The organism is Runella salmonicolor (assembly GCF_024158025.1).
GTDB lineage: Bacteria > Bacteroidota > Bacteroidia > Cytophagales > Spirosomataceae > Runella > Runella salmonicolor.
The window spans coordinates 1-57,671 of sequence record NZ_JAMZEL010000014.1 but is presented as its reverse complement, the minus strand read 5'-3'; the positions used below and the strand labels follow the sequence as shown (position 1 = coordinate 57,671).

The following is a 57,671-nucleotide window of genomic DNA, read 5'->3' as shown; positions in this document are numbered from 1 at the left end:
GAAAGTGAGCTTTAATCTGGTTGTAATTGACAAACGCATCAATAGGGCTCCAGTCGTAGTGACGCCGCTCGGAGAGCAACTCGCAACGGTTGGCAAAGAATTTAGTTACACCATTCCAACGACGGCATTTGAGGATAAAGACGGAAAAATAGACCGTATTGAAATCAAAGGTTTGCCAAGCGGATTGAAAGCCGACGGGTGGAAAATAAGCGGTACGCCTACGTTGGCCGCCAACTCGACCATCACGGTTGAAGTTTTTGACAACGAAAACGCCTCTGTTAAAGTCCAGTTTGTGTTAAAAATCACCGTTGAGAATCAAAAACCAACTGTAACAACGACCATCCCCGATCAGGCGGCGGTACTGCAACAATTGTACGAGTACACCCTTCCTACTGGCTTATTTAAGGATGCAGATGGGACGATTGTGAGTATCACGGCCAAAAACACCCCAAATGGTGTGACCCTTAATGCGGGAAAACTCACCGGAAAACCAACCACTGCTGGCGTATACCAGATAGTGTTAAGGGGAACTGATAACGGAGCAAGTTGGGTAGAAACTAGTTTTCGACTGACGGTTAAAGAAACGTCTGACAACTTACCGCCAATTGTAGCGGAAGCCATTCCGAAACAATCGACGGTGATTGGACAGAATTTTAGCTTTGCAATTCCAACCACGGCTTTTAAAGATCCTGAAGGTGGTGCCATAATCGTAGAAGCACTAAATTTACCAGCCGGTTTGAGTAACAATAAAGGGGTTATTTTCGGAATTCCAACAGTAGGAGGAGAGTATAAAATAACAGCGCGGGGGTATGACCCTCAGGGAGCGTTTGTTGAGACTCCATTCTTGCTCACCATTCGTTTGGCCAATGGCAATATCCCGCCAACGGTTGTAGCCGCTATTGAAGACCAAACCATCAAACTCGGCGAACCCTATACATTTACCGTTCCAGTGAGTACTTTCTACGAGCCCGACGGATTTCTGTCAGGAATTGTGGTGAGGGGATTGCCCGCGGGACTTACTTATGTGGGCGGTAAAATAAGCGGCACTCCGACCGTAGCGGGTTCATTTACCATCATGGTGCGGGCCATCGATGGTCAGGGGGCGGCAGTTGAAGCTTATTTCAACTTAAAAGTAATCGATACCTCACCGCCTACCGTGGTATTTAGTCTGTACAAAGCAGGTGGTTCATCCTCACGGCGATTTGTCCAAACGCTCCGTGATAAAGACCAAATGGCGCTAAGTCAGATTCCGTCTTTTATCAATATTTTTGCGGAGGCCAATGTTCCCATCGACCGGATACAATTTGAAATGACTGGTCCAATGGAGGTTACGTTTACCGATGTTACGTCTCCTTATGGTCTGTTTGATGACAATGGAGGTTTTGGCTCGATTGGCGGAACTTACACCTTGTCGGCCAAAGCACTCAAAAGCGGTCAGGTGGTCGCCCAATCTAAAATTCAGTTTGAAATAACCAATGGCGGCGGCGGTGGTAGTTTTGGGGGAGAAGAAGTTCTGTGGGCACCTTACCCGAACCCTTTCAAAGATTCATTTAAAATGACATTACCGCTTGACTATGAGCCAGCTACTACCTCGTTTTCGTTGCTCAACCTTTCGGGACAAAGAATCCCGCTCAATGACGTACTTTGGGAAGGCCAACGAGCTACCATTGGCATCAATTCTGGGGGATTAAATAGAGGATTGTATCTGCTTCAAGTGCACCATCCAGAATATCCCAACAGAATACTAAAAGTGTTGAAAGGAGAATAATTTAAGCGTAACTACCATATAAAAAAACAGTTCATAGTCTGACTATGAACTGTTTTTTTATACCTAAAAAATTAAAAAACTAAACAACAATGCTCTTGCCTGGTACAGCCACAGGATAGAAACCATCAGGTCCTGGAAGCAACTTAGGAAGGGCATCCCAAGCTAATTTTTCGGGGAATAGGCTAATGTTTGAATTCAGTGCATCTTCCCACTTAACCAATTTGCCCGAATACGTCGCCATACGGCCCATGATGGAAGTCAGAGTACTTTTGGCACCGTTTTCGGCATCGGCAAATTTGTATTCGCCTTTGGCAATGGCCGCAAACAGTTCGTCGTGCTCTACTTGGTAAGGGTTACGGTCTCCTTTTCCCTCGTGTCCGTAAATCACCTTGTTGCCTTTGTAAGATTTAAGAACGGTATTGTTGCCGTTAAAGCTGTCGATACGGCCTTTAGTTCCTAAAAACTGCTCGTCTACTTTGCTGTACGTTCCTTCATAGTGACGGCACTGGCTGTTGATAAGCGTTCCGTCGGCGTAGGTAAAGTCAACAATGTGGTGGTCAAAAATTTCGCCAAACTCTTTGCCCGCACGAATCTGACGTCCACCTGTTCCTTGAGCCGACACGGGATAACCCTGCTTTGCCCAGTTGGCTACGTCGATGTTGTGAACGTGTTGCTCAGTGATATGGTCACCGCACAACCAGTTGAAATAGTACCAGTTACGCATTTGATACTCCATTTCAGTCTGGCCAGCTTTGCGGGGGTGGTTCCATACACCTCCCGACACCCAATACACGCTACCACCCACGATGTCACCGATTTTTCCGTCATGGATACGGTTCATGGCTTCGCGATAATTGCGCTGATAATGGCGTTGCAGACCCACTACAACGTTGAGTTTTTTACGTTTGGCTTCTTCGGCGGCGGCAAGTACTTTCCGGATTCCGGGGCCATCGGTTGCCACGGGTTTCTCCATAAAAATATGCTTGTTTTGTCTTACCGCTTCTTCAAAGTGCATTGGACGAAAACCCGGAGGCGTTGCCAAAATCACTACATCTGCCAGAGCGATAGCTTGCTTATAAGCGTCAAAACCTACGAATTTGCGATCTTGAGGAACATCAACTTTTGATTTTACATCAATTTCTGCACCTGCGGCGTCTTTGTATTTACGTTTGGTAAGGGCGTTGTAGGCATCATCCAACCGGTCAGAGAAGGCATCGGCCATCGCAACCAATTTTACGTTTTGAGTTGTACTCAAGGCTTGCGCGGCCGCTCCCGACCCACGACCACCGCAGCCAATAAGCGCGATTTTGATGGTGTCGTCGGCAGAGTTATGGTAGCCATACGATGAAAAAGGCAAACTGCTCAATAACGCTCCCCCCGTAAAAAGGCTGGAGGTCTTAAGAAACTCTCTTCTATTAGTTTCCATTAGAATGTAGGTTTTAGATTATGGATTTTGAACTGTGGATTACTATTAATTGATAGATTCAGGAATGTATAATTGAAAATGGACGATTAATAATCTTCAATCAACGGAGGATTATAGTATGCCGCAATTTCTTCTTTGGAAGGCGTTTTTAGGGGTCTTACAATTCGGAAACCTACAAAAGAGGCGCTCGTCATCCACCACTCACTTTTTGGGCTTTGTGGGTCAATGATTTTCCAGTCGGGTGAGGAGGGGATTCGGTTGGCGCTTCGGCATACGCTAGCGTCGTCGTCCCATGAACCACCACGTACCGAGGTTGGATACAACTCCGTTACTTTTGCAAACGCTTCGTTTACTTCTCCTTTAGATTTTTTGGTGTAATAATCCTTAAAATACTGGTCTAGTGTCCATTCCATGACGTTCCCGTGCATGTCATGAAGGCCCCAAGGGTTTGGTTTTTTGGTGCCGATTTTTTTGTAACCGTTGTTGCTGTTGCCTTTAAACCAGCCGTATTCGTCCAACAATTTCGGGTCGTCGCCAAATGAATAGGCCGTATTTGTACCTGCTCGGCAGGCGTACTCCCACTCGGCTTCGGTAGGCAAGCGATAAAACACCCCCGTTTTTTCATACAACCACTTACAAAAATAGATAGCGGCGTATTGGGTCATGTTGATGGCTGGATAGCCCGAACGCCCCATTCCAAACGACATATCTACATAAGCCGCGCTGGGGCGGGTACTTCCGTCGGTCTTGGCAAGGCTGTTTTCGGGGTCTGGGTGGCGCTTGGCCATTTCAATTTCAATGTTTTTAGTGGTAAATAAATCGTACAAATCCCACTGAATTTCGTACTTACCCATCCAAAAAGGCTCAATCTTTACGGTGTGTTGCGGGCCTTCGTCTTCTTTGCGTCCTTTTTCTTTGGCAGGACTACCCATGGTAAATTCGCCACCTTTGATGGCGACCAGATCGTACGTAACGTTGCTTCCAGAGATTTTCTGGGTGTAATTTTCAAGCTTTTCCTGGGCTAACAGAGGAACACTAAATAACGTAAGCCAACTTAAGTGCTTTAGAAACATTCTTATACGCTTTTGTGATTAAAGAATAATAAATCACAAATTTACCTCATTTAAGGAATAGAATTCAAATTATAAATAAAATTAGGCCCTGTTTATTCTTTACTCAATGGGTTTACCGTGGGTATTTTTAATGACAAATCGTAAAAGGGGCTTGCCAAAACCAAAAAAAGACAGAGCAACCTCTGATAGCCACGCGTCACCAAAAAGCCTTTGTACGTTTCGCCCCACCCATAATCGCGTCGCAAATTCCCGCTTCCACGCCTTTTTGTATTGTTTTTCTAGTTCCTTACGGGTGAGGTTACCGTTTAGGAATTGAGCCGTCAACTCTGCCGCGATTTTGCCGCCGTGGATGGCCATGGCCATACCATTTCCACAGAGTGGCGTGATGAGCCCCGCGGCATCTCCGACCATCAAAATGTGGTTTTCGACTATCTGTTTGGGTTCAAACGAAAATTCATTGATGACTTCGGGGCGCTCGAAGATAAATTCAGATTCGTTGAACAGGCGCTTTAAATGAGGGTTTTTCCATAAAACTTCGCGCTCCATGTCGGCGATAGAGCCGTGTTTACGAATATTGTTGCGCGTGGTGAGGTAGCAAAGGCAATAGCGGTCTTCTTCAATGGCCGAAATGCCACAATAGCCATCTTGAAAATTATGCAGTGCAATCAAATCTTGGGGGAATTCGGTGCGGATGTGGTATTTTACTCCTAAATAAGGCGATTTTTTATGGGTAAAGTCACGATCAAGCGCCTTGTCCATACGGGAGTTTTTGCCAAAACTGCCGAGCACGGTTCGTGCCGATAAATGAAGGTGATTGACGGTGGTGGCTTTAAATTCGTCGTCGGTACATTCTACATTTTCGACGGTTTCTCCTAGGATAAATTCTACCCCCTTTTTCTTGGCTAATTCAAACAATGCAAAATCAAGAGCATAGCGACTGATGCCGAAGCCTCCCAAATCCAATTCAGTTTCTAACGCCCGTCCCGATGGCGATGTAAATTGAAAACGCTGAATTTCTTTTACGCCCAATTCGTCGAGTTTTAAGCCTAATTTCTCCAAATAAGGACGGACTTCATTGGATACGTATTCGCCGCAAACTCGGTGAAAAGGGTACGTTTTTCGTTCGACCACAACCACCACATAGCCCCGTTGTGCTAACTCAATGCTACTCACCAGCCCCGCCAGTCCACCGCCAATAATGAGTACATCGGTCATAGTTCAATCAATTTAGTCATTCAAGTTGAACAAAGTAGGTAATTGTCAGTTTGGAAATGTGAAAATGCCTAAAAATTTCGTTTTACTAGCGGCAACCTTTCTTAAACATAGGTTTACGCTATTTTATTGCTTCAACTAAATCACCACACTAAACAGACTAACGAAGATGAAATTGAACCGCACTGTAACGCTATTCGCAATGGGTTTTGGGTTGCTGGCTTTAGGGTTTTCTTGCAACGAAAAAAGCCCTGAAACCATCACGACCGACGATGACTTGGAGGTAGTGCCTACCCTAACAAATGCCTTTCCTGCCCTTACGTTCAGTAGCCCCGTTGAACTCGTACACGCTGGCGATGGGAGCAATCGGTTGTTTGTGGTAGAACAACGAGGGGTGGTAAAAGTTTTTAAAAATGAAGCCAGTACCGCGCAAACGGAAATATTTCTAGACATCAGCGGGCGCGTAACTTCGGGGGGCGAAACTGGATTGCTGGGCCTTGCTTTTCATCCCGATTTCAAGAACAACGGACAATTGTTTGTGAATTATACCCGACGGGAAAACGGTCAGCTGCAATCGGTGATTGCACGTTTTCAATCCAATAAAACAACTGCCGATGCTAGCAGTGAAGAAATTTTGCTGACCTATAATCAGCCCTATTCTAATCACAACGGCGGGTCGGTGTTGTTTGGAAAAGATGGATTTCTGTACATCGCCACGGGCGATGGTGGTTCGGGTGGCGACCCTCAAAATTATGCCCAAAATTTGGGCTCTTTGCTGGGAAAGATGCTGCGAATTGACGTTAATAAGAAAGAAAATGGCTTAAATTACGCCATCCCGGCCGATAATCCTTTCAAAAATACGGACAATGCTCGCCCTGAAATTTATGCCTACGGATTGCGTAACCCTTGGAAAGTGACCGCCGACCGTGAAAATGGACGTTTTTGGATTGCCGATGTAGGCCAGAATGCTAGAGAAGAAATTGATATTTTGGAACGGGGTGGAAATTATGGGTGGCGTATTGCCGAAGGCAAAGAATGTTATAGCCCAGCCGCCAACTGCAACCGTACGGGATTGGTAGAGCCTATCTTTGACTACGGAACCTCTGAAGGGAGGTCCATCACGGGTGGGTACGTGTATCGCGGGGCGAAATTGGTAGATTTAAAAGGCCAATACATCTACGGCGATTTCGTGAGCGGCAAGATTTGGGCTTTGCAATACAACGAAACTTCGCGGCAGGCATCCAACAAATTGATTACTCAATTGACGGGCTCATTGTCTTCTTTTGGGGAGGATGAAGCGGGAGAATTGTATTTGCTGAACTATCAAACAGGAAAGATTCAGCAACTGACAAACCGTTGATTTTGGTTGCCAATACTTTCAGTATCTTAGCCGCAAGATTTATTGCGAAAGGACATGGAAAGTAACCTAACAACACCTTACCAACCCAAAAATCACGTCAGAATTGTGACGGCTGCTAGTCTTTTTGACGGTCACGACGCTGCCATCAACATCATGCGCCGTATCATGCAGGCGTCGGGGGTGGAGGTGATTCATCTTGGCCATAATCGCTCGGTGCAAGAAATTGTGGATTGTGCAATTCAGGAAGACGTGCAGGGAATTGCGATTACCAGCTATCAGGGCGGTCACGTCGAGTACTTCAAATACATGTACGACCTCCTCCAAGCCCAAAATGCTGGACACATAAAAATATTTGGCGGCGGCGGTGGAACCATCCATCCCGCCGAAATGGAGGAGCTTCATGCCTACGGAATTGCGAGGCTGTATTCTCCAGACGACGGGCGAGCCATGGGCTTGCAGGGAATGATTAATGATTTGATTAGGCAGTGCGATTTTGCGTTGGACCATGAAATAGATTTTCCTGAGGAACAGGAGAATGAGTGGACTCCTACCCAGTCTCAAACAAATGTGCAGGCCATTGCCCGACGAATCTCTATTGCCGAAAATGCCCCCAGCGTTTATGCAAAGTTGAGCGTTGAGCGTGCCGCCCACCGCTTGTTTCAACCCCTCGTTGTAGGCATTACTGGTACGGGTGGGGCGGGAAAATCTTCTTTGGTGGATGAATTGGTGCGGCGGTTTTTGATGGATTTTGACCATAAAACGCTGGCAATCATTTCGGTAGACCCTTCTAAGCGCAAAACGGGCGGCGCGCTTTTGGGCGACCGCATCCGAATGAATGCGCTACATCCTGAACTTGCGCATGGGCGAGTGTATATGCGCTCCTTGGCCACGCGGCAGTCCAATTTGGCCTTAAGTAAATACGTCCAAGACGCCATTGATGTCTGTAAAGAAGCGGATTTTGACCTGATTATTGTCGAAACCTCGGGCATTGGCCAATCAGATACCGAGATTACGGAGCATTCTGATGTGTCGCTTTACGTCATGACGGCGGAATACGGCGCGGCGACCCAGCTCGAAAAAATTGATATGCTCGATTTTGCCGACGTGATTGCCATCAATAAATTCGACAAACGAGGGTCGTTGGATGCCCTTCGCGACGTACGAAAACAATACCGCCGTAATCATAACCTCTGGGATACACCCGACGATGCCCTGCCGATTTTTGGCACAATGGCCAGCCAGTTCAATGATGCGGGCATGAATGCTCTTTACGGGAAGTTGATGGAATTGTTGGCCCAAAAGGATAAACGGAAGGCTGAAAATGGTGAAGGCAGCACATCCAGCTGGGTAAATGGTAAATTGTTTGCTCACTTGAAGGAGCAGGTTCAGCACGCTAAAACACTCGCTGCCAAAGGTATTATTCCACCCGATCGGGTACGGTATTTGGCCGAAATTGTAGAAAACGCCCGCGCTTATGACCAATTTGTAAATGAACAGACAACCATTGCCCGACAATTATACCAACTCGACGGCACGATAAAAACGCTGGCAAAGGGGAATAATGCAGAGACGATTGAGGCGCTAAAAGCGGTTTATACTGAGCTTGAAGCCCGTTTGCAGTACGATTGTAACCAATTACTCAAAAAATGGCCCGATACAATCCAAAAATACCGCGCTGAGAAATATCAGTTTCAAGTCAGAGATAGAATTATTGAGCAAGATTTATGGACGGAAACCTTATCACACCTTAAAATTCCGAAAATCGCCCTCCCTAAATACAACGATTGGGGGGATATTTTGCGGTGGCAACTGACCGAAAATGTTCCGGGTGAATTTCCTTATACGGCTGGTGTTTTTCCGCTCAAGCGAGAAGGCGAAGACCCCACCCGTATGTTTGCAGGAGAGGGCGGCCCCGAGCGCACCAACCGTCGCTTTCATTATTTATCCAAAGCCATGCCCGCCAAGCGGCTGTCAACGGCGTTTGATTCGGTGACGCTCTACGGCGAAGACCCCGACTTGCGGCCTGATATTTACGGCAAAGTCGGTAATTCGGGCGTGAGCGTCTGCACCCTCGACGATGCCAAAAAACTATACAGTGGTTTTGACCTTTGCGATCCTTCCACGTCGGTTTCGATGACCATCAACGGCCCTGCTCCGATTGTGTTGGGTTTCTTTCTCAATGCCGCCATCGACCAGCAATGTGAAAAGTACATTTTATCAGCGTGGAGTCGGGAGGAGCGTGAAGGAAGAATAGCCAAAATTAAGACTGAAATCGGGTACCAGGGCGAGATTCCAGAAGGCCACAATGGCCTAGGATTAATGCTTTTAGGAATAACAGGCGATCAATTGTTGGAGCCCGAACTGTATCAAAAAATCAAAGCCCAAACGCTTCGTCAGGTGCGAGGAACGGTACAGGCGGATATTTTGAAAGAAGACCAAGCGCAGAATACGTGCATATTTTCGACCGAATTTGCGCTCAAACTCATGGGCGATATTCAGCAGTATTTTATTGATAATCAGGTGCGTAATTTTTATTCGGTTTCCATTTCGGGCTACCATATTGCCGAGGCCGGGGCCAATCCCATTTCGCAATTAGCATTTACGTTATCCAACGGCTTTACGTTTGTGGAATACTACCTCAGTCGCGGAATGCACATTGATGATTTTGCACCCAACTTGTCCTTTTTCTTCTCCAATGGCATGGACCCCGAATACACAGTATTGGGCAGAGTGGCGCGGCGGATTTGGGCAAAAGCCATGAAATTGAAGTACAAAGCCAACGAGCGCAGCCAAAAACTAAAGTACCATATCCAAACTTCTGGCCGAAGCTTGCACGCGCAAGAAATCGCTTTCAATGATATTCGGACTACGTTACAGGCGTTGTTGGCTATTTATGACAACTGCAACTCGTTGCATACCAATGCCTACGACGAAGCCATTACCACCCCCACCGAAGAAAGCGTGCGGCGTGCCGTGGCGATTCAGTTGATTATCAACCGTGAATTTGGATTGACCAAAAACGAAAATCCATTGCAAGGCTCTTTCATTACCGAAGAACTGACCGATTTGGTGGAAGAGGCAGTCTACCAAGAATTTTTGAGTATCAATGAGCGGGGTGGGGTTTTGGGTGCTATGGAGCGGATGTATCAGCGGAGCAAAATTCAGGAAGAGTCTATGTATTATGAAATGCAAAAGCATACGGGTGCCTTGCCCATCATTGGAGTAAATACTTTTTTGGACGAAAAAGGCTCCCCCACGGTGCTTCCCGCCGAAGTGATTCGCTCAACCGACGATGAAAAACAATACGCGGTTTTGGCACGAAAATCTTTTCAGGAACAAAATAGTGAAAGGGCAACAGTTGCTTTGGGTCAATTGCAGAAAAGGGCGCTTCGAGGAGAAAATTTGTTTGAAAGCCTCATGGAAGCCACAAAAGTGTGCACGCTCGGGCAGATTTCGGGCGCGCTGTATAAAGTTGGCGGTCAGTATCGACGAAATATGTAACGGGTTTATTTTACTGGTAAACTTAAGCCTGAGCCGACACAGAGGCGTCGTTAGATAAATAGAATTTCGTACCTTTGTGGCCATCTCAAAAGATTGGCGGGAGAAGGAGAATCATGCAAGCGTATATTGTAAGCGGCCAATCGTAACCGGTAAATTGAATATGGAATCCAAAAGACAACAAAAAGTCGCTCGGCAAATACAGAAAGATCTGAGCGATATTTTTCAAAAAGAAGGTCGAACCTGGTTCGACAACGCGTTTATCACCGTCACCATCGTTAGAATGTCGCCTGATTTGAGCGTGGCACGCGTTTATTTGAGCTTTTTAGCCGTAAAAAATAAAGGACTTATTTTAGAGCAAATACAAGAACGCAGCAAGCAGATACGTCAGTTATTGGGGCAGCGGGTACGCCATCAGTTGCGTATTGTCCCCGAAGTCCATTTTTATTTGGACGATACGGCCGAATACGCGGCCAAAATGGACAACCTTTTTGCGGGGCTGACCATTCCACCGCCACCCAAAGAAGATGCTGATTAGTATTAAAACAAGTTTTGTGTAATTTTCTATTGATTTGGCGGGAATAGGCGCATTTGTTAGGCTTATTCCCGCCAATTTTGACTCCTAAACCATGACTTTAGAAGAAATACGCCACGAAATAGATTCGTTGGACGACCAACTGCTTGCACTCTTGAACCGTCGTATGGAGTGGGTCCATAAAGTGGGCGAATTGAAACGGGCCACCAAAACGGTTATCTACCGTCCCGAACGCGAAAAAGCGATATTAGACCGGGTAAAAAAGCACAACACAGGCCCCCTTACCTCAGACGCAATTGAGGCCATTTACTTAGAAATATTTGCGGCTGCCCGAAACATCGAACTTCCCGAGCGCATTGCTTATTTGGGCCCTGAGGGCAGTTTTACGCACCAAGCCGCCGAAAGCCGTTTTGGCGCCATGAGCGAATACATGACCCTGCCAACCATCAAGTCTGTGTTTGAAGCGGTAGACACCGGACGGGCAAAATTTGGCGTGATTCCGATTGAAAATAATCAAGAAGGCATTGTATATGAGACCGTTGACTTACTCAACGAAACCAGTGTCAACATTGCGGCTGAGCTGAAAATCCCTGTCCATTTTGCGTTGGCAACGGAGTGCGAAAATCCCTCTAAAATCAAGCGTATTTACTCCAAAGACATTGCTTTTCGGCAATGCCGGGGATTCTTGAATAAATATTTTGAGCAAACCCAACCCGAAGAAATTCAGGTAGAGTCCACTTCTAAGGCGGCCAAATTAGCAGCTGAAGACCCCGAAAGTGCGGCTATTTGCTCAGTCATTGCCGCCCGTTTGTTCAGTTTGCCAGTCTTGTTTGATAACATTGAAGACAACGGTAACAACCGCACTCGTTTTTTTATTTTGGCCAAAGATTTTGTCAATCAGCCCAGCGAAAACGATAAAACCACCATCATCGCTCGTTTGCCAGATACCGACAAGCCGGGGATATTGGCTGGTTTTTTGCAAGATTTCAAACGGTTGAATATCAACCTTACCAAAATCGAAAGCCGTCCGTACAAAGGCAGCGAAGATTTTAACTTCTGGTTTTTTATTGAGTTGGAGGGGTATTTTAAGGACGAAAATGTCCAGAAAGTATTCAAAAAACACCGCAATTATATTAAGTGGCTGGGTAGCTACGTCAAAAATGCGTAGCTGCTTAGTACGGTTGTAAAAGACATGTACTCAAAAGAAATTTTCTTCAAAGGAGTTCAGAAAAAGGCAATAATTGATGGAGTAAAAGATATGTTAATTTTTGCCCGAATCAGCGAAGGGAGAAGGCAAAGAGGCGATGGTGGTAGTTGTATAAGGTTTTGATTATAATGCGCCATTCTTGATCAGTTTCCCTAAAAATGCTAAAATTATCTACCTAATTGACGGTAAACCTGTGAATGAACAGCAAATTGAAAATTACGCTGGAAAGTTTCAAGGTGCAATAAGCTGGAGAAATACGGGAGATGTCTCAAAGATAGCGAAAAAATGATGGGGGTATTGATTTGAAAACGACGCGTTAAATTTACTTTTCGGGAGGTAAACTGACTCTTAGCGTTTTTTTCTATTTTTGGGTAAATTACACTTTTTCTTAACCCAAACTATGCAAAAAACACTCTACACCGCGCTATTGGCAGTGGCTATTAGTACAATGGGCTGGACTCAGTCTAAAAAAGCCCCCAAACTCTCCCCTGAGCAAGTCCGTCTCGAAAAGCTCAAACAAGAAGCGGTGGCCGGCGTTGAAAAACGTGCCGTGATGGGACAGCAAATCAACGATATGTTGTTCAGCTTTTCAGAATTGGGCTTCCAAGAGGTTGAAACATATCGGTATTTAACCGAATTGCTAGAAAAAAATGGATTTACGATTGAGCGTGGCATCTCCAATATGCCTACGGCTTGGTTGGCCAAATGGGGGAGTGGAAAGCCCGTCATCGCCATCGGCTCAGACGTAGATTGTATTCCGAAGGCTTCCCAAAAACCTGGAGTAGCCTATCAGGACCCCATCGTAGTTGGGGCGCCAGGCCATGGTGAAGGCCATAACTCAGGGCAAGCGTTAAACATCATTTCGGCGTTGGCGGTAAAAGAAATCATGGAACGTGAGAAAATCCCCGGTACGTTGGTGCTTTGGCCGGGTGTGGCTGAGGAGTTGGTAGGGGCCAAGGCATTTTATGTTCGAGATGGCTATTTCAAAGATGTGGATGCCTGTATTTTTACGCACGTAGCCAACAATCTGGGGGTTTCGTACGGCGATGCGGGCAACAATGGATTAGTATCGGTACGATTTAATTTTGAAGGAGCCGCCGCCCACGCGGCAGGGGCACCGTGGCGGGGTCGGAGTGCATTAGATGCGGTAGAATTGATGAATATCGGTTGGAACTTTCGCCGTGAGCATTTGGAATTGACACAACGCTCGCATTATGTGATTCCTGACGGTGGAGACCAGCCCAACGTCGTCCCTTCCAAAGCAGCCGTATGGTATTATTTCCGCGAACGCTCGTACCCCAAAATCAAAAAACTGTTTGACATTGGCGTCAAAATCGCCGAAGGTGCAGCTTTGATGACTGATACAAAGTTTAGCTACGAAATTTTGGGGTCCGCTTGGCCGGGACATTTTAGTAAGCCCATTGCCGAAGCAATGTACGAAAACATCAAAAAAGTAGGTTTGCCGATGTGGTCTGAAGAAGACCACATGTTGGCAATGGCTTCCCAAAAAGAACTTCAAGCCCCTAAAATTACGGGTTTGTCCACAAAAGTAGACACAATAGGCCTACCTGCCGATTCTCCTACGCGCATGATGGGCGGGCAAGGGATGTCAATGGGAGGCGGCTCTGACGATATTGCCGATATTTCTTGGTCATTGCCCACCATCGTTTTACGGTATCCTTCCAACATTCCGGGATTGCCCGGACACCACTGGTCAAACGCAATTTCAATGGCGACCCCCATTGCGCACAAAGGCGTAGTTTATGGAGCAAAAGCAGAAGCCATGACCTTGATTGATATGTTGTTGAAACCTGAAATCATCAAAGAGGCTTGGGATTACTATAAAAACGAGCAAACGAAAGAGATGAAATACGAGCCTTTGATTTCGCCTAAAGAAGTTCCCGCCGTATATCTGAACCGTACCATTATGGAGAAATTCAAGCCCGAACTTTCAAAATACTACTACGACCCCACGAAATACAAAACCTACTTGGAGCAGTTGGGAATCAAATACCCAACGCTTCGGGACGACCAAAAAGAAGACCTAAAGAAAATTAAAATAGAAGGAGGGAAGTAAACAATCATTAAACAAAGAGAGCCACTGTTACTGTGGCTCTCTTTGTTTAATTTAGGCTTGGTTAACGGTGTATTGTTGAATCGGAGCGGCTACTTTGTCGAGGCCAAACTGTTTACTGATATGTTCATGGACAAAATAATACGTTTCCCAATAGGTAGTAGCTTTTGTCCATACCCTTACGTCGAAAAAGATGGCATTTTCGGTGAGCTTAGTCACCAATACATCGTGGGTTGTCGCGTTGGCATACGGGCAGGTTGCAATTACTTTTTCAATGCTGGCGCGGATTTTATCAACTCCGTTTTGACTGCCGGCGGCAAATACCATATCGACCCTGATGTCTCCCTTCGTGGAAATATTGGTAATCGGACCCGTTGATAACGGGCCGTTAGGAAGCGTAACCGTTTTATTATCAACCGTGACTAGCACTGTATCAAAGATGCGAATCGCTTCTACATTACCCGTAAAGCCCTGGGCATTTATCAAATCACCAACGCGAAACGGTTTAAAGAGCAGGAGCAAAACACCGCCCGCAAAATTGGCCAGACTGCCCTGCAATGCCAAACCAACGGCCAAACCCGCCGCTCCCAAAACTGCGACGAATGAAGTCGTTTGTACACCCAAAATTCCCGCACAGCTTATGAGAAGCATAACCGTAAGTACCACTCCCACCAGTGATTTGAGAAATGGTTGTACGTCGCGGTCAATGTGACTGATATTCATTCGTTGACCGATGAAGCTCATGACACGCCCAATAATGAAGCGACCAACGATAAAAACCACAATCGCCAACAAAATTTTGCCACCGTATTGAGTAATGGCCAAAATGAGCTGCTCTTTGATTGAGTCAAGTTTAATATCCATCTTGAGGTTTAGGTTTTAATTGATTAAGCTATTTTATACATACTCTGATTCGAAATTTAGACTGAAATAAAATAGTTAGGTCACATTATGAGGTGTGATGAATTGGTCATGGGTAATCACTCAATAGACCGCAACCAATTCAATCTCAATGAATTTGTCTGGCTGAACCAGCGTTGCAATACCAATGGTAGAGCGGCAGGGCTTTACTGGGTTTTCCTTGGTGCCGAAGTATTGCGCGTAGGCATCAAACCAGCCCTGAAAATCAAATTTGTTGTTTTGAAACATGTCGGGGGCAACGTATACTCGTAGGTACAATACGTCTTTGAAGGATAATTTTTGCTTCGCCAACGCCGCTTGTAATTTTTTCAAAATACTTAATGCCTGGGTTTTGGTGTTGCCAAAACGTGCATAAGTGCCCACTTGGGCACTGCTATCGGCTACATCTGCGACAATGCCGCTTGACCAAAACATTTTTTTGCCTTCTGGTACAACCGCCCCCGACGAAATGGCTGAAGTAGGTGTGCCAAAAAACTCAACGGCTTGGGCGTGGGTGGTTGTTGAGACAAAAAATGAAAAAACAACAAGCCCAATGAAAGTGAATAGTTTTTGCATAATTTAAAGGTTTTGTATTGTTGAATAGTGACATATAAAAATATAGTATTTTGAAATGTAAAATAGTCAAAATTATATTTTGTTGTATTCCTTTTTGGGAGTAGATTTGATAAAAGTTATAAATGTATTGCCGAAGGCCGCACGGCAATGCCATTCTCATTCAACACTCTAATCCTTCTTTATGAATCGTCGTGGATTTATCCAACAGGCCGCTATTGCGGGCAGTTGGGCGGCTGTGGGTAGTACGGTTGCTTCTTGCGCTACTACCGCAAAAGGATATGCCGATAAGCATTTCCAAATCAACATGGGACATTATCGTATCCCTAAATTACGTCTTTCAATGGACCGTATCGTCCGGGAAACCGTGGGGCTCCGGCCTTTTCGAACCATTGGCCCACGGCTCGAATCAGAGCAGTTGGGTAGCAAAACCCTCGTCCATAATTATGGTCACGGGGGGAGCGGTTGGTCGTTGTCGTGGGGTTCGGGTATGTTGGCGCGCGAAGAAGTCTTGAAAACGGGCGTTAAACAGGTCGCCGTGATCGGTGCGGGCACCATCGGTCTCACCACCGCGCGACTATTGCAAGAAAAAGGCATTGAAGTAACTATCTACGCCAAAGACCTAGCCCCTAACGTCACCAGTAGTTTGGCTACCGGAACATGGTCGCCGTCGTCGAGGGTATGTGACCCGCAAAAGGCGACGCCCGAATTTAAGGCGTGGTGGGAAAAAGCCACCCGTTTGTCTTTCAGGGCGTTTCAGTTTCAGTTGGGCTTAAACGATATTATCTCGTGGGTGGATGAGTACAACGTATTCAACGAGCCTCCCGCTGAGCGTCCAAATTCAGAAATATTTGCCGATTTGTCGGGATTGGTGCCTGAACGAATCATGTTGGGCAAAAAAGAACATCCGTTTAAGGCCGATTACGTATCAAGGCGCTCCAACGTGATGATTAATATTCCGACCTATTTGCACAAACACATGACCGACTTTTTGTTGTTTGGTGGAAAGGTTAAAATCCAAGAAATCAAGAAAATAGAAGATATTGACGCTCTTTCCGAAAAATGCGTGGTCAATTGTATGGGTTTGGGAGCCAAAGCGATTTTTAACGATGAGCACCTGACACCCGTTTCGGGGCAGCTTTCGTGCCTGATTCCGCAGCCCGAGGTGACGTATAAACTCAACACCAAAGGCGCGAGCATTATTTCTCGAAAAGATGGTATTTATTTGGGTGGTAACGGAATTGTTGGCAATTGGGACACGACACCGAGCCGCGAGCAGACCGAAAAAGTGGTAGCAGTTTTACAGAAATTAATGGAAGATATGCGGGCCTGAAAAATATTTTTCAAAGGCTTTCCAACCTTTTTAGCTCCCAAGGAGTCTTTGCCTGTAGTACTGCCTATTAACAACAGACATTTCTATCCGAAACAAAGATATCTATTGGGGTAAACAATAGACCTTAGTCCAGAAAAAGCGCGATTTTTGATCGCGCTTTTTTTATGGAGTAAATTCAAGAATTCAAACTTTGTGAATACCGTCTTCTTCCAACTTGATTTTTCCTTCTTTTAACAGCCCCCCGATGGCTTTTTTGAAGTCTTTTTTGGACATACCAAACGTTTTATGAATCAGCGTGGGGTCAGATTTATCGGTAAATGGCAGAAAATGTCCTTCGGCGGCTTCCAATTTTTCAAAAAGAACGGTTTTACTGTCGGCAATGCGGTTGTAGGATTGCTCAACAAGCGCCACATCTATTTTTTGGTCTTCTCTGATTTTTTTGATGTAGCCTTTCGTGGGTTTTCCCAGGTCAATCTCTTTAAACACTTCGCCGTGGTACAAAACGCCCAAATGCCGCTGGTTGATAAGGGCTTTGATGCCCAAATCGGTGTATTCAAAAGGCAGAAGTTCTACTTCCATTCCTTCCTTCAGTTCTGAAATATCTTCATCCAAAAAACGGTCAATTTTGGCCGATGCCACAATGCGGTCGGTTTGGGTGTCTAAATGGATAAACACCAGAAACGACTTACCCACGAGCATATTGTCGCGTTGTTGTTTGAACGGAACAAACAAATCTTTGGGTAAGCCCCAATCCATAAATACCCCTGCCGCCGTCACGGCATTGACCGTCAGGTAGGCAAATTCACCTACGGTTCCGTAAGGCTCAAGGGTAGTGGCAATGACGCGGTCTTCTGAATCGCGGTACACAAAAACGTCGAGATAGTCACCGATTTCAACGCCTTCGGGGACGTATCGGGTCGGAACCAAAATTTCGTCTTCATATCCGTCCAAATAGATTCCAAATTCTAGGCGTTTCACGACTTGAAGTCGATTGTATTGACCCATTCGCAAACGGCGAGTTCCCATGTTATACTTACTTTTATTGTTTACGCTGATTAATTACGGTCATTCAACATAACAAATGCGCTGAATTAGGGCAAAGGTAACTCTTTTGCTGGCAAGGGCTAAATGTTACTACTGAAAAAGCCCCGGTATGCCCAAAATCAGGTTGGGGTCAGGGCAAAGTTGTAAAAAACGCTCTCGTTCTCGTAAGGTGCACACGCCAGGAAAGTCTCCTTTCAGGCCAAGTAGGTCGGTTATGAGTTGAAAATGCAGGTGCGGCGGCCAGTCGCCGTTGATGGGGAATTGGCCAAATGTTGCAATGAGTTGCCCTTTTTCGATGGGCTTGCCTTCGTACAATCCTTCCAATGATTCTGCGCTTAAATGCCCGTAAAGAGAATAAAAAAGCTGATTTTCGAGGTGGTGTTCCAGAATAATGGTTGGGCCATAATCACCAAAATTAGCATTGTTGGCAAAACTGTGGACGCGTCCTGCCAACGGTGAAAAAACAGGCGTGCCAGCCGCCGCCCAAATATCAACGCCAAGGTGAATACAGCGCGGCTCTTCTGTTTGTTGAAAATGCGCACTGCGACGATAAATGGTTCGGTGTTCGTTGTAGCCGCCTACCCCAACCGAAGCATGGGCGGCGCGTAGTTTTCCAAAAACATAGTCTGAAAAAAGTTGGCTGTTTTGTAATTCAACCTGTTCTAATTCAGTATTTTGTTGGGTAAAATCTAAGTGCAAAAAGTCGTTTTTAGCCCAATCAAACGGGACAACGGGTGCAAACGAAGCTTGGTGTTTTTTGAGTAATTCAGTTATCAAAATTGAAACAGGAAAAGGGTTAATACTTAGCGATTTTTTCCAAACGGCTCAACGCTTTAGGCTCTTTGGGGTCAATGAGCAGGATTGCCTTGCAGACCGAACTCATATAATCGCGGTCTTCGGCGTATTCCAACCCAAATTTGTCGGCTTCCAGCGCTTTGTTCAACAACTTGGTAAGGGCGCGTTGCTTCAGAGTGGAGTCTTGGAGGGAGATTTGCGCATATTTCTGATAATCGGGAATATTGAAGAGTGAATCCATCTGCTGTGCAAGCGCTGCCGTGTCTACCACGGCTTTGGGCGCGGCGGTTGTCGTTGAATCCGTGGGTTGAAGCGCAACGTCATCTTTTTTATCTCCGCCGAAATAAATCACCGAAGCGGTAATGAGCACCAATGCGCCCACCCCCACTAAGATAATCAAGGGCGTATTGTTGGAAGTTTTCTTTGGTTTTGGGGTTGAACGAACGTACCCGTCGCTCTCTTTTGGGTCCTTTTGTTGGGGAGCTGAGGCTTCTTTCAACGGTTGGACGTCGGCCGAAGCACCAAAAGAATCAGTGGCTTTCCCCAAACCCGCAAAAGGGCTGTCTTCAAAAATCTCAGTTTGGTCTGCTTTTGCTTGTACAATTGGCGCAACGGATGGAATTGGGGTTGATGCTGGAGGGACGGGTGAATTCGGTGTCTGACGAATTTCTAAAAGAATTTCTTCGGCGGCTCGGTAGCGTTGGTTGGGATTGACCATCAGACACTTCTTGATGATGGAGGCGTAAGGTTCTCTGACGTTTTTAAACGACTCGGGCAGAGATTGACTGTTCATCCGTTCGTAGACTTGCCGAAGTGTACTTTCCGAACTGTCATCAATTTTATAGGGCACTTCGCCCGTCATGATTTCGTGCAAAATGACCCCAAATGACCATAAATCGGTATTTCGACGAATCTGTTCGCCTTTGATTTGTTCAGGTGAAGCATAATTGAGCGTTCCGCCTTTGAAGCTCTGTGAAATCACGCTGTTGGAAATCGAGTCTGAAAACTTACTCAGGCCAAAATCGGTGATTTTGGGAACGTATTTGCCGCGCCATTTTTGAATCAAGACGTTTCGCGGTTTGAGGTCGCGGTGAACCACTCCCTGCGCCCCCGTGGTGTGCAGATGACGAAGCCCTTCCAAAATGCCGACGGCTAAATCGTGCTTTTCGGTATCGGTAAGGGAGTGGTTTTTGATGATTTTGTCCAAACTTCCCAACGGATAATATTCCAAAACGGCAAAATCATGTAAGCCCGCCCACTCCACCGAAAAACGATAACATTCATCATACATGGCAATGTTGAGGTGCGGGTCTACCTTGCCCACGGTCTCAAACTCATGTTTGAGCGAATGACTTTCGTTCGACATATTGACAGGGGCCACTTTGATGGCCACGGTAGAGCCGTTTTCGGTGTCAATGGCGCGAAAAACCTTGCCGAAAGCCCCCTCGCCAAGAATGTCATTGGCAGGGTCGTAGCGATAACGTTGTTTAAATTGCTCGTAAGTCATAAGGCGCAAAACATCCGAATTTCGATTTTGAATAGCCAAAATACACCGATTTTGACTGAAAAGCCTAACTATTTTTATCCAACGGTGAGAAATAAGTTAGGTCTCAGTTGTGTACTAACCGAAAACCCACGTAGCCATTATCGCTTGCGGGTTTGTACCCGTCGCGGGTGGTGAGCGTGGTAGCGTCGGCCCCTGAATCTAGTGAGCCACCCCGAATAACCCGGTATTTTTCTTCTGCCACGTTTACTGGATTATTGACGGGGCTTTTGGCGTAAAAATTGGGGTCGTACCAATCCTGACACCATTCCCATACGTTTCCTAGCATATCGTAAAGCCCCAATTCATTCGGCAATTTCTGCCCGACGGGGTGTGTTTTCTTTCCACTGTTTGAACGGTACCAGCCAGCATCTTTCAACTCCACTGTATTTTTGCTTTTTTGCGTCCCGCCCCGTGCGGCGTATTCCCATTCGGCTTCAGTCGGTAGACGAAAGTTTTGGCCAGTGCGTAGATTCAGCTTTTTGATGAATTCCTGCACCTCATTCCAGGATACTTGTTCAATCGGACAATCATTGCAGCCGTTATTGGTCAATTTCTTTGGCAGTGTTCCCATGATGTTGCGCCATTGCCGCTGGGTAACTTCGTATTTACTGATGTAAAAATCGTTGAGAACGACGGTATGAATTGGTTTTTCATCCTTGCTTCCCATTTGAAACGTCCCCCCTTTTACCGCGACCATCAAGCGACTCAATTCTTCCGAAAGTGCATCGGTTTTGGGCGTTGGAGCATAATTTTTAGGTGGATTTTCTTCTTTTTTAGGCGACGTATTTACGAGGGCGTTGGTGGGGGGCTGTAACACGTTAGGCTTGGATTGTTTTTCGGCGGCTAGTCGTTCTTCCAATAAGTTGATTTTCAAAAGCTGATTCCCCGACTCCCGAACGGTGACGGTTTTTTCAAACCCATCGGAGCCACCATCGGTCGGTTTGACTACGACAAGATTGGCCCCCGCATCCAAGGGTAGTTTTTTGGCAATATCGTTGGGTGAAACGAATTGGCGTGTACCTCCATTGACGTATACGTGGACGGGTAAATCAGTTGTTACCAGCAAAAAAGCACGAATTGCGGGAGGAGCGGTCGTGGAGGGTTTTGGATTGTTAGCAACTGGTTTTGATGGTTTAGCTTTTGGTAGTTTGGGTTTCTTTAGGGCTTGGGTGGCTTTAGACAATCCCTCAGTGCAGTGAGCATCATTTTCCCTGATTCGGAGTGCCCGTTCGTAGTTTTGTACGGCACAGGCATAGTCTTCCCGCTCAAGGCAGGCGTCGGCCCGGCGTCGGTATTCATCAAATGTAATTTGCTGCGCGGGTGCCAAAAAAGGAATAAAAAGGATAGCCCATAGCCAAAAAATGGTCCTCATAAGTACAGATAGCTTTTTTTGTTAAAGATAACAGAGTAGGGCCAAAGAATCTTTTACCGTTCGATAAAAAGGATTAGGGCGCATATTCATTTGTTTCGTAAATTAGCCCTCAGTAAGCAAGACGCTGAAATACAACGCATAACGAAACAACTCCAATGCAGGTAATCCTAATCGGACGAGGACAACAACCGCTGCCGGGGCAGGTGGTACTCAACTCAAGGGGAGTATCGGGCCAGCACGCCCGGGCCGTGATTAACCCTGCTCAAAATACGGTTGTTCTCGAAGATTTAGGCTCTACCAACGGTACGTTTGTCAACGGTTTTCGCATCAAACGTAAAAGTATCAACCACAACGACATTATTTTGGTGGCCGACCAGCGCCTGAGCCTCCAACAAATACTCGACGCTGCCCGCACCACCCGCGACGACCCCAATGATTACTCCCTAGAATTTGGCAAGTTGCAGGATGTCTGGGATAGGTATCAATTATTGCTTCAACAGGCCCGGGGCAATAACAGCATGGATACATTTATTACGGCTTGTGTCATCATTGCGCCTGCCCTGTTGGGGACTCTTTTTGTGCCTGTACCAGGCGTGGGTACGGCAGTAGGCAGTGCGGTAGGTTTGGCCGCTCGTGAATTGATGTCTAAAAACAAATCGGCCAAAACGCAGAATTTAGTCACCGATATCGAAAACGACTTTAAGATTCAGTACGTGTGCCCCAAATGTAGCCGCTCGTTATACGGCTTTCCTTACGAATACCACAAAAAGCAACGCCTGTGTGTACAGTGCAAAGCGATTTGGGTAAAATCTTGAACCTTTAAACGCTGAAAATAGATGAGCCTTAATGAACACACCCAGTTTTTTGGTGGGCCTAATGAGCCTGCTCAAAAAACGCCGCCGCTCTCGCCCCCTAATTTGCCTCCACAAGCGTCTACACCGCCGCCTGCTGCTACGCCACCCGCCCCGGCGGCAAAGCCAAAAGCTCCCAAAGATTATTCTAAAGTGGCGGGAGCGTTGGCGATTGGTGCGGTAGCGGTAGGGAGTATAGGATTTATTTCATGGACCGTTTTTGAAGGAGACGATACGCCCGTGCCAGTGAAACCCGCCGTGCAGCCTCCCATCGATTCGATTGTACCCGAGTTACCCAAAGAAGAATTTATAGAACCTCCAGTGGCGGTGGTTGAGCCCCCATCACTTCCGCCGCCGCCCCCCGCTCCCAAGCCTTCGGGAGGAGCGCCCAAGCCTAAGCCAGCTCCTCAACCAGAGCCAGAACCACAGCCTCTGCCAGTGGTGCCAGATGAGATTAAAATTGCCGAAATAAGCGATGATTCCGCATTTAAGGATGCATTTATTGAGGCGCGTGATCAAGTAGGGCCGGGTGGACTTTTTGAATACAAAGGCCAATGGTACAGCACGTACTCCATCGAAGAATGGAATGCCATGCCTCAGGAATTGCAGGCGGATTTTACGACGCGTATTGAGCCGATTATCAATCCAGTGGAAGTAGAAAACGAAGCGCCAGCGGTAGAATTGCAGCCAGATATTGTTAAATTGGATACCGACAACGACGGTATTGAAGAAACCACTATGGCAGATCATAACCACGACGGTCTGGCCGATGTGGTCATCAAAGATGAGCCGGGAGAAGGTATATCAGGCTTTATGTACGTGGACAAAAACAACGACGGAAAACTCGAAACCGCCATCCCGGTATCTGACGAAGGGCAGGTATTGGAAGATAAAGCTGAAACCTTGGAAAATCCGTGGCAAGTGCCCATGCATCCAACCCCGGGCGCGCCCACCTCGACCGTGGCCAACTCATTGTCGAGTCTTAACGAGGCGTCGGAAGTGGTGGATTTGGACACCGATGGAGACGGATACGCCGAAACCGCATTGGTCAATAAAGATACCGATATACAAGCAGAGATTGCCCTCGTTGATACCGACAAAAATGGCAAACCTGATCTGGCTTTGCTGGACACCGATGGTAATAATACGCTCGAAACCGCCGTACCGATTGGCTTAGACGGTCAGCCCATTATGGCCCAAAGTGAAGCCTACGAAAAGGCTCCGATTATTGACATTCCGGGCCATGAGGATGCGGTAGAAACACACCTAAATTATACGTCAGGTTACGGCACACACGACACGCCTGTGGTGCCAGATACCGATGTGTCAACGGACGATTTATTCACAGTTTAATAAAATTACAGTTATGTTGGATGAAACTGGAATGTTGGGTTTTCACAAGAAAGAAGAGGCCCAACCACAACAACCCAAGCCGCAACCACAGCCTCAGGCGGGGGCTTCGCCTGCCCGTGAGTTACCCAGAATATTCAGCCCCGATAAAATGACACCGACCGAAATGGCGGGGGCGGGCATTGTCATGGTGGGCAATATTGCCTTTGTGTCATGGTGGGCAATGAATCAGGAACCTACCGAAGTAGCCGAGGTGATGGATACGAGTGGAATTACGACGGAGATTGTCAATGCAGCGGTAACTGAAAAACCGTCGGAAACAGCGTATGTCGTGCCGCCTCTTACCCCACCTGCTGCGGAGCCGACGGGACAGGCTGCGCCCATACTGGAAGTAGCAGAAGTAAAACAGGATGTGCCTTTTAAAGAAGCGTTTGATACCGCCCGGGCGCAAGTGGGGCCGGGAGGGATTTTTGAATGGCATGGGCAGTGGTATAACACCTATACTGCCGAAGAATGGACGGGCATGACGCCCGAAAGTAAAGAGGATTATGTATCTTTGGTAAAACCCTACGTAGAAAATGAACTGCCCGAAGATACCCTTCTGGGGCATGAAGGTCATGTGGAAGTGGCAAACTTGGAACATTCACCATTGCCGCACCACGACCACTCTGCGGGACAACTAGAACCCGCCGCTGGGTTGTTGAACCCTCCCGAAAGTTATCACTTAGATTCGCTGGATGATTTATTTACAAACACCTAAAAGTGGGTCTCTCCCTTGAGAAAATTAGGTTTTATCTATTGATAGGTTCCTTATGTTTGAGTACGTTTTTCGTTGCAAGGAGTGTCAGCACACCAAAAAAGGACAATCGCCCGTCAAGCTCTTGCCCGGCAGCCCGGCCAAGCTTAACTGTGTACAACAAAGACCCGAAAAGTGCATTTTTGTCGTGACGCAAGAAGCGGGAGTGCCTCCCGCGCCACCAACCAACGAATTTATGCCGCCGCTGTCGCCTCCCACGGGTTTTCAGCACGTTACAAAGTCGGCGGGAGGGAGCAATCCTTTATTTGCCCAACCCTCTGCCGACGACAACAAAGCGCAAAATGATATTTTTCAACAAACGGGGACCGTCGGATTTTTGGTGGTTCACGACGAAAACGCCGCTGCTCAAACGCATCCTTTACGCATTGGGCCCAACGTGGTTGGGCGCAAAAGCTCATTGCCAACGGCAGACATACTGATTGATACAAACGACGTGATGATGAGTCGGCGGCACGCGGTCATTGAAGTAACCCGTGATAAATTTGGTCAGTTTCAGTACCTGATTGCCGAAGCAGGAAGTCGAAACGGAACATTTGTGATGGGGGCCAAAGACCCGATGCGTAAGATAAAATTGGAACCCGAAGATTTGATTTATCTGGAAGACAACGATACCATTCAGATGGGACGAACCAAAGTGGTTTTACAGACGACCAAAGCGGCAAGCAATGCCAGAGATGCCGCCCGAAACGTGCAGGGGACGGACTATTCTCAAACCATCATTTGGTAATAATTAGGCGCTTAATCTATTCATTTTACTTATTTAGCTGGTTATACGATGCCGTATAGTATCTACCCGCCTTTGGGCTTTACGTTTCAGGGACAGCGCGAAAACAACGAGGATTCGGTGTATCCTGAAGTTGGCATGGCCACGCCTCAAAACCGCTTTTTTATTGTTTGTGATGGGGTAGGAGGTGCCCAAAAGGGAGAATTGGCCAGTCACATCGCCGTGTCAGGTTTTTCAGATTATCTCAATACCCATACAGATTCCGACTTCTCGGAGGAGGTGATCGGTGAAGCGCTTGGGCATGTTCAGCAAAAGTTTGATGAGATGCTGGCGGTCCAGCACCTGCTGAAAGGAATGGCGACAACTTTTACGCTAGTGGCTTTCGGGGAAGATGCCGTCCACGTCGGGCACATTGGCGACAGCCGTATTTATCAAATCAGAAACGGGACGATTATTTATAAAAGTGAGGACCATTCCAAAGTCAATTTTCTACTAAAATCAGGATTGATTTCTGCCGAGCAAGCCCAAAATCACCCCGAGCGGAACGTAATCATGCGGGCTATTCAAGGGTCACACCGAGACACCAAAATCGAAATCCATTCGTTGACTGATGTCCTGCCGGGAGATTACTTTTTTCAGTGTACTGACGGGGTTCTAGAAAATGTAAACGATGACGCACTTTCTCAAATTTTGGGAAGTGAAGAAACCAATCCCCGCAAACTTCAACTGATTCTTAATCTTTGTGACGGCAACACGCGAGATAATTATTCTGGGTATTTAATTCAGGTAGCCAACAACGAACTTGCTGATGCCGCAAAAGAGTGGATTGAACCCATGCAGGCCATGGCCCAGAATGCCGATAATACCATGAAATTTAAGTCGGCAGCGCCCGATACCGTCGCCCCAGTTTCTTCTACACCGCCCGAAACGCCCAAAAGCAACCGAGGACTTTGGTATTTAGGGGGCTTGGTTTTGATAAGTATTGTTTCATTTAGCATCTTTTTTTTTAATAAAAATAAACCAAAACCAACGGTCTCAGAAACGGTCGTGCCCGTGGTTGTGCAGGAAACTGATACACTTATCTCCGTGGATACGTCCATTGCGAGTGAATCCCAATCGGAACCTTTGACCGCTTTTCCAGTGGTAAAAGTGCCACCTCATTTATCCGCCAAGATAAAAGCCCTTAAAAAGGCAGCGGCGTTAGATTCAGCGGCGGTGCCGTTTGGGGGTGTTACTCCGAACGAAACGGCCTTTGGGAAGAGTAAAAAAGATACGGCAGCCAGCGCAAAAAAAACACCGGGAAGATAATCCCTAAAGTAGAAAAAATCGTGATTTTGGGTTTTGAGAAAACGGCAGCAGATGAGTTATTGATACAATAAATATGACAAAGATAATCAGAGGATGGCTTTTGCTTTTTTTGATGGGAGTCGCAATCGGCGGTTGGGCGCAGTGGAATAGCAACCTGGGCCAAAACACCCGCGTCAGTGCGGGGGCCATGCACACATTTGCGTACGGTGCAGTAGCAGGAGACGACGGCAGTGTGTTGGTAACTTGGGCTGAAAGCATTGGCAATGCGTCCATCATGTTTGCGCAACGCTACCGAGCGGATGGGACCGTTGCGTTTGCCAAAAAGGAATTGTTTCGCTATACTTTCGGTGACTGTACGAAAGAAGGTTTTTCGGGGATGAAATTGCTGAAAGCCGCTGGCTCCGATGATGTTTTTGTGATTTATAACGTCAATACTACCCTCGTAATTCAGGGAGGTTTGACCACGTATTTGCAGTACCAAATCATGTCCTTTAACGACGGAACCACCAAAATTCCGAACAACGGCAACGAAAATCGTGGGTTGAATCTAGGGTATAATTATGGCACGACGGCGCCGGGCGTTTCGTTTGATGCCCATTTTATCCGAGATGGAGGCAGCAAAGTAGCGATAACGTGGGCGCAAAAAAACAACCCTTTGGACCTAAATCGGGGCGGAGGGGGCATTCTTACAAACCTGACGGATCTACGAATTGCCATATTAGATGCCTCCAACCGAACCGCTCCCACTGCATACTTCGTGGAAGGAGACGCCGGCGACCAAACCACCCCTCGGGTATACGCACAGGGAGAACGGCTCTTTGTTTCGTTTATCGACAGAAACACTACCATAGCGGTCAGGAAATATAAGTACGCCCTAAACGGTACAACCATTTCTAAAGAATGGGGCGGAAATGCCCAGTACCTTGGCAGTTTGCCTGACCCCCAAAATATGGGTGTTCAGCCAAGCTTTGATGACAGCAACCCCATTTGTGTCTATTCAGTGTCTGGCTCAGGGGCAGGAAAAACAATTAAAGCGCATCGTTTTAACCCAGCGTCGGGTGCCTCGATGGGAACCAGTGACATCGGTGTAGGTGATCAAATTGGAGGCTCGAAAATGGTTGGGAACAGCGGACAGTTTAGTTTAAACGTGGCTTTTATCAACACCCGGAATAACCGTCAAATCGTGCGTCGTTATATGGGAAACACCGCAACCAGTGCTGAAACCCCCATTACCTTACGAAATCACGGCGGAGACCCCACTTTTGAAGGAATTAAAATTGCCGATAGCCCTGAGAAATACTTATTTGTGGGCGAAAACCGAGACAATGGAGAACTTTACGGACAAGTTATCAGGTTTGATAACAACTCAAGTGAAGGCGTTAGGGAGTGGGGCGACAACGGTAAAATCGTGAGCAACGCCTCTGGTAGCAAAACGGGGGGGCGGCTTTCGGTGCTGAACAGCAATGCGCTGTTTTTTTTATGGCGTGATGAACGAAACAGGAATAGTACTTGTACAGCTGATATTTACGCTCAGGTATTGGACGCCAACGGCAATCCACCACTGTCAGTAACCATTTCAAAACCGAGCCTAAATCGCAGTTCTTTGTGCGTAAAAGATACTTTGCGAATAAGTTTTACCACAACGGGCACTTTTACCGCGGGCAATGTATTTACCGCTGATATTCTTAACGAGGCAGGCACCTCCGTAGTTTTAACCAATTTTCCTAGTGTTACGGCCAGTCCCATTTCCATTGTTTTACCTACGGGGCTACCCAATGGGCGCTACCGAATTCGGGTAAAAAGCAGTATGCCAGTTGCCAACAGTCTGGAAAACAGTGATGTATTTACGGTCACTTCCACGCCGGTCATTGCCGCTACCGCCAACGGCCTCAAATCTTTGTCTGTTTGCAGCGGCGCACCCGTAACCCTTACGTCGTCTGCTGGATTTACGATGTACAGTTGGAAAGGCCCCGCGGGTTATACAAATTCTTCCCAGTCTCCGATGTTGACTTCCACGATTCCGGGGTATTACATCGTCACGGGGACGAGCTCCTGCGGAACCGCCAAAGACAGTATTCAACTCTCAATCAATCAAATCCCCAACGCCGTTGATGCGACCAATCGTACCAGCTACGTATCGGGGGAAACCATTCAATTGAAAGCACCGTCCGGAACGGGATATACCTATGCGTGGACGGGGCCTAATGGATTTATGTCTAATCTGCAAAATCCAACCATCGCCAATGCGACCGTTGGTATGAGTGGAAACTACGTAGTTACGGTAAAGGCCAACGGTTGTGAGGCAAAAAATGAGCTAATGATTACGGTTTCTAATCAGCCCGTAACGGGCATAACAACTGTATCCGCCAACCCTGGAGTAGTGTGTCCCGGTGCAAACGTCAGCGTCAGTTTTGTAAAACAACCCAGTAATGGCGTAGCTACTTTTAACGTTTTTTTGTCCAATAGCACTGGACAAAAAATCGGTGGTAGTTTAGGTAGCGGGGCCGCGAGCCCTTTGTCGGTGCGAATACCTGATGCTACTCCTGCGGGGGCTGATTATCGATTGCAGGTGGAAGTATCTGATGCAGTAAAGGCGCAAAGTGGCGCGCTAACGGTATTGCAACGTGCTTCTGCTCAGATGATTAGTCCGCGTGGCGATACTTCGGTGGTGTTCAGAAAAGCGGGCGATAATCTCAACGTTCGGGTTCGGGTGCAGGGAAGCGGCCCTTTCACGCTTAATTTCAGCGGCGGCAGCCGAACGGTCCGTAATGCTGGCGATACCACCTTGAGTTTTCGGATTGAAAATGAAACGACCTTCACTTTTCAGGGAGTGACGGGTGCTTGCGGGGTGGGTACGTTGAGCGGTGTGCAAAGCGCCAGAATTTCCCTCAAACGCGTAGTGGCGATAGAAGAAGACAGTCTTGGGCGCCCCGCAGTGACGGTTTTTCCTAACCCAGTGGCCCATAAACTGACGATTCAGCTTCGGGATAATTTGCCCACAAATGTCACAACGGAAGTGCGAATGTTTGACTTAAAAGGAAGCGTTGTAAAAAAGGTTACTTTCCGTAACTTACAACACGATTGGGATATAAGTAGCCTTCCTTCGGGATTTTATGTAGTGGAAGTAGTTCGGACCGAAACTCGGTACACCTTTAAAATCAGGAAAGAATGATGCAAACCATGAAGATACAAGGATTGATTTTTGCGCTGCTGATTGGTGTTTTGGGGTGCAAAAAAAAGGACGTCAGCACCCAAATGGACCGCGCCTGGATTATGAAGCAAGCGGTTCATATTCCGCAGGGTGGCGGCGGACGAACCAAAGTTTATGAGCGAGGACAAGCTGGCAATCTGTTTAATTACGACGGATTTCTGCTCGATTTGAGTAATCAAAATGCCTTACAATTTACCGACATCGGGCAGGGGGGCGACCGTTTTGATTTTACGGGAAAATGGCGCGTTGACCAAAATGTCCGTCTAGTACTGTTTGAACTGAGTCCTGAGCCTACTTGCAGCGAAGGCGTAGATTGTGCCAAAGAAGGGATTCAGTTTTTTATTGATAAAATATCAGACACTGAGCTGAAAATCAATCGGTTATATGTTAGTGATAAAACGGGCAATACCGTGAATGAATATACCTTAATCCCCAAGTAATTGATTGAATACAACGCTACTCTGTACAAAAAAATGGGCTTTACAGTAACACGACGCATCGGTAAAAAACAACTCTGTTCGGGGCTGTTGTTGTTTTTGTCGTATGTGGGTATGGCCCAAAATCTGAATCTAAACGCTACTGGACCTGGAAGTCGGGCAATGGCAATGGGAGGAGCGTTCATCGGTGTAGCTGACGATGCTACTGCGATGTATTGGAACCCGGCTGGCATTGCCATGCTCAATTATGATGATGAATTGGCCGAGGGCATTGGTCCGCATTTGTTGTGTTCGGGCAGAAATACCACGCTTCAAGTCCCCATTGATGCAACCCGATTTTCTACCACGTCCAATTTTGGCCCGACGTTTATCGGGGCCGTAATGCCGTTTTCGGCGTCCCGTCTAAAGGGAGAAAGGCATTATCGGATTGGCGATTTGGACCGTAATATAGTACTCGGTGTAGCTTACCAAAGTGTGACGGATGCCAATAAATATACCATTGACCGCACGGTGGCTTCGGCCACCGAAAGCATCAAAAACAACTTGACTATCAGCAACGCGTCGCTGAGCGCGGCGTATCAACTTAGCCGGTATGTTGGAATCGGTGTGACTGCCAACTACTGGTTTGGAATGGGGAATAAACTGAATTATAGCTCAGGGGAGCGCACTTTGAACGTAAATCGGACGGGAGAAGGAACGTATGACATCAGCGGACTAAATTTTGTAACGGGGTTTTTGGCCGATTTTTATGAAGCAAACGTTCCGCTGCGCGTAGGTCTCCGCGTAACGACTCCTTTCAATCTCCGTAATAATTTCACTTACAGCGGTACCGTCACCGATGCGTCGCTGGATGCGACCGAATTGCGCAGTTACGAACAAAAATATAAAATGCCCTTTACGGTCGGGATGGGTCTTTCGTACCGCGTTCCCTTTTTTCCATTGCTGATGCTTGCCGCCGACGCCGAATGGTTGCCCTATAAAAACCAAGCCATTTCCCAGACTTTTTATGAGTACAATCAATACAATAGTTTGGACCCGAATCGGGGGTTGCCGTTGGTTATTCAGACGCCGCGTCCGCCCGTCATTAGCAACGAAAACCATTATCAATTACGCAGCGGTTTAGAGTTTTTGCTGGTGAATGCCGAAAAAGTCGAGTTTCGGGTGATGGGGGGCTACCGCATTCAAACCCAGCTAAACGAAGATGGGTCAAGCAGCAAAGCCAAGGGATTCAGCGCGGGAGCGACCCTCTTTTTTGACCGTTTCAAAATTCACGCGGGCTTTCAGCAAATGAAATATCCGCAAACGACGGCAGGAGTGACCAATCAAACGACCCAAAGCGCTTTTTCGGTGGATTTGGTAATCCATCTGGTAGAAGATATTTTTTGACATGAAATTACGGAAACTTCTTTTTGGGCTGCTGCTGATTTTTGCCGTTTCTGAGGCAAAAGGGCAAAGCTACGTGACGTATTACAAAAAAGGAGAAAGCCTGAGCCAATCCAAAAATTGGCCCGAAGCCATTGAATATTTAAAGGCGGCTTTGCAAGGTTCGGGAGTCGATAAAAAAAGCATAGCCACGCGCAACGGCGTGGCGGCTTATTTTCCTAATCGGGAGTTGGGGATTATTTATTTTATGCAGGGAAAAAAAGAAGAAGCCAAGCAGCTTTTGGAAAAATCGTACCGTGATGAGCCTACGGACCGAGCATTGGAATTTCTTCAAAAATTGGACCCCTCATGGATGTCAAACCACCAATTGGCGACCATTCCGCAACCAAAACCGTTGTTTGAAAAAGAAAAACTGGAGAAAAGCGCTGAATCAGTGGAAGGGGGCGGAAGTTTGACCTTCAAAATCCCCGTTCGGAACGAAGGAGAAGGACGATTTGATAACGGAAAGATAAGAATTGCGGCCGCTACACCCGTCAAAGGCGTTGAATTTGAGCCCTTGGTGGCGGTGGGGGATGTGCGGGGAGGCGGCAGTCGATTGGTGCAAATAACGATTAGAACCAATCAATTGCTCACCGACGGTAAAGCGGCCTTGACATTGAGTTTGGAAAGCGAATCGGGCACGGTTTGGGATGAGCTACCCATCAGTTTCAGTACGCTCAGCCCGCCAACACCGCTGATAAAACTGGTCGGATTGTTTGCTGGAAATGATGCTAAATTGGTGCTAGAAAAAGGTCGCCGTGTCAAGGCTGTTAAACTTTTGCTCAAAAATGAAGGCCGAGGAACGTTGGTCAAACCGCGTATCACGCTCACTTTAAATGAGCAGCCTATATCGCCTATTATCAACGGATTAACCACGATTTTGGCGGGCGAAACCGCGACAATTCCTTGTGAGTTTTTTATCCCATCTAGTTTTGTCGCCGCCGCTGCTACCGTGGGGGTAACCGTACAAGAAGGAAGTGGCACGTACACTTTTAGCGAAAAAATAGCCGTGCCGGTTCAAGAACCCGTGACGCCATTGGTTCATTTCGACAAAACCATGACCCAATGGGAAGGCACCCGTGAAGGGTTTATTACTCGGCTTTCACAACCGACGCTGAAATATGCCGTCGTGAATGAGTCAGATGAGCCTTCCAAGGATTTGATTGTCAAGGTAGTACAAGCGCCAACTAACGTAGGTTTATTGGTGCCCGCCTCCAAGAAAGTTGCCCCGTTAGAATCCAATAAAACGGTAGGGGACGAGGCCAAGCTGAGCGTTTCACCCAAATTATTAAAAGGGACTCTGGCCAAGTTTACTCTGCGTTTGGAAAATCCTCAAGGCAAATTGTTGGATAAAATGGACGTGGAAGTGCCTGTTTTGGTGCCTACAAAGCCAAAGGTGTCTATTCCGAGCGCGGAGGAGTCTCATAACCTGATTGTAAAGATTGGGGAGTTTTTAGAAAACAATTTTTACTTTAATCTCCGTTCGATGGGGTCAGCCGACGAAGACATTGAAACCAAGAGTAATTTTCAAAAAGAGTTAGTTAGGCTTTGTTTCAAAAAAGGCGATAAAGTAAGCATCGGCAATGACATCGTTCCGAGTGAGCTAATTCTGGCGGGCAAATTTCCTGAGGCTTACGAAGCAGAGAGTTACCTTAATAATTTATTTTTATGGTATGATAGTTATCAGGTTGATTTTCAGTCGGATGATGCGCGGTTTTCTCCTATTTTGTTTTCAGAAAAGGGCATCCCTTACGTTGATGTTTACGTCTCAAAAACGTTTACCGGAAAGTCCAAAAGCAAGGATTTTTTGGGGGTTACGGTAACGCAGGAAAATCTACTTCAAATTAAAATTGTCTTTGACCGATACCGCCAGTCAAACGGTAAATGGGACAGTCGGCAACTGTCTGTAAAAGGCGTAGAAAAGGTGAAAATTCCCACAACAATCGCCGTTTTTCCGACGGCTGAAGAATGGGAGAAAAAGGAAGCCAATGAGAAAAATGAGTTGATGTCATTGTCATCCACCTTGAATGGATTGGTTGAGAATCTGAAAAGTAAACTGCCGCCCACCACCAAACGTCTGGTGGCCGAGCATTTTATGAAAAAGGATGGTAAAAGTGAAGAAATATATACTTATAAGATAGAAAATGAGTTGACGGCGTCGTTGGCACTCAAAAAGATTAAATGGATTAATGCCGAAGAATGGGACCCTCTGAAGGCGGTTCCCAACGAAGAGTTTTTGATGGAAGGCACCTACGAACTGGGAACAGCAGGCCTGAAACTCAAAATCAATGTGCGGAATTTTAGAACCTACGAATCGGTAGGCGAGGCGGAAGCAATCATCAATCCCGAGTTGTTGGGCATTGCAACTAAATGATAACCAATGAAATGCAAATATTTTATTAGGATGCTATTGGGGTGGCTGTTGGTCGGTGGGCTGGCCCGTGCTCAGCAACCACTGCCCAATCGAAACGTGAACAATGGGTCGGTCCCTGCCTATGAGGGAGAAATCAAAGAGCCGACACGGGAAGAATTGGACGGAGAGTTTAAGAAACGTACCGAACAGCAAATTTTGCGTTTGCAGGAGTATATCCAAATCATTTCGGATAAAAAACAGTCGGATGAAAATCGGGACAAAGCCATCAAAGAGGCCATAAAATTGTTTCAACCGGGCTCCGTGGTGCAGGTTTCGTCGGGTAAAAAAGGTTCATCCGTGATTTCGCGTAGCGTCGGAGATTATTTTAGGAGATTGAAGGCCCTGCAATATCCGCAGGTAGAGATTACTTTTTATGATGCGACTTACGTGGGCGATTACCGCAAAGGTGCCGACGGGGGCTATTATACCACGGCCACTTTTTCTCAGGAATTTAGGGGGAAAGACGAAAAAGGAAACATCATGTATCAGGATAAAACCACCAAAGACGTGGATGTGTCGCTGCAAAATCTGATGGATGAGGATTTTTATAAGCAAAATCGCTGGATTATTAAGTTCGGAAACATCAAAGTGACCGAAACCAAAACGCCCGGAAAGCCCATCAATTAAAGGAGGGATTTGCCGACAATGTTACAGGAGTAAGGGAGTTTGTACTTTATACGTTACTGCTCATGCGTTGTTTTTTTGTTTTTATTTTACTGGCAGCAACCGCGTGTTCGGCGTGGGCGCAAACGGCCGTAAAACGGATAAAAACTCCCGAATCTACTGTTCAAGAAGTAAAGCAGCTGGATGATTTTTTTGACCGGTTCAACGCAGCACGCCTTCCAAACGGTCAAAAAGCCCCCGACTCCCTCAAGACTGCGCGCTTTCGATTGGCCTATCTGGAGCAACTTGTCAATTCTGAAGATACCAAATGGAAGAAAGGACCCGAGCGTGAAAAACTCATTCGGTTTCTACAGCTGGTTTGTGATGAGCGTAATTCTCTGTTTTTGAATAAGTTTGACGAGAAAATCTATTGCATTACCTCGTGCAATGTAGACTATTTCGGAACCCAGAGCCTCGCCGATTTATTGTTTCGCCGGAAGGTCTCCAACGACCGGCATCAATGGGTGTTGCAGGGAGCTTCAGACCCTTTTATGGAGCAATTGGCGCAGAAAATTGAACCGCGCGGGGTTGTCCCCAATGCCCACGAAACCAATTTCCTGAGTTTGTCGAATGAACTGCACGCGGGTGTTCCGTTGCGGAGTTACACCGATTCTACCTTTCGATTCGACGCGCTGAGTGCTTTTATTTTTGCCGTCGATAGTCGCCTTATTAAGTTTAATGAATGCGAACGGGTCACGGTTTTTTTGACGGGTATCAAAGGTTGGGTGATGAAATTAGAGGATTTTACCCGCGAAAAAGGCAATACGGGCTGGCTCATCAGCGACTTGATGGAAGTAAAAGAGGAACCTTCAAATAAAATAATGTTTCAGAATCGGTAATTCTTTAATGTTAAGTAAGTTTCGGACTGTAGGCTACACCACTTTTCAAAAAGTAATAAAGCCGATTGAAGTTTGACATCATCAACAGGAGACCTCTTGGCATACAGCGAAGCAACTGGAGTCGAATAAAAGGATTTGAACTATGATTGAATACACGACAGAACCCGATGAAATAGATGTTAGGGTAGGTGCAGGATATGGCCACGAAAGAGCCGCGTTGAGAGATTTACTTGTAGGGCCAGACGGAACAAGCTCATGGGAAAGTGTACGTATTGGAAGACGTGACTTTCCTGTACAAAGAATGCCCTATATGCTTCAAGATGGAATAATTACCGTCCATGAAGGCATAAGAATTAATGTGTATCGCGGTACTAATCAACATTTTAGACTTTTAGAGGCAACTTTGGAAGAGATTCCTCCTTCTCATTTGGAATTGTTTGTACAACGAAAACCTTTGGGAATCATTCTCAATGATTATGCTGGTCTAAACAATAGTATGCGTTTTACAGGAGGGGTAAATCCTAGTAGAGATTATGCCGACACTGCCGCTTTGGATGATTCCAGAGGGATAATTATTACGTATGGTGCTTTGTGGAGTTTTTATGATAACGGATTTTCTCCTACCCTTATTCATGAAATTGGGCATGTAATGACCCATCAAGGAGAAATTAACTATCGTCGTTTTGAGACGAGTGTCAGAGATAGGTTGATTTCCGAAAGTACTTCTGGAGACCACTCTCGTAGTGCAGGTAGCAACGAAGGTTTGTGCGATGTTTACATGTACATGATTTGTTACGGCGCCGTCAACCCAAATTTGGTCAGCTATTGGAGCTCCAAAAGGTCTGAATTAGCGGCTTCTGCGGAGGCCTTGGAAGGGATTCGAAACACGCCAGCATTTAGCAGGATGCTAACCGCTGGATGGCGAACTCGATACCAAACAAGACGACGATAAAGTAAAAATCTCCACTCTCTCACTAGCCTTTACCGTTTACTCAATACTTCTTGCTATTCATTGGCTCTTTGTATAAGTTTGATTGTAGCATCCCCAATCTCTACTCTATGCTCTCGACACTAACTTTCAGTAATGACCTCAAACAAGCCGTTCAGATTGCCCAGTCGGTAGCCAAAGAAAATCAGCACGCTACGTTTTCGCCAGGGCATTTATTGAAAGGATTGTTGCACAATGATGTAGGTTTGTCCAGCGTCTTGGCCATCTGGGACGTAGATATTCATTATCTGCGTGATTGGGCTGATATTCGGGTTGAAAAATACCCTAAGTCGGCTCGGCTCGGGGATTCTATCCGGGGAGACGCCCAGGTGCAGGCGGTGTTTGAAGTTTCAGATGTTATCCGGATGAAATTGGGCGAGGAGGAGGTGACGCCTCTGGCCGTTTTGGCCGCGATTGCGCGTCCCGGAGTGGGCTTTCAAAAAGACCAACTGAAATCCTTTCCGCTCACCGAAACCGAGATTTTGGGAAAAGCCATGGCTTCGGCGGGTGTTCAAAGCGCTATTACCCCACAAAATGGCTCTTCTCCCGCCAAAGGCACCCCCACCTCTGTTGGTGGCAACGCCTCCGCGCAGGCATTGTTGAAATACTGCGTTGACAAAACGGCCATTGCCCGCGAAGGAAAACTCGACCCCATCATCGGGCGCGACAAAGAAACCCGCATGATGGTCGAAATCCTGGGCCGACGTACAAAGCCCAACGTTATCATCGTGGGCGAGCCGGGCGTTGGCAAAACCGCCTTGGTCGAAGGATTAGCGCAGTTGATTGTGGCGGAGCAGGTGCCGGGACATCTCCAAAAAGCCGCACTCTTTCAGCTCGACATGGGCGCGCTCATTGCGGGGGCCTCTTACAAAGGCGAAATCGAAGACCGTCTCAAAAATATCATTGCCGAAGTCAAACAGCACGAACGGGCTTTGCTCTTCATTGACGAAATCCACGTGCTGATGGACCCCCAAAGCGGAGCCATGGGACTGGTCAATTTGCTCAAACCCGAACTGGCACGCGGGGAGTTGACCGTCATTGGCGCCACCACGCTCGACGAGTTTCGAAAATTCATGGAACCCGACGAAGCCTTCAGCCGTCGTTTCGAACTCGTCAAAGTCGATGAGCCCGACGAAACCACCGCGGGCCGCATGGTGGGCAAAGTCGTTTCGCTTTTTGAGGACCATCACCAAATCAAAGTGGGCGAAGGAACCATCAACGAGACCGTTCGGCTGGCCCGGCGCTACATCAAAGACCGCCGCCTGCCCGATGCCGCCATTGACCTCATCGACCGCACGATGGCGGCCATGAAACTCATGTCCGAAACCACGCAGCGCGAGATTGACTTTTTGCGCACCGAGCTTTCCAGCCTGCGCGAGTCACATGGGAGCGGCGACCCGATTTTATATACCCAAGAGCTGCGCTGGTTTGAACGCCAGTTGCAGCACCGACTCAGCCCGATTTTGTTGGGGCAGTTGGAAGAAGAAACGGAACTTGCCCAAATGGAATTGCCCGAAGCCGTGGCGGATTACCTGACGGAGCTGCTGATAAAACTAGAAACTTTGGGTGGTCAGAAAAAAGAGACGGTGGAAAAACACGATGTGGCGGCTGTAGTGGCGCACAAAACGGGAATTCCGCTGGGAAAACTGCAATCCAAAGAGCGGGAAAAACTGCTGCAATTGGACGAACACCTCAAAAAACGGGTGGTGGGACAAGACCACGCCATCAAAGTGATTTCGGATGCCATTCTGGAAAACCGCTCGGGGCTGAGTCGTCCGGGACAGCCGATTGGGTCATTTTTCTTCTCAGGCCCCACGGGAACGGGCAAAACGGAGTTGGCCAAAACGATGGCCGATTTTCTATTCAACGACGAAAAAGCCCTGATTCGTTTCGATATGTCGGAGTTTAAGGAAGAGCATTCGGCGGCAGTGCTGTACGGTGCGCCTCCGGGCTACGTGGGCTACGAAGAGGGCGGATTGTTGGTGACCAAAATCAAACAACAACCTTTTGCGATTGTGTTGTTTGACGAAATCGAAAAAGCCCACCCATCGGTTTTTGACCTGTTTTTACAGATTCTGGACGAAGGTACGCTGCACGACCGCTTGGGTCGGGAGGGTGATTTTAGCAATGCCATCATTTTGTTTACGTCCAACATTGGTGCGGATTGGATTGTGGAGCAGTTTGGGAAGGGCAAAATTCCTGCCTCCAACGACGTGTTGGATTTGATGACCAAGCACTTCCGCCCCGAGTTTTTGGGGCGCTTGACCGAAATCATTCCGTTCAGTCCGATTACAGAGAATGCCGTAATCAACATTTTCAATATCCAGCTCAAGCCGTTGGTGGTATTGCTGGAAAAACAGGGAATAACGCTGAAAATTGAAGAAGAAGCGCGCAAGGCGTTGGCATTGGAGGGCTTTACGCCCAAATACGGGGCAAGGCCGATTCGGGGCGTGATTCGCAACCGCATTCGTCGACCTCTGTCGCGGATGATTGTTTCGGGGGAACTCAGCAAGGGAAGCGTGGTCATGCTGAAGTTGGGCGAAAACGGCGAGTTTGAGTGGGTGAAAGAAGACTCATTGTAAACCACCATAAACAACTAAACTAATAAACAATATGGCACCTGGATTAAATTTGGACAGAACTTGGATTGGGTATTTTATAGAAGCAGGAGGGCATCTTGGCGTGGCAGGAACCTCATCTACGTGGGCAAGGGTATGGAATGTGAATAACTCAGCTCGCAGTTTTACTTTTACAAGCCGAGCCTATTCATTTGGACCAGGTTTGGGAGGTTCAGGTGGAGGTGGTCTTGTGGTCGTTTTTAACCTTGGAGTTATCGCCAATCTGGAAGGGACAAAATTGGGAAAAGGCGGATGGAGCTTAAATCTAGACATTCCTGTGACTAGGTTGACGAAATATAAGCAGATATATAGTACCATAAAGACCGCGCAGACAATTTATGGTGTAACAGGTATCCCCGAATTCATAGACGAAATGTATAAGTCCATCATACTAGGTAATGGGGCAAAAGTCGTCATGAAAGACTTGACCGTAGGATTGCAGGCCGCCCTAATAAACAACTGGGAAGGAACCATAGACGTAAGGCAGCATTGGAGAGCGGATGGGGGATATGAAGAAAATCTTTAGTGGAGATAATGACATAAGTGTTAAGAATAATATCAATATCCATTATAACTGATTTACGTATAAAATGCCTCCTGTTTATCGAATTATCGCGCGTTCTTTTGCTCCGTTTGGTGAGTTTGGCCATTTTTTAGGATGGGGAGAAAGTGGTATTGGAGGATTTGAAGGGGATAATAGAGGGTTTAGCAATGATTTAAATGCAAGTTCCAGAATAAAATCTACTCTTAGCTTTACACTCTTGCCCGCGCATTATATCGGCGATATAGTTCATAGTGATCGAAGTGAAGGAAGAGGGTTTTCGCCAGTAGTAGTTTCAGGCCTGACAGGGTTTTTGTGTGATGTGATTGGAACTACAGGAGAAGTATTTAGGCAACGGGATATTGTCCAGTGTCGGGAGAGGGATTACGAATGGAGAGAATGGTTAAGGCCAACTGTTACCTCTCGGGAGTTTTCTTCGGGCAGTTCTTCTTTTTCTATTCGAGGTGATACCATAACAATGTCTCAAATTTATCATGGTTCAAATCCATTGGTGGATGTCTTTGCAGGTGATATTGACGTATCTCATAATTTTACAATCACCCGAAATATGGTTGGTGACAGATTAAGCAGTATTTACATTCAAGGCCGATTGTCGGGGGACCGTTTTCCATTTGCTGAAGTTTTATTAGCCGATTCAGATGACAATGTTATTTTATTGCATACTTATCGAACCGACTGGGGGCCTAACACTGGCCCCGTTGTAGCATTGCCATTTGATGGCCGAGCAGATATGGGAAGTTATGGAGTGAATGTCAATCTCAATTCGAGAGGAAGAATTACGGGCGTATCAATAGCTGACGCTAATGCTCACACAATGAGAACTATAGAACGAAGTTTAACAATAAGTGAATGGAATGGACGATTTATGGTGCGTTAAATTCAGGGAATTAAGGTGCTTCTAAGATGTTACGTAAAATTACGCATTCTGAAAATCAGGTAGTTCCACTATAAAATCCTTGAAAGTGAGCTGGTAACTTTGTTCAGTATTACAATAAATGAAAAAACACACTTAACGACACAGTCATGCCAGTAAATCAAACAATCGTTGCTTGGATAACTACTCGGGTAGGAATACAAATTGGGAACGGGGAGTGTTGGACCATGGTCGAAACAACACTTCGGGAGTCGGGAGCGCGTACTTCCAACAGTATCATGGGGGCAAGCGGCGTCACTGCCAATGCCGATTACGTGTGGGGAACGCCTACAACCCTAGCCAATCTGGCCCCCGGCGATATTATCCAGATGCGAAACTATCGCTATTCGGAGTCTGACGGGGCTTATCAAACGCGCCCGCACCATTCGGCAATTGTGGAGGCAGTTTGGGCCGACGGCGTGATTGATGTGTTTGAGTGCAATGTCAACGGGTCGCGCCGGGTTCAACAAAATACCTTGTATTTTCAGAGCGGAGATGGAATCTCGGTCAGTGGCAGATGGTGGTTTTATCGACCTATTCCAAGAACGTAGAAACCGTATATTACGTAGAACTACCCGATTTTTAAAACACGTAGTTTCACGATAAAATCCTTGAGAATCAGTATTTACCTTTGTAATGTTACTAAAGCATAACCTACTAATAAACCTTAACCATGGCAATCGAAAAACCCCAGTTGGGCGGCGTCGTAATCGACGAAGGTACCAGCGAAGCAATCAAGCTCCTCCACGATAACAAAACGGCCATTATCAGCAAGTTTACGGCTGATTCTATGAGCCAAGCTCCCGTAGAAGGTATCCAAAAACTCCAAGATGCCTTTGACCATTTCCAACCCCAAGTAGACGTAAGTCACACGACTGAAGATGGCCAGGAAGTGAACGAAACCCTCAATTTTACGAGTATGTCGGCCTTCACCGTCAAAGGAATGATTGAGCAGAGCGGCTATTTGCAGGAGCTAAAAGGCAAGGAGGATGATTATCAAACGTTGATTAAACGCCTGATGACCAATAAAGTATTTCAAAAACTGTTGGCAGACCCTGTGGGCAAAGCGGCATTCGTGGAAGCCCTCAACGCGATGATTGCCGAATTGGACGACGTTGACGGAGAATAAAATTGTAATATCTCTAAGCAATTGGGTTTTCCAGTTAAAGAACCTAACCAAATAATCCACTATCGAAAAAACTATCCTCCATGGCACAGGAAGAACAAATACCTCAATCAAAAGAACTCGTCAAAGAGAAATCAGCGCCGCGTCCTTTAACCCAGACAGTACAGCAGCTGACCAAATACGGCGGTTTTGAATTCATTAAAACCATCGTTGACGGAACCGAAAACATGGACCCCACCAAAAAGGCGCGGAAAAGCATGTTTTTGGAAGAGGAAGAAAATAAAGCCGACCGCAAAAAACTCAAAAAACGCCTTCAGGCGGTGGCCGACTTACTTACGGCCCACGACAACGTGGCCGATATGATTGCCGAAGCGGAGCAAAAAGCCACTTCGGCTAGCGAAACATTAAAAGCCAACCTACGCAATTGTCTGACCCAGACCGAAGAGTTGGAACGCTCTTACCGCTCGCTGGCTTTGTTTTTTGAGAATACTGCCGAAGAAAAAGTGAAAAATCTGGTACTCTTTGACGCTGGATTGGAGCACACTACCGATACCGACGGATTCAGCAACCCGACGGGTATTTTTGAGCAGGTAGCCAAGGAATTACGCGATAATTATGACCGTTTTGACCTGACCAACAACTATTCTCTGATTGTGTTGCCGGGTTGGTTGAAGAAAAATATCATCGTCGATAAATGGGCCGAACTGGCGCACCAAAACAAAGTAATGATGATTACGGATTATCGTCACCTCGATAGCGCCGAAGACGTAGAGGCCATGTTTGACCGCGATAAGCTGACTGGCTCAGACCCGCACAAAGCGCACGTGATGATGCCTTGCAACTGGGTAGTGGGCCGCGAAGCCAATACCGAAATCGGCGAAGAAGACCATTTGTTTATTCCTCCTTCAATGGCCTTGGCGGGCTTGCTTTGGGGGGGCAACATTGCCCAACCGTCGGCGGGATTGGCCAATGGAAAACTCAAAATGGCGAGTGGAACGCGCTTCACAATGCGTAAAAACGAAGTGGCGCAATTGGAAAACAGAGGTCTGATTCCGCTGATTTATGAGTGGGGGCGCGTGGTGCCGCAGTCGGCCAAAACCCTCTTCGACGGCGACAACGTGGGCTTACAAACGTACAGTGTGGTACGTGTGTTTGACTGGATTGGCAAAATCATGCAAGATTTTCTGAATCGTCGTACTTTTGAGAACATCGACAATAAGATGTTGGAAGACATCAAAAAGCAGATATCGAAGTTTCTGGCGGAGATTCGTGGACCGGGCAAAATCATCGAAGATTATCGCAATCTGGAAGTAAAGCGCCATCCGCAGAAGCCTACGCACGTGATTGTGAACATGGATTTGAAGCCTTTCTTTCCCGCCAAAGTATTTGCCATCAACATGACAGGTACCAAAGGGGATTGGGATTCGGAATTGAAACCGTAATAAAGAGCGGTTCAGAGGTTTTAACGTAATCGCTAAAACCTCTGAATCATCCTCAAATCAAAAACAAATATACTTACGCAAATGGGACAGCCCGCCGCACGAATGCTTGATACTGCCGGTCACGGTGGCTTTATAGCAATGGGTTCAGCAACTGTCTGGATTGGTGGAGCAATGGCTGCTCGCATGGGTGACCCCTTAATTTGCCCCGGATTTGACGGCCCTAAGCCGCACATCATGGGTAACATTATGAAAGCCTCTACCACCGTAAAAATTGACGGTGCATTTGCCGCCCGCCAAGGCGACCCCACAGGATGCGGCGTTGCTGGAATGTCAGGAAAAGGACTGCCAGCGGCCACGGGCCCTTCTGTACCAGGAAGTTTCGAAAAGAAAGGGGCGGTGGTGGGCGATGGCGATGCTGGGTTTTTGTGGGGGCAAGTATCAGGATATAGTAATGAAGACGGTGCGCAAGGAATTGCCAAAGGCTCAGTAGAGCACGTAGAAGGCAAAACCACCGTTGGTGGAACAACCCTTGCAGGCTCGGCAGACGGACTAACTGGTACCGCTGAAGGTCACATTGGAACAGGGTCGGTGGGAGCAAGTGCCCAAGGTTCAGTCGTTACCGTTCAGGGAAGTGCTACCGATGCAGAGGGAAATAAAATAGGAGGTCAAGGTGGTCTCTTTAACGCACAAGGAGGAGGAGATGTGCTTCTAGGAACCGACGGACGAAGAACTGGGGTGGCTTTGGGGGGAAGTGCACAGCTTAGTGTAGCTGAGGGCCAAGTAGATGGTACTAGCGTGTACAATATTCCGTTTACCGACTATACCTTCAACGTAGGAACAACCGTGGGAGGTTCGGTAGGCTCAGTAGGAGTAGCGGCCAATGCGGGTGCTTACCATGATGCTGCCGACGACCGGTTTCACTTAACAGGAATGATTGACATTGAAGCCGTGATTGGCGCAAAACTGGGACTGGATCTCAGTATTGGCAAAAAAGCTGCCCCGTCGGGTGGTGGCGGCGGTGGTGGCGGTACGCCAGGAGTAGGTGTCCCCTTAACGCCAGGAACAATTATTATAGGTTGCCCTACCGTATTGATTGGTGGCTAAAATTGACATACAAAAAATGGATTTATATTTTCCAACGGAGCTAAATGCAGCAGCCATTCGTGGTGTTAGATTTCAGGAATGGAACAACGATGAGCATCGTTTCAACCTGCTGAAGTGTACCGTTGCCATACCTGATTTTCTGTTCCTGTTCAAATCAAATCCTAATCCACCCGTACCTGCAGTTCCATTCGTAGATTTAGGATATTTTAGAGACCGTACTGAAAATCAAACGTTTGAAATAATAATTCAAGCGGGAGCTATCCAACACGAAATTTCGCTGAATGATTATTACGCCTACTTGGCTACGCTCAGTCAGGAAGAAATAATGCAGCAACGACTCATTGATAATGATACCGAAAAGCCCGATATACTGCTTTCAAAACGCTTTTCGGATGGGCAAACGTGGATTACGCGCCGAACGGGCTATAAAGTATGGATGGAACACGGTGCGTTTGTGGTGACCCTTAACTTGGCTTGTAATCAAAATTATTATTACCAAAACGCCGATTTGTTCTATTATATCCTTTCGACGTTTAAACCATTGTATAAGCCTGAATATCAACTGGCTGAAAGGCTCAAGCTGGTTACTAGACGCTACCCTGTCGATTTTGCTACCTATGTGCCTATGTCATGGCATGAAGTGCATCATCACAACGATACCATGGACGAAATGAGGGCCTGTTTTACCAAAACCTTCAAAAATCAAGTATCGGGAGCCTTGACCATCAATGCCGTGAGCATGAAACAGTACCCAACCTCAGAAGCGGTGCTTTGGGAATATTTGAGACCCTATTTTGACAAAGGATTTGATTTTAACACCATCCGTTTTCAGGAGGCCGCCGTCTTTGAAGGATTCAATACCGTAGCCGACAGCATCAATTTTACGTACTGGTCAGGAGGCAATGGGATACAATACAATCTTACCTTTTATTTGGCACATAACTCCGATAATTGGTTTTACGTAGAAATGTTTGGATTGGCAAAAGTGCAGGATTTTGACTCTTGGGCCATCAATAAAAGGGCGTTACAACTCCTGATTCAAAATTTTAAAACTGTTTAACTACGCATGAATGAGCGACTGCTTGATTATCGGTTTTATGGGACAGGTGCTTTCCTCTCATTCGTAGCTCTGATTGTTTTACCCTTGATTTTTGGAAGCCTGTATTATTATTATGTGCATGGCAGTTTTGAAGGGCTGGATACTAACAAACCCATTGATGAGCGCTCTAAGACTTTGATTATCAGGATTGTGTTGGTGGTGATGTGTGTCTTGTTTTATTTCTTGTCCATCATGCTATTTGCTTTTTTGATTGAAACTTTTCTGAAAGCACAACAAGGAATCAATAACCAAAATCACCCAACGGCGGCTTTTATTGCCGAAAACAAGCACCGAATCATCGGACTCATACAGAAAATAATACTGGTAATCTCCATCATTGGAATCGTTCTTTTTCAGAGATTATACAGATGACAATCGCTTTTTAATCACTCTTTTCACTTTTAACAGTTCAATTTAAAACATTCTACTAAAATGGCACACAAGGCAACCATCAAAATCGACGGCACTGAATTCGAAGTATTGCATTGTTCATACTCGTTTCATCAGCACGTAAACCCCCATACCAACGAAACTACTTCAGAAGTATTTGGTGGCAACATCGACGTAACCATCGAAACCCGTAACGCAAATGCGAAAATCATTGAGTTGATGACCCTCCAGCACAAAGACGACATCGACGGTGAAATCAAATTTGTGAACCAAAAAGGCGAAGAACTACGCACCATCAAGTTTAACGATGCCTCGGTGGTCAACTTTAGCGAAACCTTCAATCTGGCAGGAGCGGGCACAGGAACCCAAACTTTTACCATCTGCTCACGGGATTTGGACGTCAATGGGCAAAAATTGAAATTGAAAAGAGAGTAGCCTCTAAGCCTTTGGTTGTGCCGCATTCTGCGAAATAAACCCTCGCTAATGTGGCACAACTGCTTTTTTGATAGATTGATACTTTTTATTTTTAGCAAGTTACACGTTACATCATGGCTCTCACCAATACTTTTACTGCCAGCACTGAAATCACCATCAACGGTGAAACCATTCGGCGCGTCAATCACCTGCGGATTGGTCAACGGTTTGAAAGTCACCACGATTTCGAAATCAGCGTGTCGCCTGATATGCTCGCCAATCGATTCATAAAATTGAAAGAACTGGCAGAAAAATTTGTGGGGAAAACGGCCGCCATCACCCTGCGTCAGGGGCGGTTAGGTGTAACTGAACAAACACAGATTTTTTCGGGAATCGTCACATCGATTCGGTTGGTTAAGGGACAAAGTCAATCGAGTACCTACCTGATTTCGGGGTTAAGCCCAACCATCCAATTGGCTGCTGGGGTCACAACGCGGAGTTTTACTGACAAATCGCTGATGGATATTGTTACGCAGGTTCTTTCTCCTTTTCCGTTCGCTACAAGTTTGGCCCCTACCAACAGTACGCCCATTCCTTACGTGACGCAATACGAAGAAGATAACTTTCATTTTTTGCAACGCTTGGCCGAAGAGTTTGGCGAATGGATGTTTTATGACGGCAGATCGTTGATTTTTGGTAAAAGTATTCGAGAAACCTCCCCCACGGTAGCCTTGACCCACGGCACCAATCTGTTTGATATGGAATACGGATTGCGGGTAACACCCCTCAATTTTAAGGCATCTTATTTTAATTATGAAGCGTTTGATTTATTTAGAGCAGACTCGACAAGTGAGCAGGTAGAAGGGCTCAGCTCTTTCTCTCAAATGACATTTGACCGCTCCAAAGAAGTTTTTGCGGATGATTTGATGAATATTAATTTCACGGACCATGCCAGTGAAACCAGCCTTAAAACAGCTGTTAAACTCAAGAGAAGTGAGCAGGCCAACAAATTGGCGGTGTTTACGGGGCGCAGCCCCGAAATGGAGATGAAAATAGGCGGCTTAGTGACCATCACCGAGCCAGTGTTTATAGATGGAATACGTACGGATACCATTGATTACGGCACATTTGTGGTGACGAGACTTAATCATTTTGTCGATGCACGTGGCGTATATCAGGCTAATTTTGAGGCTGTTCCGCAAGATAGTACGTTTCCGCCCGTTGATTATCGTATTGTGACGCCCGTAGCTCGGCCACACATCGCGCAGGTAAGAGACACCAAAGATCCCTTGAAATTGGGACGGATAAAAGTGCAATTTGGATGGCAGCCTGAAGGTGAAACAACGCCTTTTATTCGGGTTGCAAGCATGATGACTGGTCTCTCAAAAGGGTATTTTATCCCCGAGGTGAGCGATATGGTGATGGTGGACTTTGAGTTTGGCAATCCTGATTTACCTTATGTAAGTGGCAGTTTATACGCCAATGACGGAGGCCCTCGAATGCCCGGTGATGTATTGTTTAAAGAAGATAACCACATCAAGGGGATTATTACGCGAGGCGGGAATCATATTATCATTGATGATACCGAAGGCAAAGAAAAGATTAAGATATTCAATAAAGCCAATAAAAATCAAATTGAACTATCGCTCGATGGAGGCTCGCATATTAACATCAAAAGCCAGGGAACGGTCAATATCAGTGCTGGTACCATTAATATGAATGCCGAAGAAATTAATATAAAAGCCTCAAAAGCCATTGATGTGGAGAGTAAAGGATATGCCTTGGTTCAGACAAAAGATAACCTTACCATGGGTGCTGATACAGGAAGCGTACAAATGTCATCCAACAGCAGTAGTGCCCGAGTGGTCGGTAAAAGCACAACGATTGAGTCGTTGAGCGAAGATATCAATATCAAATCTGCCGCCAACGCATTGGTGGAAGCAAAAGTCAATCTTGACCTAAAAGGTGGACCGAAAGCGACATTAAAGGCGGCAATGGTTGAAATCAATTAACGAATAAGCATGGCCGACGAATATTACCCCGTTCCGCCCTCGTTTGGGGCACTGATGAAGCGCCAATTCACCGAAAAAATTTCGGTGGAAGATTCCATTGCCCAAAATATATCGCTTTACTTGGCTTCCAAACCCAAGGAGTTTCATTTTGACCATAATTACGGATGCAACATTCATGGCTATGATTTTCGGCAATTGAGAGATACGCCCAGCAAAGACCAAATCAAACGGTCGGTGGAAGAATACCTCAAAAAATTTGAACCGCGAATTACGATTATTAAAGTTGATATTGAAATTACGGATGTAGAAGAAAAAGTAGAAGGTGGAAGCCCCCGCATTTGTCGTTATATTCAGATTGTCATTTCAAGTACGTTGGTGCAGACACAAGAACGCTTGAAAGACATGAAGTTTCGATTAGTAAGGTACTCTTGAGGTAAACGGCTCACCCATAACCCCTAACTATGTACAACGAACCCCAACGATACAAAACCCGCGAACAAATCCGAAGCGAAATGATTCGGGAAATTGCGCGTTTGTGGCATTATGACGAAAGCGATTTGGCCATCGAGAGCTTTGATCCGCTCGTCGGGATGCTATTAGGCGCTTTTGCCACGGGGCTCGAAAATGTTCATCACGAGTTAGATAATTCGCGGAGCCGGGTAGTGCAGCGCTTGGCCCACTTGCTTACGCCAGAGGTACTTACGGGGCCACAACCCGCCCATGCCATGATGAAAGCCGGCATCCTTGACCCTACTTTCGATGTGTTGCCAGAACATACCTTCAGCTGCGCTTTGGCAGGAAAAGAGTTTTTTTTCTCGTCGGTGGGGCAGTATACGCTGCATAATCTCCGATTGAATACCGTCATCATGCAAAGCCGCATCCGAGAGATGGGTATGGGAGGCGCACCGCGTGAGTTTTTTATGGACCAAGCGTTGCCGTTGGATGAAGTCTGGATTGGCCTATCTTTAAACGAAGAATTGGAAGCCCTTGAGGACCTGGCGCTCTTTTTTGATTGGCGCAATGACCCCTCACGCGTAACCCATCTGAGCCGTTTATTGGACGTACGGATGTTTACCGACACCGAAGAACTTCAGGTAGTGCAGGGGTTGGTAAACAAAAAACCTTTTGAGGGTCTGGCCAATGAACTGGGCGCTTCGGCCCGGATTGAGCGGACGGTACAACGTCAATACGACGGGCAGGTACTAAGCGTTAGCAGCCGCAATCGACTAACGGGCCAAGAAATTCCAATGCAAAGTCAAAAGAAAAAATATCCCGAAGCCATCGCCTCTTTCCTGCGCCCTGATGAGCTTCAGCGGTATTTTGTGCAAGAATTGTTTTGGATAAAAATCAAATTTCCCGGTGCGTTATCGCCAGAAATTTTGTCACGTATGTACCTCGATGTAAACGCTTTTCCCGTGGTCAACCGTCGGGCAGTTACTAATTTTCAGGAATTGCGGGCGTTGTTTAATGTATTTCCCATTCGTACCGACGAAACTGATTTTTTTCTGGATATGATTGAGGTTGAGACTCCTACGGGGGTCAAACTCGTCAACGTGCAGCAGTTCAATCGAGAAACAGGTAATCAATATTTGCTCCGACAGGGTGGAGTGGCGCGTTTTGATGAGCGCGATGCTTCCGAAATTTTGTCGTATTTAGTGGATTTACTGCGGGACGAAGGAGCCATGTTTATGGCCTTGGGGCGCGGTGAAATCGAAAACGACGTGGAAGAAATTAGGAAGCGGCTAGAACGCATCAGCAACATTATTAAAAAAGATAATTTTCAAAACTGGTTTATCAGCGCTAAAACCACCGAAAAAAACGGGCGACTCAGCGTGCGCTATTGGACCACGAAAGCAGATGCCGCCAACAACCTCGCATTTGGCACAAAACTCACGCGAGACCGCGCAAATATTGCTTTTACGGACGACATAACCATGCTCCTCACCACCACCAAAGGCGGGCAGCGCCCGTTGCAGGGAGACGATAATTTACCCGTTTTCAAAAAAGCAATCCTCACCCGGGGGCGCGCCGTGACGATGGAAGATTACAAAGCGGTGTGTTTTGCCGAACTGGGCGATAAATTAAAGCGGGTGGAAATCAGCAAGGGTTTCAGCATGGGAGCGTCTCAGTATCAGGGGCTACAGCGAACTTTGGACATCAATCTTACGCCTAATCCTGCTAAACCTCTTCCGCCTGAGCAATGGTCGGAGTATAGTTTACGCATCAAACATTTGTTGGAAGAACAGTCGTCGGGCGTTTTGCCCATTCGGATGTTGGTCAACGGAACAGTGACGTAAGTGCAGGTCGATTTCTGACTTCATACTTTCAAATTCTTACCTCCACCTTCCTTTTAAGCAACCAAGCCACTAAAATCACCCATGTCACCCGAAGAACTCAAATCAGCGTTGGATCAATTGCCCGTCAGGCGGCTTCGGGTAGAGGCCGTGGTGGACGAATTGATTGCGAGCGGGTTTTGTCGGAAAGAAGAAATTGTTATTTATCCCGAGCGCTCATCGGCGTATTTTTACGAACGGGATGTTTCAGAAATAGAGGAAGTATTCAACGAACTCACCGGAACATCGTGGTACCGGGTCAATACCCCCCGCGATGGTCTGTACGACACCTTGCCTGAGCGCCTTTTTCACCGCCCCACTGGCCGCAATAAAACCGATGAGCAATGGGAGGAGATTCGGAATGAAGAAGAACGACAAGAAGACGATGCCCGGCAGTTTTTTCTGCCGTTCGACAACGCCATCACCCATCAACGGGTGCGCATTGAGCAGTTTGAAAAACAAGCGTTGGCGGGGCAGGATAAAGGTTTTTTGAAGGAGTTTTTAGCCGTTTTTTGGCCGGAAAGTGCCCACTTGTCCTTGACAGATAATCAGCAAGCTTCGTTGTTCCAAATAACGACCATTGCCCACAAAGCCGCGGGGAATTTGGTGTGGATGCGCGATTGTTTTGAGCAATTGTTGGGTGATTCGGTGGAACTGGACTACGAGTCACTTGTTCAGGCACTACCAGTTGATGCCCCTTTTGTGCCACTGGGAGAGGCCGCTTTGGGCGTGGATACGGTCATTGCCACTCCTTCGTTGACCGACCATTTCCTTTGTTTGAAAATTTCCATCGGCCCACTCTCAGCCAACCAAATGGAAGGGTATGTTCCAAATGGTAGACAACGAAAAATGGTCGATTTTCTGGCTGGATTGTTAGTGCCGATTGAATTGGATTGGTGGTTGGAATTGCTACCCCAAAAATCTGGTGATGGATTTCAGTTAAATAAGGGAAGTCAGGCGGCATTATTAGGTTTTACGACGGTTTTATGAGTATTTTTAGTGAAGAATGGAGACTAATTTCAAATTCAGTAATTAATCAATTGTAGGAATGTCGTCAACAATACTTACGCTTTTAATCGGAAATATTGTCTTTGGAATTGCCAATTTAGGGATTGTTGCCTATTTAAAATCATCGGCGATTTTCTCCCAAAAATTGTTGATGCACGTGCTCATTGTCTTTGCTCTGTTTGCGGCATTGGGAGGAATTGTTAGTCAAATAGCGTCGCTGTCGTTGGGTTTTATTGTGTTTGAAACGGGCGCTTTGATTTTGGGTGTTGTCTTTTTACTAACGGCCTACAAAAACTTTTCGACGTGGCTAGTACGTAAAGAGTTTGCCCCCGGATTTTGGTTGTGCGTCTCACTCATGTTTTTTGGGATGGGGGGGTTCATCCTTTCATATTCCCTCATTTCCAAACAAACGGGGATGCTCATTCCGTATCTTTCGCTGGGCGCTTTGCGGTATTTGTTGCCTTATGTGTTTATTAAATCATATGATTTCTGGACGGCTATACCGCCGAGTGTTTATCGAAAATGGTATTATCCCATCACAACGCGTGTACCTGGGATTGAACTGCGAAATACGATGCGGGTCAAGGTCAGAATCAGCAAGAAACCCAATGATCCCACGTGGGAAGGCCACGAATTTGAAGCGCCCCAAGATCGTACTTTGGGCGAATGGCTGCATTATATGATGAATTTGTACAATACCAAAGTCGACCCCAATAACCCTATCTTGTTTGAAGATATTCAAACGGGCCGGGCCGTGGGGTGGGTTTTTTATACCTCCTCGTTTTGGGGGTTATTTAAAACGTACCTTGACCCTGAAAAAACCTTTATTCAAAATAACATAACCACGAGCACACCGATTATTGCGCGTAGTTATACCGATTAAACCTGCGTATGGCAACTCCAACTTCAAAGCATTTACCGATCAACTGGGTGGACGGGATGAAAATCACCAAAGACCACCTGTTGGGCAGTGATTTGGCCGCAATCGACGCAATGTGCGATGTGGCCCGTACGCACTTAAACGCCCATACTTACGGCCTTCTGCCTTCCAACGACGGAAAAGTGTGTCAACTGAGCCAAAACGGCAATGAACTGACGCTGCCGTTTTGTCGGGCTGTTACGCCGGGCGGCGTTCGCATTGAATTCCCCGCTTATGCCAGTCAACCCTCATTGACCTGCTCGCTGTCAAGTATTCAAAACGAATTGCTCAATGAGCGCAGCACGGAGTTTTATGTGTTGCTCATTGTTGACCCCACCAACGTAGTGCCGTTTGGCGAACCTGACCCCAAGGAATCGCCGCTGCGTTTGCCTTATTGGATGCCCTCGCTCCGATTGGCCGTGGCTACCGCCGAGCATATCAAGCACAATACCTCTGGTATTCATCATTTGGTGGTTGGAAAACTCAAAAAAGTAAATCAGCAATTCAACCTGCTATCGGAGTGGGAATACGTGCCACCGTGCATGAATATCAGTGCCCATCCAACGTTGATGTGGTACTATGACCATTTTGATGCCTTGATTGGGCAGATTGACAAAAACGCCGAGACCACCGTGCAGAATGTGTATTTGAAAGCGCAGGACGATTGGTCAAAAAATGTGGGGATATTGGCCCAAAAAGTCATCCTGCACATAGCCGACTCGTACGACCATTACCGTTTGATACTCAATGAATCATCGCCTGCGTATTTTGTGGAATATTTCGCGCGATTTGCCCGGGTTTTTATGGGCACACTGCGTTGTTTGCCCCAACGTAACAAAGAATACATGTACAATTATTTTGGACAACGTTTTGGCGTAACGCAGGCTTCGTTTGAGGCAAAACTCAATTTGTTGGTAAAAATTCAGTACAACCACAACGACGTCGTTCCTGCTTTTGCGCTCATCAAAGATTTTCTGGACAATCTCAACGCCATTTTTAATGAATTAAGCGGCCTTGAATACGTCTACAAAGGCGATAGCGACGGCGGGTATCGCGGACGGGAGCAATACCGCTCGTAAAATGAGAAAGGTTAAAAAAGTGTCTGCGTGTAAAGAAATGGCATGAGCCTTCATTAAGTGTTAATTACAAAGGTTAAATCGGTCACCGAAGCATGAGCCCTTTTCTAAAATATATTTTGGTTAGTTTGCTGCTTTTTGGGTTGCTGACGGCCATCAGTTACCGTTTTCTAAACCCACGCTCGGCAGGCAAAGCGGCGCTCTCTTCCCAAACGGAGGCGCGGTTTTTGACGGATGTACAGTTGTTGGATACCCTTTATCGTTCGTTCAGGATGACCATCAAAGGCACCGATTTGAGTGCCTTGGCACAAACAAAAAGTAATCTTCAAGAACAACTTACTGCAATGCAAAAACGTCCCGCAGAGGCTACGGTGCTGGATACCGTTTTCAGACGCGTAGTTCGCAACTATAAATTTCTGATACTGGTCAATGAAGAAGCCGTTGCCAATCAAAAAGACATAGTCGCTAAAAAACAGGCGTATAAAGACCAAATTGAACGTTTGACGCAAGATAATCAATTTTTGAAACTCCAGATTGCAACCATGCAATCACAGCCGCCACCACCGCCCGTTGTGCCCATTAAATAAGCGCGAATATGGCATCGTGTGTGCGTGTTTAATTTTGTCCTCCAGATTCGAATTCCTAAAATATGAAAGCCCTTAACACTGAAATACGCCGTTCTCGCATTATGTACTTCTGGGCCTGTTATGCGGGCGTTGTGGTCTTGCTGGGTATTTCAATCTATCTTAATCTGCGTAAAATCCCTGAATTAGCCCTGCAACGGAATCAATCAACCGAAACAGAAATCAAGGGTTTTTTGGTCGAAACTGACCGCTTGGATGATTATATCGAAGTGCTGACCAAAACAAAACCGTTTTCTGCCAAGCAGTTACAGACTGTTTTCGGATTTATCACTAAACTTCAGCAGCGATATGACAAACCACTTTTTAGGTCTGTACTGAAAAGTTACGAGGCTTATTTGACCGATTTGGGCAATGCTAGGTTGATACAAGACGATGAATGGAAACAACTCACGGATAAGTACGGTCAGTTGGTTCAGGAAAAGCAAAGCCTTGAACTGCGGCTCCAACAACTTGAACAACAACGCATTCAACGTTAAATGGTCAGTTTAGCGTTAAATTTACCTCTGTAATTGTCACGATATGATTCGCCTACTGTTTGTTTTTGGTTGTATCCTTTTTTCGGTCGCAGCGGTTGCTCAAAAAGTAACTTTTGATGACTACAAAAAACGGGCAGATGCGTGTTTTAAGAAACTGGATTATCAATGCGCTAAAGAAAATTATGAACGTGCGTTGCGCATTCGAAACGAAGAACCTTACTGTAAAAGCCAACTCCAGAAAGCCATCAAAGCGTTGGCTCAGAAAACTAACGCTTCCGTTACGCCCAATCCCACCTCATTTCCCCGAAAAAATACAAATTCAACCCCTGTACCCGAAAAAAACGTAAGCCTCGCGGAATTACCTGATTTTGTACTCGTAAAAGGTGGTACATTTTCAATGGGGGACGACAAAGGAGCCATTGATGAGCGTCCCGTACATTCCGTAACCCTCGCTGATTTTTACGTGGCAAAGCATGAGGTGACGGTTGCTCAGTACCGTACATTTGCCAAAACTACTGGAAAAGTCATGCCCGCACCGCCCAATTGGGGTTGGCAGGATGAGCATCCTATTGTTGGGGTTTCGTGGGACGATGCCATGGCGTATTGCGAATGGCTTTCAGGACAGCTAAAAAAAAGAGTTCGTCTTTTGACCGAAGCCGAATGGGAATACGCAGCCTGCGGTGGTGCGGCTAAAGATGCGGTTGCTACCGAAGAGTTGGGGTGGTATGCTGGAAATACCGATGGAGCGGGAACAAAGCCCGTCAACACCAAAAAAGCGAACAAGCTAGGACTGTTTGACATGGGTGGAAATGCCGCCGAATGGTGCGCCGACTGGTACGATAAAAATTATTATGCCAACAGCCCAAGTACTGCACCTGCTGGCCCACCGCAAGGAAGCGGTCGAGTGGTGAGAGGCCGCTCGTTTGGCGACGAACCCAAACCGCTTACGTTTCGTTACGGATTAGCACCTGCGTCCAAAAAAAATACGGTAGGTTTTCGGGTGTGTTATGAGTAATTGATGTATACTAAAATAGGCTCGATATGCCCGATGTAATTCTTTTTGACGGTGTTTGTAATTTCTGCAACGCGAGTATCAACTTCGTCATCGACCGTGATGCCGCACGAAGGTTTCGGTTTGCCTCGTTACAATCCGATTTCGGTCAACGACTCTTAGCCGATAATCAGCGCCAACTGACTGATTTTGACACCGTGCTTCTGCTAAGAGACGGGAAGTTATACGAAAAATCGGATGCGGCACTGGAGATAGCGCGTTACTTGAAAGGCTGGTCTTGGCTGTATCTGTTTCGCGTCGTTCCTCGTTTCATCCGTGATTTCTTCTACGACATCATTGCCAAAAATCGCTACCGACTTTTTGGCAAGAGCGAGTCTTGCCGTATCCCCACGCCCGAAGAGAAAAAATTGTTTGTGATAGAGTGAGTTAGGGAGGGAGTGATTAAGTTTGCAGTCATTAATTCATAATTCACTCAATAATAACCTTAATGAAAGCATACGTTTTCCCCGGCCAAGGCTCTCAGTTCATCGGAATGGGCAAAGATTTGTACGAAAATAATGCCCAAGCCCGTGCGATGTTTGATAAAGCAAACGAAATTTTAGGTTTTGAGATTACAAAAGTAATGTTTGAAGGAACCGACGAAGAACTCAAACAAACCAATGTGACCCAGCCTGCTATATTTTTACATTCCGTTATTCTGGCTTCTACCATTGAAGATTTCAAGCCCGACATGGTGGCGGGCCATTCATTGGGAGAGTTTTCGGCGTTAGTAGTGGCGGGAGCTTTATCTTTTGAGGATGCCTTGCGGTTGGTCGCCAAACGAGCCGACGCCATGCAACGAGCTTGTATCATCACTCCGTCGACGATGGCGGCAGTGTTGGGTTTGGATGATGCTAAGATTGAAGAAATTTGTGCCTCGGTTGAAGGAGAAGTGGTTGTAGCAGCCAATTTTAACTGCCCTGGTCAGGTAGTAATTTCGGGGACGCATGAAGGTGTGCGCCTCGCAGGTGAAAAATTGAAAGAAGCAGGTGCTAAGCGCGTATTGCCGCTCCCTGTGGGTGGGGCGTTTCACTCGCCGTTGATGGAGCCCGCTCGCGAAGAATTGGCGGCGGCCATTGAAGCTACTGCCTTTTCAGCCCCGCGTTGCCCCATTTATCAAAACGTAAACGCGCAGGCCGCTACTGAAGTAGAAACCATCAAAGAAAATCTGATTTCGCAACTCACCGCGCCCGTACGCTGGACCCAATCGGTGCGGGCCATGGTGGCCGACGGGGCCGTTGAATTCATAGAGTGCGGTCCTGGAAAAGTCTTACAGGGCTTGGTTAAGAAGATAGCGGCTGACGTTACCACGGCAGGAGTTTAAAATGTGGATAAAAAAGTTTGCATTTTTATTTCTCATAAACTCCCTGATTATCAATTCTAAAGACGCAGGCTTATTTTTTTTATCAGTTTTTTTTCAAAAACGACTTGACACGTAACCGATAAAGGGCTACTTTTGCACCACCAAAACGGAATTGGTGGATGGTGTAATGGTAACACAGAAGATTTTGGTTCTTTTATTCAGGGTTCGAGTCCTTGTCCGCCAACTGAAAAGCCTCGCAATTGCGAGGCTTTTTTTATTTTGGATATTTCAACTTCGAAAAACGCTGGAACCAGCACAATTTGGATCAAAACCAAAAGTTGTGGAGTAACTTAGATTAAGCATATATCTGAGTTAGCCGATACAGGAAGAATTCTACGTTTCTTACCCCTCTGAACTGACTTCTGAACGCTTTGATTTTGGC

General features: G+C 46.6%; 49 protein-coding genes and 1 tRNA gene (1 of these 50 running past the window's edge). 41 read left to right on the top strand and 9 right to left on the bottom strand.

The features are described 5' to 3' along the window. On the top strand, positions 1-1,768 hold the 3' portion of the coding sequence (locus NCI00_RS24425; protein ID WP_253532094.1) for a putative Ig domain-containing protein. Its footprint begins 1,988 nt before the window's first position; 1,768 of the gene's 3,756 nt are visible here — the last part of the coding sequence; the start codon falls outside the window, past its left edge; the stop codon is at positions 1,766-1,768. Positions 1,769-1,847: 79 nt separating this feature from the next. On the opposite strand, the gene NCI00_RS24420 is transcribed toward NCI00_RS24425, so the two are convergent. The 3 genes from NCI00_RS24420 to NCI00_RS24410 form a co-directional block, all read right to left on the bottom strand. Further along, a complete protein-coding gene (locus NCI00_RS24420) occupies positions 1,848-3,194 on the bottom strand; it encodes a Gfo/Idh/MocA family protein (protein WP_166558064.1) in 1,347 nt (448 codons plus the stop codon). 86 nt (positions 3,195-3,280) lie between these two features. Next, a complete protein-coding gene (locus NCI00_RS24415) occupies positions 3,281-4,267 on the bottom strand; it encodes a formylglycine-generating enzyme family protein (protein WP_253532093.1) in 987 nt (328 codons plus the stop codon). Between the two features lie 99 nt (positions 4,268-4,366). Continuing rightward, positions 4,367-5,482 carry an NAD(P)/FAD-dependent oxidoreductase gene (locus NCI00_RS24410; RefSeq protein ID WP_253532092.1) on the bottom strand — a complete coding sequence of 372 codons (1,116 nt, stop codon included), beginning with the start codon at positions 5,480-5,482 and terminating at the stop codon, positions 4,367-4,369. Between the two features lie 166 nt (positions 5,483-5,648). On the opposite strand from NCI00_RS24410, the gene NCI00_RS24405 reads away from it, so the two are divergent. From NCI00_RS24405 to NCI00_RS24385, 5 genes are all read left to right on the top strand, one after another. Beyond that, on the top strand, positions 5,649-6,839 hold the full coding sequence (locus NCI00_RS24405) for a PQQ-dependent sugar dehydrogenase (RefSeq protein ID WP_253532091.1): 1,191 nt from the start codon (positions 5,649-5,651) through the stop codon (positions 6,837-6,839). Between the two features lie 54 nt (positions 6,840-6,893). Further along, positions 6,894-10,340, top strand: coding sequence for a methylmalonyl-CoA mutase family protein (locus NCI00_RS24400; RefSeq protein ID WP_253532090.1), 3,447 nt, complete (start codon positions 6,894-6,896; stop codon positions 10,338-10,340). A gap of 160 nt (positions 10,341-10,500) precedes the next feature. After that, positions 10,501-10,875: a 30S ribosome-binding factor RbfA gene (rbfA, locus tag NCI00_RS24395; RefSeq protein WP_114460719.1), complete on the top strand. Its 375-nt coding sequence runs from the start codon at positions 10,501-10,503 to the stop codon at positions 10,873-10,875. Positions 10,876-10,966: 91 nt separating this feature from the next. Next, positions 10,967-12,040: a prephenate dehydratase gene (pheA, locus tag NCI00_RS24390; RefSeq protein WP_253532089.1), complete on the top strand. Its 1,074-nt coding sequence runs from the start codon at positions 10,967-10,969 to the stop codon at positions 12,038-12,040. A 439-nt stretch (positions 12,041-12,479) separates the two neighbouring features. Beyond that, a complete protein-coding gene (locus NCI00_RS24385) occupies positions 12,480-14,156 on the top strand; it encodes an amidohydrolase (RefSeq protein ID WP_253532088.1) in 1,677 nt (558 codons plus the stop codon). 51 nt (positions 14,157-14,207) lie between these two features. Here the strand turns inward: NCI00_RS24385 and NCI00_RS24380 are convergent, their stop codons facing one another. Together NCI00_RS24380 and NCI00_RS24375 are read right to left on the bottom strand one after the other, a co-directional pair. Further along, complete coding sequence (locus NCI00_RS24380) at positions 14,208-15,017, bottom strand: mechanosensitive ion channel family protein (RefSeq protein WP_253532087.1); 810 nt, start codon at positions 15,015-15,017, stop codon at positions 14,208-14,210. A gap of 120 nt (positions 15,018-15,137) precedes the next feature. Beyond that, a complete protein-coding gene (locus NCI00_RS24375) occupies positions 15,138-15,629 on the bottom strand; it encodes a RidA family protein (protein ID WP_253532086.1) in 492 nt (163 codons plus the stop codon). 181 nt (positions 15,630-15,810) lie between these two features. Here NCI00_RS24375 and NCI00_RS24370 point away from each other — a divergent pair, with 181 nt between their 5' ends. Further along, the gene (locus NCI00_RS24370) at positions 15,811-16,959 is read left to right on the top strand and encodes an FAD-dependent oxidoreductase (protein ID WP_253532085.1); all 1,149 of its coding nucleotides are present in this window, start codon (positions 15,811-15,813) and stop codon (positions 16,957-16,959) included. Between the two features lie 183 nt (positions 16,960-17,142). On the opposite strand, the gene NCI00_RS24365 is transcribed toward NCI00_RS24370, so the two are convergent. From NCI00_RS24365 to NCI00_RS24350, 4 genes are all read right to left on the bottom strand, one after another. Continuing rightward, positions 17,143-17,985, bottom strand: coding sequence for a CvfB family protein (locus NCI00_RS24365; RefSeq protein ID WP_253532084.1), 843 nt, complete (start codon positions 17,983-17,985; stop codon positions 17,143-17,145). Positions 17,986-18,093: 108 nt separating this feature from the next. After that, positions 18,094-18,780 carry a peptidoglycan DD-metalloendopeptidase family protein gene (locus NCI00_RS24360; protein ID WP_253532083.1) on the bottom strand — a complete coding sequence of 229 codons (687 nt, stop codon included), beginning with the start codon at positions 18,778-18,780 and terminating at the stop codon, positions 18,094-18,096. Between the two features lie 19 nt (positions 18,781-18,799). Further along, positions 18,800-20,344 (bottom strand): serine/threonine-protein kinase, encoded by a 1,545-nt coding sequence (locus NCI00_RS24355; protein ID WP_253532082.1) that lies wholly within the window; start codon positions 20,342-20,344, stop codon positions 18,800-18,802. Positions 20,345-20,408: 64 nt separating this feature from the next. Further along, positions 20,409-21,716 carry a formylglycine-generating enzyme family protein gene (locus tag NCI00_RS24350; protein ID WP_253532081.1) on the bottom strand — a complete coding sequence of 436 codons (1,308 nt, stop codon included), beginning with the start codon at positions 21,714-21,716 and terminating at the stop codon, positions 20,409-20,411. Positions 21,717-21,871: 155 nt separating this feature from the next. Between NCI00_RS24350 and NCI00_RS24345 the strand changes: the two genes are divergently transcribed. The 34 genes from NCI00_RS24345 to NCI00_RS24180 all read left to right on the top strand — a co-directional run bounded on the left by NCI00_RS24345 (position 21,872) and on the right by NCI00_RS24180 (position 57,473). Continuing rightward, positions 21,872-22,531 (top strand): FHA domain-containing protein, encoded by a 660-nt coding sequence (locus tag NCI00_RS24345; RefSeq protein ID WP_166558048.1) that lies wholly within the window; start codon positions 21,872-21,874, stop codon positions 22,529-22,531. Between the two features lie 21 nt (positions 22,532-22,552). Continuing rightward, complete coding sequence (locus NCI00_RS24340; RefSeq protein WP_253532080.1) at positions 22,553-23,920, top strand: hypothetical protein; 1,368 nt, start codon at positions 22,553-22,555, stop codon at positions 23,918-23,920. 13 nt (positions 23,921-23,933) lie between these two features. Beyond that, complete coding sequence (locus NCI00_RS24335; protein WP_253532079.1) at positions 23,934-24,677, top strand: hypothetical protein; 744 nt, start codon at positions 23,934-23,936, stop codon at positions 24,675-24,677. Between the two features lie 52 nt (positions 24,678-24,729). Beyond that, positions 24,730-25,461, top strand: coding sequence for an FHA domain-containing protein (locus NCI00_RS24330; protein WP_253532078.1), 732 nt, complete (start codon positions 24,730-24,732; stop codon positions 25,459-25,461). A 48-nt stretch (positions 25,462-25,509) separates the two neighbouring features. Further along, positions 25,510-26,766 (top strand): PP2C family protein-serine/threonine phosphatase, encoded by a 1,257-nt coding sequence (locus tag NCI00_RS24325; protein ID WP_253532077.1) that lies wholly within the window; start codon positions 25,510-25,512, stop codon positions 26,764-26,766. 73 nt (positions 26,767-26,839) lie between these two features. Then, the gene (locus NCI00_RS24320; protein ID WP_253532076.1) at positions 26,840-29,938 is read left to right on the top strand and encodes a T9SS type A sorting domain-containing protein; all 3,099 of its coding nucleotides are present in this window, start codon (positions 26,840-26,842) and stop codon (positions 29,936-29,938) included. An 8-nt stretch (positions 29,939-29,946) separates the two neighbouring features. Further along, on the top strand, positions 29,947-30,417 hold the full coding sequence (locus NCI00_RS24315) for a hypothetical protein (protein ID WP_253532075.1): 471 nt from the start codon (positions 29,947-29,949) through the stop codon (positions 30,415-30,417). 33 nt (positions 30,418-30,450) lie between these two features. After that, positions 30,451-31,800: an OmpP1/FadL family transporter gene (locus NCI00_RS24310; RefSeq protein WP_253532074.1), complete on the top strand. Its 1,350-nt coding sequence runs from the start codon at positions 30,451-30,453 to the stop codon at positions 31,798-31,800. 1 nt (position 31,801) lies between these two features. Then, a complete protein-coding gene (locus tag NCI00_RS24305; RefSeq protein WP_253532073.1) occupies positions 31,802-34,210 on the top strand; it encodes a tetratricopeptide repeat protein in 2,409 nt (802 codons plus the stop codon). 6 nt (positions 34,211-34,216) lie between these two features. After that, positions 34,217-34,876: a hypothetical protein gene (locus tag NCI00_RS24300; RefSeq protein WP_253532071.1), complete on the top strand. Its 660-nt coding sequence runs from the start codon at positions 34,217-34,219 to the stop codon at positions 34,874-34,876. A gap of 62 nt (positions 34,877-34,938) precedes the next feature. After that, a complete protein-coding gene (locus NCI00_RS24295; RefSeq protein ID WP_253532070.1) occupies positions 34,939-35,751 on the top strand; it encodes a hypothetical protein in 813 nt (270 codons plus the stop codon). A 142-nt stretch (positions 35,752-35,893) separates the two neighbouring features. Next, positions 35,894-36,703 (top strand): hypothetical protein, encoded by an 810-nt coding sequence (locus tag NCI00_RS24290; RefSeq protein ID WP_253532069.1) that lies wholly within the window; start codon positions 35,894-35,896, stop codon positions 36,701-36,703. Between the two features lie 107 nt (positions 36,704-36,810). After that, entirely contained in the window at positions 36,811-39,321 is a 2,511-nt protein-coding gene (locus tag NCI00_RS24285) for an ATP-dependent Clp protease ATP-binding subunit (protein WP_253532068.1), read from the top strand. Positions 39,322-39,352: 31 nt separating this feature from the next. Beyond that, positions 39,353-39,883: a hypothetical protein gene (locus NCI00_RS24280; RefSeq protein WP_253532067.1), complete on the top strand. Its 531-nt coding sequence runs from the start codon at positions 39,353-39,355 to the stop codon at positions 39,881-39,883. A gap of 64 nt (positions 39,884-39,947) precedes the next feature. Next, the gene (locus NCI00_RS24275) at positions 39,948-40,796 is read left to right on the top strand and encodes a hypothetical protein (protein ID WP_253532066.1); all 849 of its coding nucleotides are present in this window, start codon (positions 39,948-39,950) and stop codon (positions 40,794-40,796) included. A 146-nt stretch (positions 40,797-40,942) separates the two neighbouring features. Next, on the top strand, positions 40,943-41,383 hold the full coding sequence (locus tag NCI00_RS24270; protein WP_253532065.1) for a hypothetical protein: 441 nt from the start codon (positions 40,943-40,945) through the stop codon (positions 41,381-41,383). A gap of 122 nt (positions 41,384-41,505) precedes the next feature. Then, on the top strand, positions 41,506-41,961 hold the full coding sequence (locus tag NCI00_RS24265) for a hypothetical protein (protein ID WP_166558032.1): 456 nt from the start codon (positions 41,506-41,508) through the stop codon (positions 41,959-41,961). 80 nt (positions 41,962-42,041) lie between these two features. Beyond that, positions 42,042-43,400: a phage tail sheath C-terminal domain-containing protein gene (locus tag NCI00_RS24260; RefSeq protein ID WP_253532064.1), complete on the top strand. Its 1,359-nt coding sequence runs from the start codon at positions 42,042-42,044 to the stop codon at positions 43,398-43,400. An 81-nt stretch (positions 43,401-43,481) separates the two neighbouring features. Continuing rightward, positions 43,482-44,504, top strand: coding sequence for a PAAR domain-containing protein (locus NCI00_RS24255; protein ID WP_253532063.1), 1,023 nt, complete (start codon positions 43,482-43,484; stop codon positions 44,502-44,504). 16 nt (positions 44,505-44,520) lie between these two features. Then, positions 44,521-45,564, top strand: coding sequence for a hypothetical protein (locus NCI00_RS24250; RefSeq protein WP_253532062.1), 1,044 nt, complete (start codon positions 44,521-44,523; stop codon positions 45,562-45,564). 6 nt (positions 45,565-45,570) lie between these two features. Beyond that, entirely contained in the window at positions 45,571-45,975 is a 405-nt protein-coding gene (locus tag NCI00_RS24245; RefSeq protein WP_253532061.1) for a hypothetical protein, read from the top strand. 60 nt (positions 45,976-46,035) lie between these two features. Further along, complete coding sequence (gene tssD, locus NCI00_RS24240) at positions 46,036-46,428, top strand: type VI secretion system tube protein TssD (RefSeq protein ID WP_114065184.1); 393 nt, start codon at positions 46,036-46,038, stop codon at positions 46,426-46,428. Between the two features lie 113 nt (positions 46,429-46,541). Further along, positions 46,542-48,419, top strand: coding sequence for a type VI secretion system Vgr family protein (locus NCI00_RS24235; protein ID WP_253532060.1), 1,878 nt, complete (start codon positions 46,542-46,544; stop codon positions 48,417-48,419). A 9-nt stretch (positions 48,420-48,428) separates the two neighbouring features. Then, on the top strand, positions 48,429-48,851 hold the full coding sequence (locus NCI00_RS24230; protein WP_253532059.1) for a GPW/gp25 family protein: 423 nt from the start codon (positions 48,429-48,431) through the stop codon (positions 48,849-48,851). Positions 48,852-48,880: 29 nt separating this feature from the next. After that, positions 48,881-50,716, top strand: coding sequence for a type VI secretion system baseplate subunit TssF (locus NCI00_RS24225; RefSeq protein WP_253532058.1), 1,836 nt, complete (start codon positions 48,881-48,883; stop codon positions 50,714-50,716). Between the two features lie 81 nt (positions 50,717-50,797). Then, positions 50,798-51,742 (top strand): type VI secretion system baseplate subunit TssG, encoded by a 945-nt coding sequence (locus NCI00_RS24220; protein ID WP_253532056.1) that lies wholly within the window; start codon positions 50,798-50,800, stop codon positions 51,740-51,742. Positions 51,743-51,800: 58 nt separating this feature from the next. After that, entirely contained in the window at positions 51,801-52,643 is an 843-nt protein-coding gene (locus NCI00_RS24215; RefSeq protein WP_253532054.1) for a TssN family type VI secretion system protein, read from the top strand. 8 nt (positions 52,644-52,651) lie between these two features. Then, positions 52,652-53,758 (top strand): hypothetical protein, encoded by a 1,107-nt coding sequence (locus NCI00_RS24210; RefSeq protein WP_147277023.1) that lies wholly within the window; start codon positions 52,652-52,654, stop codon positions 53,756-53,758. A 92-nt stretch (positions 53,759-53,850) separates the two neighbouring features. Then, entirely contained in the window at positions 53,851-54,342 is a 492-nt protein-coding gene (locus NCI00_RS24205; RefSeq protein WP_253532052.1) for a hypothetical protein, read from the top strand. A gap of 62 nt (positions 54,343-54,404) precedes the next feature. Then, the gene (locus NCI00_RS24200; protein WP_253532050.1) at positions 54,405-54,875 is read left to right on the top strand and encodes a hypothetical protein; all 471 of its coding nucleotides are present in this window, start codon (positions 54,405-54,407) and stop codon (positions 54,873-54,875) included. Positions 54,876-54,918: 43 nt separating this feature from the next. Beyond that, entirely contained in the window at positions 54,919-55,890 is a 972-nt protein-coding gene (locus NCI00_RS24195; protein WP_253532048.1) for a formylglycine-generating enzyme family protein, read from the top strand. Between the two features lie 26 nt (positions 55,891-55,916). Further along, entirely contained in the window at positions 55,917-56,312 is a 396-nt protein-coding gene (locus NCI00_RS24190) for a thiol-disulfide oxidoreductase DCC family protein (RefSeq protein WP_253532046.1), read from the top strand. Positions 56,313-56,374: 62 nt separating this feature from the next. Further along, positions 56,375-57,250, top strand: a complete 876-nt coding sequence (gene fabD, locus NCI00_RS24185; RefSeq protein ID WP_253532044.1) for an ACP S-malonyltransferase — start codon at positions 56,375-56,377, stop codon at positions 57,248-57,250. A 152-nt stretch (positions 57,251-57,402) separates the two neighbouring features. Beyond that, a tRNA-Gln gene (locus tag NCI00_RS24180) sits at positions 57,403-57,473 on the top strand. Positions 57,474-57,671: the final 198 nt, after the last annotated feature.

Coding starts and splice junctions, on each gene's coding strand:
- NCI00_RS24385 (WP_253532088.1), top strand. CDS start 12,480: ATGCAAAAAACACTCTACACCGCGCTATTGGCAGTGGCTATTAGTACA.
- NCI00_RS24300 (WP_253532071.1), top strand. CDS start 34,217: ATGAAATGCAAATATTTTATTAGGATGCTATTGGGGTGGCTGTTGGTC.
- NCI00_RS24325 (WP_253532077.1), top strand. CDS start 25,510: ATGCCGTATAGTATCTACCCGCCTTTGGGCTTTACGTTTCAGGGACAG.
- NCI00_RS24215 (WP_253532054.1), top strand. CDS start 51,801: ATGTCGTCAACAATACTTACGCTTTTAATCGGAAATATTGTCTTTGGA.
- NCI00_RS24315 (WP_253532075.1), top strand. CDS start 29,947: ATGAAGATACAAGGATTGATTTTTGCGCTGCTGATTGGTGTTTTGGGG.
- NCI00_RS24420 (WP_166558064.1), bottom strand. CDS start 3,194: ATGGAAACTAATAGAAGAGAGTTTCTTAAGACCTCCAGCCTTTTTACG.
- NCI00_RS24275 (WP_253532066.1), top strand. CDS start 39,948: ATGCCTCCTGTTTATCGAATTATCGCGCGTTCTTTTGCTCCGTTTGGT.
- NCI00_RS24280 (WP_253532067.1), top strand. CDS start 39,353: ATGGCACCTGGATTAAATTTGGACAGAACTTGGATTGGGTATTTTATA.
- NCI00_RS24255 (WP_253532063.1), top strand. CDS start 43,482: ATGGGACAGCCCGCCGCACGAATGCTTGATACTGCCGGTCACGGTGGC.
- NCI00_RS24265 (WP_166558032.1), top strand. CDS start 41,506: ATGGCAATCGAAAAACCCCAGTTGGGCGGCGTCGTAATCGACGAAGGT.
- NCI00_RS24310 (WP_253532074.1), top strand. CDS start 30,451: ATGGGCTTTACAGTAACACGACGCATCGGTAAAAAACAACTCTGTTCG.
- NCI00_RS24295 (WP_253532070.1), top strand. CDS start 34,939: ATGCGTTGTTTTTTTGTTTTTATTTTACTGGCAGCAACCGCGTGTTCG.
- NCI00_RS24235 (WP_253532060.1), top strand. CDS start 46,542: ATGGCTCTCACCAATACTTTTACTGCCAGCACTGAAATCACCATCAAC.
- NCI00_RS24320 (WP_253532076.1), top strand. CDS start 26,840: ATGACAAAGATAATCAGAGGATGGCTTTTGCTTTTTTTGATGGGAGTC.
- NCI00_RS24305 (WP_253532073.1), top strand. CDS start 31,802: ATGAAATTACGGAAACTTCTTTTTGGGCTGCTGCTGATTTTTGCCGTT.
- NCI00_RS24220 (WP_253532056.1), top strand. CDS start 50,798: ATGTCACCCGAAGAACTCAAATCAGCGTTGGATCAATTGCCCGTCAGG.
- NCI00_RS24230 (WP_253532059.1), top strand. CDS start 48,429: ATGGCCGACGAATATTACCCCGTTCCGCCCTCGTTTGGGGCACTGATG.
- pheA (WP_253532089.1), top strand. CDS start 10,967: ATGACTTTAGAAGAAATACGCCACGAAATAGATTCGTTGGACGACCAA.
- NCI00_RS24380 (WP_253532087.1), bottom strand. CDS start 15,017: ATGGATATTAAACTTGACTCAATCAAAGAGCAGCTCATTTTGGCCATT.
- fabD (WP_253532044.1), top strand. CDS start 56,375: ATGAAAGCATACGTTTTCCCCGGCCAAGGCTCTCAGTTCATCGGAATG.
- NCI00_RS24260 (WP_253532064.1), top strand. CDS start 42,042: ATGGCACAGGAAGAACAAATACCTCAATCAAAAGAACTCGTCAAAGAG.
- NCI00_RS24410 (WP_253532092.1), bottom strand. CDS start 5,482: ATGACCGATGTACTCATTATTGGCGGTGGACTGGCGGGGCTGGTGAGT.
- tssD (WP_114065184.1), top strand. CDS start 46,036: ATGGCACACAAGGCAACCATCAAAATCGACGGCACTGAATTCGAAGTA.
- NCI00_RS24345 (WP_166558048.1), top strand. CDS start 21,872: ATGCAGGTAATCCTAATCGGACGAGGACAACAACCGCTGCCGGGGCAG.
- NCI00_RS24350 (WP_253532081.1), bottom strand. CDS start 21,716: ATGAGGACCATTTTTTGGCTATGGGCTATCCTTTTTATTCCTTTTTTG.
- NCI00_RS24330 (WP_253532078.1), top strand. CDS start 24,730: ATGTTTGAGTACGTTTTTCGTTGCAAGGAGTGTCAGCACACCAAAAAA.
- NCI00_RS24285 (WP_253532068.1), top strand. CDS start 36,811: ATGCTCTCGACACTAACTTTCAGTAATGACCTCAAACAAGCCGTTCAG.
- NCI00_RS24225 (WP_253532058.1), top strand. CDS start 48,881: ATGTACAACGAACCCCAACGATACAAAACCCGCGAACAAATCCGAAGC.
- NCI00_RS24250 (WP_253532062.1), top strand. CDS start 44,521: ATGGATTTATATTTTCCAACGGAGCTAAATGCAGCAGCCATTCGTGGT.
- NCI00_RS24405 (WP_253532091.1), top strand. CDS start 5,649: ATGAAATTGAACCGCACTGTAACGCTATTCGCAATGGGTTTTGGGTTG.
- NCI00_RS24335 (WP_253532079.1), top strand. CDS start 23,934: ATGTTGGATGAAACTGGAATGTTGGGTTTTCACAAGAAAGAAGAGGCC.
- rbfA (WP_114460719.1), top strand. CDS start 10,501: ATGGAATCCAAAAGACAACAAAAAGTCGCTCGGCAAATACAGAAAGAT.
- NCI00_RS24415 (WP_253532093.1), bottom strand. CDS start 4,267: ATGTTTCTAAAGCACTTAAGTTGGCTTACGTTATTTAGTGTTCCTCTG.
- NCI00_RS24340 (WP_253532080.1), top strand. CDS start 22,553: ATGAGCCTTAATGAACACACCCAGTTTTTTGGTGGGCCTAATGAGCCT.
- NCI00_RS24200 (WP_253532050.1), top strand. CDS start 54,405: ATGAAAGCCCTTAACACTGAAATACGCCGTTCTCGCATTATGTACTTC.
- NCI00_RS24400 (WP_253532090.1), top strand. CDS start 6,894: ATGGAAAGTAACCTAACAACACCTTACCAACCCAAAAATCACGTCAGA.
- NCI00_RS24270 (WP_253532065.1), top strand. CDS start 40,943: ATGCCAGTAAATCAAACAATCGTTGCTTGGATAACTACTCGGGTAGGA.
- NCI00_RS24245 (WP_253532061.1), top strand. CDS start 45,571: ATGAATGAGCGACTGCTTGATTATCGGTTTTATGGGACAGGTGCTTTC.
- NCI00_RS24370 (WP_253532085.1), top strand. CDS start 15,811: ATGAATCGTCGTGGATTTATCCAACAGGCCGCTATTGCGGGCAGTTGG.
- NCI00_RS24210 (WP_147277023.1), top strand. CDS start 52,652: ATGGCAACTCCAACTTCAAAGCATTTACCGATCAACTGGGTGGACGGG.
- NCI00_RS24190 (WP_253532046.1), top strand. CDS start 55,917: ATGCCCGATGTAATTCTTTTTGACGGTGTTTGTAATTTCTGCAACGCG.
- NCI00_RS24365 (WP_253532084.1), bottom strand. CDS start 17,985: ATGGGAACTCGCCGTTTGCGAATGGGTCAATACAATCGACTTCAAGTC.
- NCI00_RS24375 (WP_253532086.1), bottom strand. CDS start 15,629: ATGCAAAAACTATTCACTTTCATTGGGCTTGTTGTTTTTTCATTTTTT.
- NCI00_RS24290 (WP_253532069.1), top strand. CDS start 35,894: ATGATTGAATACACGACAGAACCCGATGAAATAGATGTTAGGGTAGGT.
- NCI00_RS24205 (WP_253532052.1), top strand. CDS start 53,851: ATGAGCCCTTTTCTAAAATATATTTTGGTTAGTTTGCTGCTTTTTGGG.
- NCI00_RS24195 (WP_253532048.1), top strand. CDS start 54,919: ATGATTCGCCTACTGTTTGTTTTTGGTTGTATCCTTTTTTCGGTCGCA.